We start from the raw sequence: 55249 nt of genomic DNA on the forward strand, positions 1-55249 counted from the left end.
CGTTATAGCGGACGCGCAACCGTCCTGGGAAGCCGCCGCCAAGGCCGGCCCTGCGCGCAGCAGCGTCTCGGCCAACATCAAGCCGAAGAAAAAAGTCGCTGCACTGTTCAAGACCAGCGACTGAGAGAGTGAGAGTTTTTCGATTTCACTCCCTCTCCCTCTGGGAGAGGGCGGGGGTGAGGGCCGGCGAGTGGCCACAACACTGGAGCACAGCCCCTCACCCCAACCCTCTCCCCAAAGGGGCGAGGGAGGAAATGCCGTCGCTTCGAAAAACTCTCAGCCTCTGATATCTTTCCCGTCCGGCCGGACCGTCGGCGCGCACCTACGGTCCTTCGCGGGGCCGTCTGGCTCCGTATCTGCCACGGTATTCATAAGCTGTCTGCATGACGGCTGAAACCGCCGACACCAAAACCGACACCCAGCCCGCTAACCGGCACCTTTCGGGCCTGCCTGCCCGTGGCCTTTCATGGGCCCGGCACAGGCTTCAGCATATCTACAGGCCGCTCCGGCGCGCTGTGGATCAATGGATTGAGGCCGATGGCCTGCGCATGAGTGCGGCCATGTCCTTCTACGGCATTCTCAGTCTGGCGCCCCTGCTGGTCTTGCTGGTGGCGGTGCTGGGCTGGTGGGTGGAGCAGAGCGTGATTGAAATCAGCCTGGTCGACCAGATTCGCAGTGTGGTGGGTGCCCAAGGCGCGCAGGTGGTCCAGCAGGCGCTTTCCAGCGCGCGGGAGCCCTCGCAGGGAATTGCCGCCTCGCTGTTTGCGTTTGGCCTGCTGCTTTCCGGCGCGACCGGCGTGTTTTCCGAGTTGCAGGACGCCTTCGAACGTTTGTGGCGGCAGGGCAGCGGCAAGCCGCCCCAGCAAAAGTGGTGGTACACCGCTTCCTTGCGCCTGCGCGGCGTGGCTTATATCCTGGCCATCGGCTTCCTGTTGCTGGTGTCGCTCGTGGTTTCCACTTTATTAAACCTTCTGTCGGGCTGGGCGGGCGGGTATTGGCCTGTCGAAAAATTCGCTTACGCCATCAACGAGGTGGCATCCTTCGGCTTTTCCGTGGCGCTGTTTGTGGCCCTGATGAGAATGAGCGCCGGGCCCAAGCCGGCCCTGCGCTACCTGGTGAGGGGGGCGGCGGTAGGTGCGCTGCTGTTTGCGGTCGGCAAGCACCTGATGGCTTTTTACCTGTCTACCGCAGCCGTGGTGTCTGCCTATGGTGCCGCAGGCTCCCTGGTGGTCATCCTGATGTGGATCTATTTCTCATCGGCGGTGCTTCTGCTGGCCGCCAGCATTGCGCGGGCCTGGGCTGACGAGGCTCGCGAGCGGGAGGGTGTTCAACCTAGAAACAGCAGTTGACCGCTCGCAAACTTCAGGAAAGCCGCATGCACATTGACGTTCCCCTCTTCGATTGGATTCACCTTCTGGGTAACAGCGCTATGCATCCGATTGCACCGTGCTCGACGCGCCATGCGGCGTTGCTCCGCCTTGTGGGCACAAGCCCACTGCGTTGTCACGCCTTGCCTGCCACGCCGATCACGACGCACTCGGACGCATCCAACTGCCGCTTCTAGGTTCAATCTGCGCAGGCCGCTGAGCCCCGCATGACGGCCTGAGTGCTGCGGTTTCAGCCCGGTTTTGCCTTGGGGTTTTGCGCCTGTGCGCAGGCCACCGAGATCAGTTCATACGCCGCTGGCGTTGCCCCAAGCCTGGCGGCGGTCAGGCTCCCGCCCCAGACACAGCCGGTGTCCAGCGGCAGCAGCAGGCTGCCCGATTTCTGGGCGTCTTGTGCCTTGAGCGCTGACCAGTGGCCAAACATGACCGGCGTGTCTGCGGTTTGGCGGCCCGGCACATCAAACCATGGCAGGTAGCCGTGTAGCGCCGCCTCTGCGCCTTCTTTGGTGGCAAACTCCATCACCCCTTGCGGCGTGCAAAAGCGCAGGCGCGTCAGCGCATTGACCACCACCCGAAGCCGGTCCGCGCCCTGCAGGCTGTCGTGCCACTCGCAAGGGGTGTTGCCATACATATCGCGTAAAAATCCCTTCAGATCGGGCCCGCGCAAGGCCTGTTCCACCTCGGCGGCCAGCGCCATGGTTTTGGCGGTGCTCCACTGGGGCAGCACACCGGCATGCACCATCAGCCAGCCATGCGCATGGATGGCCATGTTGCGATGACGCAGCCACTCCAGCAGGGCGCCGCGGTCGCTGGCCTGCAGGATGTCTTGTGCGGTATCGCTGCGGTGCAGCTTGCCCATGCCTTGCCATAAGGCCAGCAAATGCAAATCGTGGTTGCCCAGCAGGGACTGGGCGGCATCGCCCAAGTGGCTCAGGTGGCGCAGCACGGCCAGCGAGTGCGGGCCGCGGTTGACCAGGTCGCCCAGCAGGTACAGCGTGTCACGGCTTGGTGAGAAATCAATCTTCTCCAGCAGGCGCTGAAATGGCTCATTGCAACCCTGCAGGTCGCCGATACAGTAAAGTGACATGTGTTTATTCTCCCTCCGGATTCATGGATTTCCTGCTGATCGTTTTTTTAACCTTGCTCAACGGCGTGTTTGCCATGTCCGAGCTGGCCCTGGCATCCAGCCGCAAGGCCCGGCTGGTCGCCATGTCTGAATCAGGAGACAAGGGTGCGCACGCGGCGCTGGGCCTGCTGGACAATCCCACGCAATTCCTGTCGTCGGTCCAGGTGGGCATTACCTCCATCGGCATGCTCAACGGCATTATTGGCGAGGCGGCTTTCAGCGACGGCCTGTCGGTCTGGATACAGGGTTTCGGCGCCTCGCCGCGCGCCGCCGACATTACGGCCACGGCGCTGGTGGTGACCACCATCACCTTCATCACCATTGTGTTCGGCGAGCTGGTGCCCAAGCGTATCGGGCAGCTCTACCCCGAGACAGTGGCGCGCCTGGTGTCGCGGCCCATGATGTGGGTGGCGACAGGCGCCAAGCCTTTTGTCAGGCTGCTGTCCTTCAGCACGCACGCCGTGCTCAAGCTGCTGCGCGTTGACAACGCCGGCGAGCGCGGCGTGACCGAGGAAGAAATCGCCGCCAGCCTGGAAGAGGGCGTTGACGCCGGCCTGATCGAGGAACACGAGCACCAGATGGTGCAAAACGTGTTCTTGCTCGACGACCGCCTGCTTACATCGCTGATGCTGCCGCGATCCGACATCGAATGGCTGGATGCATCGGACACCGTGGCCCAGGCGATTGACAAAGCCGGGGCGACCGGCCATTCCTGGTACCCGGTATGCCGGGGCAGCCTCGACGACGTGGTGGGCGTGGTCAATGTGGCCAAACTGTTAAGCCTGCGGGGCCGGATTCTGTCTTCCCCCCCAGACCCTGGCGGGAACGGGGCACCTTCAGTGGCCGACCGCATTGCCGCCTATGCCGTACCGGCCGTGTTCGTTCCTGAAACCCTCACAGGCATGGAGCTGCTCGAGCAGTTTCGTGCCAAATCCACCCGCATGGTGTTTGTGGTCGACGAATACGGCGTGGTGCAGGGGCTGATGACGCCCATGGACATGCTGGAGGCCATCACCGGCGAACTGCAGCCTGGCGCCCAGGTCGATGCCTGGGCGACCCAGCGTGAAGATGGCAGTTGGCTGATTGATGGCGTCATGCCGGTCTCCGAACTCAAGGTCCGGCTTGACATCAGGGAACTGCCCGAAGAAGACAGGGGGCGCTACAACACCGCGGCAGGCCTGCTGCAAAGCGTTTCAGGCCGCCTGCTGAAGACGGGCGAGCAAGTCGATTGCGCTGGCTGGCGGTTTGAGGTTCTTGACCTGGACGGCAAGCGCATTGACAAGGTGCTGGCAAGCCGGACCAGCGAATCCGGCGGCGCTTAGGCCCAATTCCTCGTGATTGGTTGAGTTTGCGGGGATTCGCGCCGCACGGCGCAGGATTCCTCATATTTCAGACATTGCAGCAACAATTGGCTCCGTCACAGTTGTAACTTTCAGGGCGCTGTGTTTAAACTCTAAAAAAGATTAGGGCGCTCATGAATTCTCTTGGATTGGGACTGGCCGTGGCCGTGGCTGCGGTGTCGGGAATGGCTTTGGGCGCGCTGTGCCATCGCAGTTGGGCGGCAGGCGCCGCGAAGCGCAAGAAGCGCATTCCTGTACGCTGGCAGCTTCGGCCCCGGCCCCTTCTCACGGAGCAGGAGCAGGAGGTCTGGCACTGGCTGAAGCGCGCTTTTTTTGACCAGCATGTGCTGGTCAAGGTGGCCGCCATCCGGTTTACGTCGCCCCGCAATGTGGCCGAGGGCTTGCGGTCCCACGAATTGCTCAACGGTATCTATTGCACTTTCACCGTGTGCGCCTCCGACGGCACCGTCATCGGCTGCCTGGACGTGCCCGGCCCGCGCGGGCTCAAGGCGAGCAACCGGGATATGAAGCAAAAGCTGTTTGAGGAGTGCCGCATCGCCTATGCCGTCGTGCGGGCAGGCAAACTGCCCTCGCTGGAGGAGGTGCGCGCTGCTTTCCTGGGTGAAATCGACCCTTCGGATGAAGACCTCGCCCTGAACAGCCGGTCGCCGATCTCCCAGTCTTTTGCAGACATGGACTTCGACGAGGCCTTGCCCACGGTGCCCGACACCCTGCGCCCGGCCAGCGGCGCCGCACTGCAAGAAGCACCCCTGCAAATTGACATGGAGGCGGTGGCGGCAGCGCGCACCAGTCTGCGCGCCAAGCTGGAGCGTAACCGCAAGATTCGCTTCACCAACTTCGACCCTCTCAGCGCCAGTTCAGACCGCGTGGAGGAGGACGTGCAAGAGGACGCGGGTGACAATTTTGCGGTGCAGTGGGAAGACTCCTTCATCATGCCGCAAGACGGACAGCTGCCCGAAAGCAGGAAGCGGTAAGTTCCGGCTTGGCGTGTTGAGCGCGGCGGGGTTGCCGCGAGGATTCGTTGCCGGGGTAGACGTAAACGAGTCGACGCCCCCTGCCTGGCCATTCCCTCACGTTGGCCGGCAAGCCCATCTACCACACCAACGTGCTGATGTGCGTGGCCACCGAGTTCGCGATGGTGGGCTTCGACATGATTCCCGATGCCCGCCGGGCCGCCGAAGTCCGCGCCCGACTTCAGGAGTCGGGACGCGAGGTCATACCCTTAAGCGCCCGCCAGATCGCCGAATTCGCCGGCAACGCGATCGAGCTGTCAGGTCGCGATGGGCGCATCCTCGCGCTGTCGCAACGGGCCTAAGCCAGTTTGTCTGAGGAGCAGAAGGGCATCATCGAGCGGTCCGCCCGTCTGTTGCCGCTGGCGGTGCCCACGGTCGAAATGGCCGGCGGGTCCGTGCGCTGCATGATCGCCGGTATTCACTTGTCGCCCAGGCGCTGAGGGTGAGACAGGATGTTTGAACTGATGGGCAGCGGTTAACGCCCCTCCGCACGTGTTCGTCGAGTCGACGGGCTTGCCAGGCTGATGGCCAGCAAGCCCCTGAAGCCGTGGCGCTACCGCGATTTCGGCTCGCTCGTCTCGCTGGGCCGGCACAGTACCGTCGGCAACCTGATGGGCGGGCGCGTTGGCCGCTCCCTGTGGCTGGAGGGATACCTGGCCTGGCTGATGTACGTTTCGCTGTACCAGATGCACCAACGGGCCTTGCATGGTTGGCCGAAGGTCGCACTCGACATGCTTGCCCGGTTTCTCTCACGCGGAACGCGCCCGCGGGTCAAGATGCATTGACTTCATAACGATGGCGCAGAGGGAGTACCGAGGCTTGGTAATGCTCTACTGCGGGTCAGGGTCAATAATTTTCGGTGGCATGACCTCCGGCATACCTTCGCCACATGGCACCGCGAAGCTGGAGCGCCTATCTATTTATGAGGACACTCCCCTGAGATGTCTCATCTGATTAGAGGATCACCCAGAACGTTCGCGAAAAAATCTAACATAAATCGTTGCAGCTTGTTACGATGAATGGATTATTTCTACAAGGGGGATGGAAGATGGCTACGGACAAGGCAAACAGTTATCCAAAGATCGGAAGGAAAATCTGGTTCCTTTTGCGAGCACGTTTTGCAAAAACACTACCATCATCAGTCGGACCCGAGTACATCATTTCGACTTCGGATATGACCGAAGCCTCTGCGCGATCAAATGTTCTTAACCCGTTTCGCGACTTGAAACTTATTGACGAGAACGGGAAGCCAACTGAACTGGCTGAGCGCTGGAGGCATGATGATGAGTATGCCGATGTGTGCAAGGAAATTCGAGGCCTAATTTACCCGGCACCCCTGATTGAGGCCTATCCGGACGGAAGCACCGCACAAAAGGAAAGCATCAAGAAATGGTTCATGAAGAACAGCAAAGTAGGGGATGTGGCTGGCAAGATGTTTGCCGACACTTACATGCTGTTGAGCCAAGGTGATCTGAACGCCTCGGATAGCGATACCAAGGTTACTTCGTCGTCACGATCTGCAAGCACGTCTGCAACGGCAAAGAAAAGCGTAGTGAAAAAATCTGCGTCGGCTGCACAGCCGACCGACCGTGCACCTGCGCCCGCTGTCGATCCTCATGTGATCCGGAAGCTGCCAAGTGTTCACATCGATGTACAGGTGCACATCAGCCCGGATACAACACCGGAGCAAATTGATCGAATTTTTGAAAGTATGTCCAAGCATCTCGGCTCGTACATTGCTTGAGGCGTGGAAATGCACACAGCAGTAGAGACGCTTAGCTTAGCAAGTGAGCTCCAGCGGCTAATACACAAGGAAATTAAGCCGCCGTCCGCTACTGCGCCGTCCTACGATGAGCCTGTGGTTTACATGGCCTTGGTAAGAAATACCCGAGGCTACATCGAGCGAGTTTCACATCAAATTAACGGCAGTTATCAAAACGGCTGGTACGACGCAGCTTCGGTGATGATCCGCCGCCTTATCGAAACGCTGATCATCGAGTGTTATGAAGCTCACAAAATTGAAAGCAAAATCAAAGATAAGGACGGAAACTACTTTTTTCTAAGAGACCTAATAGACATGGCTCTTGCAGAGAAGTCCTGGACCATCGGTCGTAGCGTGAGGCAAGTATTACCAAAACTAAAAGACGTCGGTGACAAGGCTGCCCATAATCGACGCTATAACGCCCACCGAGAAGACATCGACAAAGTCATTCCTGCTCTTCGTGACACCATTCAGGAGCTGCTCTCATTGGCGCAACTCAAGTAAACCTTCAGGTCTGAACTATCTGTGACGAGAAAGGTGTAGGTGAACGCGGTGACTGATCCGTTCCCTGAGTATTTGGTTCTTGTACTTGGACTGTCAAAGCCGCCCCCTGTTATTCGGAGGTATTTACGCGAAAAATGTATGGATCAAATCAATGACGCTCTTACATGAACAACGGGTACGTCGAGTGGCAATCCTTTGCTGCACGTGCATGCGCAACATTGCGTTCTACCGGGCATGTTGGGACGGACATGACCTTCGCGTGAACAATGAGTTCTGGAAGACGGTGAGCGGCAATTTTCTCGACACTGCTGTGCATGAGTGGTTCAAGGCTTTTGCACATAAGCGAAGCAAACATCACTGGAGCAAAGTCATTCCCGAATCATCACACGCAGCGTTTGAACATGATCTGCTTGCACATCTTGACCTTGCGCCGATGCCTACATACAACGGAGACGAGCTGGAAGGGGCACACCCGTACGAGCAGTTCAATGATCTGTTGCGGAAGTACCGTGACAAGTTTCTTGCACATCTGGACGATGAACTGGTTGCCAACCTGCCCGTCACCGAACCGATGCGTAAGGGGGCTGAGTTCTTGTTCGACTATCTGACTACGACTCAACCAGATGCATTTAGTGGGTATTTGATGCAAACTTCCGCCGACTTCTTCGATGGGTTGAGCGAACTTGGACGTGCTGAAGTGAACAGACGGGAGGCGACTTAAATGGTGAAAGCCTGACTAGCAAAAGAAAAAGCCTCCACAAGGGAGGCTTTTTAATGCGGAAAATCGACTGTCACCAGAAATGACATCAGCAATCACGGGTAAGTGATCACTATCGCTATTTGCCGCCTGAATTGGTGCCGGAGAGATGAATCGAACACCCGACCTTCTCATTACGAATGACAGAATGCAACTATTTGTCATCGTTGATCTTCGTTGTAAAATCTATATAGATCAATAGCTTACAATGGGTTGCCTGGATATTTGAACAGGCCAAGCGTTGATGGAAATTGATCAATATTCGGAAAATTCGCTTACATCCACCGTTACATCGTGGCGATGTAATCGCAATGAGAAGGTTCGATATGGCAAGGATTGCATTCACCGCCGGCCGGGTGGCCGGGTTCAAGTGCCCGCCTGAAAAGTCCCAGGTTTTTTTGTGGGACGCAGCCACCCCGGGGCTCGGGCTCAGGACAACAGCAGCCGGAAAACCGTCCTATGTGTTCCAGGGGCGCTATCAGGAAAAGACCATTCGCGTGACCATCGGGAGCCCCGACGCATGGAGCATCCCCCAGGCTCAGGAAAAGGCCAGAGCGCTGCAGCGCCTCATTGACGAAGGGCGCGATCCGCGAGACCTGAAGCGTGATGCCGTGGCCGCTGGTGCCGAAAGGAAGGCCGCCGCCGCTGCCAAGGTGCAGGCCGACAAGGTGGCCTCGTTGACCGTGGGCGAAGTGTGGCAGACCTATCTGCAGGAAGGCAAGCCCAAGCGCCGGGATGCGTGGAAACCCGGCTATCGTGCCGACCTCGAACTGATGGCCACGCCCGGTGGCGTGAAGAAGAAGCGAGGGCAGGGCCTGACCCGCCAAGGCCCGATTTACCCGCTGCTGGCGCTGCAGATGACAGAGGTGAACGAGGACGCGCTGAAGGCCTGGTTCGACCGCGAGTCCCTGGCCGGCAAGCACCAAGCCGCCCGCGCCTTCATGATGTTCAAGGGCTTTTTGCGCTGGTGCTCTGCACGTCCGGCTTACCGTTCGCTGATTGACCGTGACGCTGGCAAGGCTGCCGCCATTGTGGAGAACCTGCCACAGGCCACACACCGCACCGACAAGCTGCTGAAAGGACAGGTGCAGGGCTGGTGGACTGGCGTGGAGCAACTTAGCAACCGCACCGCGTCGGTTTACCTGCGGGCTTTGTTGCTGACTGGTGCCCGCCGCGAGGAAGTGGCCGCGCTGAAGTGGGGTGATGTGGATTTTCAGTGGCGCAAGCTGACCCTAGCCGACAAGGTGGATGCCACGCGAACCATACCCCTGTCACCCTACATGGCGCACATGCTGGCCGGTTTGCCAAGAGTAGGGGCGTTCGTGTTCGCCAGTGCCAGCAAGAGCGGCCACATCGTTGATGCCCGCGACAGCATGCAAAAGGCCGTGACAGAGGCAGAGGTGGGGCACCTGACCTTCCACGGCTTGCGCCGCACATTTACACAGACGGGGCGAGGTGTTGTGCCCGCTGGCATCGTGGCCCAAATCCAAGGGCACAAGTCTAGTGCGACAGCCGAGGGCTACGACATTCGGACGCTTGACGAACTGAGCCCCTACCTTGAGCAAATCGAGCGGCACATTCTGAGCCTTGCCGGTGTGCAGTTTGATGCCGGGGCTGTGCCTGGTGCGCTTCGCGTGGTAAACGGTTGACCCTGCGTTATTCAACGCTGGCGCTCACCTTGGACGGCCCATGCAATGCGAGGTTATGGCCATCTTTCGGCGTTCGAAAGTGGTCTCGATGGCGCGGCGCAGCTCCCATGGATCAAGTGTGTTTTCGCCCAACAGCACCCACAGGTCGAAGTAGTCCTTCATGCGGGTGTTGGTCATGCCCAGCAGGCACACGGCGTGGAACTTTTTGGCCACCACCGTGTATTTCGGGTAAGCGCGCAGCTGTGGAGCGGGCAGGTCGTTCAGCAATACCCGGTAGCTGATCGCTTCCGGCGCCGGCGTTACGGCATCGCCAAATCCGATGTCCACCTGCAGCGCGATGCGCGCGCTGTCGAGCTTGGCCAAGAGGTCGATCCGCACCCCGCCGTAGCCAGCCTCCTTGCGGATTTCCGCTCCCTTGACCGGGTGGGATCGAACGCGATCCCGTCTTCCACCGGGATCCGGCAGATTTCGCGGAAGGTGGCCACGGCGGAGTCGATGTCATCGGGGCCAAAGCCCAGCAAGTCGGCATCGCGCGTCGGCCGGTGCGGTGGTCATACCAGATCGAAAACAGCAGGGAGCCCTTGAGCAGGAAGTTGTGCGCGTGGACGGAGAGATGAACAGGCGATACAGCAGCCGCTCCAGACAGTAGTGCGTGAGTGTCAGGTTGAAGTCCTGCTTGGCTTCGTCTGCGTGCTGTTTCAGGCGGGCGCGGATGGAGGCCGCCAGATTGCGGCTCATGCGGTCGCGCTTTCAAGGTAAGGGCGCATGACGTTCGCTACGCGATCAATGGTGGCGTAGTGCCACAGCGCATCCATCGTCAGTTTGCGTTGTGTCCACCCATCACGCAGTGCTTCCATTGCCACGTCCAGACCGATTTTGTTGCGGTACTTGAAGCAGTCGGCCACTGTCTTGGCGGCGTTGAAGACTGGCACCTCCACGCCATCGACATGGAGCCCCTTCGATGCCTTCGGTCAGGTTAGAGGCCTACACCGGGCGGATCCGGGAGGCGCGACCATCGTTGTGTCTTCGAACAGATATCAAAGGTAAACGGCATGCCCGGTAGGAGCATCACGAACCGCTTTGCACTGCACCGCTTCAAGGCCGACGAATCCTCACCAAAGCGCCGAGTCCCGCATATCCATCAATCGCCTGCGCTGCCGATTGCGCAACCATATTCCCACGACCCAAGTGAACACAATAACGCCGAGTCCTGCACCAACCACGACCCCTGTAAAAACCCAATTGCTAATCGCGCCGGACGCCCACAGTGCCACTGCCCCCAGCGCGGCAGCCAATACGATAATTCTGATGGTGAGTCTCATCCTTGAACGTGCTTTCTGCATTTCATTGATGAACATGATAATCGGACCTGCGCCTGTCCATCCATATCCAAATGGCGGTGGCTAAGAATGCCTAGCGGGCTGATGCAGCCCAAAGGCTGGGCGCAAAACTCTCGTCGAGCATAGAGGTCGGAACTGCAGTCAAAGCGGCAATTTGGCTATTCCAAGCGTTGAGGCTGTATTTTTAGTCCTGCGCGCCGGCAAGTTGGCCCGCGACTTGCTTGTTCGGAAACATTGCAAATCCGGACATTGTCATGGCCCGCTACAAACTGGTTGATCGCTCCCCAAAGTTCATCCCCGTAGTGCTGGACGCGCAAATCCAGCCTGGCAGTTTCGAGTACGCGCTGGACCATCTGGTTGACCATGAACTTGACCTCTCCTGTCTGCATGCCCGCTACCCATGTTCGCAAAATCAAGAAACCGTACCCGTCGAGTCAAGGCGTTCGTGCACTTGCGTGGTGGGAATCAGGTTTTTATACAGCCTCGTTAGCCAAGTTTCGCTGCCGGGTGGTGATGGGCGCCACCGAGGGGAACATGCCCCGCTTAAGGTGGATTTCTCCGGGAGGATTTGGCAATGTCGGCTTGCTTTGTTTTGAAAATCTCTTGCGGCCTTGAGAAATCCTGTGGTACATTTCACCCGCTGTCGTAGCAAAGTCCGTTCACACTTCGAGTTGAGCCTTGAGGTCTAGCACCTTGAAACTTGGAAGGCGCAAGCCTTTCGCAAAGAATTTGGCATCCGAATTCTTTGAATCAATCAGCCGTTTAACACTTTGCATAAGCCAAAGTGTTGCAGCACGCAGTATCCACGAGCCTTTCCGCCCGAATTAACATGTTTCTGGACGGGGAAGGCAGTGTGAAACAGCGAATTCGTCGAGCCTGCCGCAGCACCCAAAACGCCATCGCACAAGCCCTTGTAGGGGTCGGCGAGCGATCGTTGAAGGTGAACTGCGGCCCCCCGAGTGCCTAGAGCAGGCGGGGAGAAACGGTCGTCCCCCGGACAAGGGGACAACGACAGGTCAAACCACTGCCACCGATAGCTCCAAACAACCACAGAAGCCAGCACCAGTTTGCGGTACTGCTGAATCCACACCCTTTGCGCACCTACCACTCGTAGTAGCGCTGGGTGTCCCTGCACCATTGATGCGGGGATCGGGACTTGGTTGTGATGGGGACGCGTTCACCGGCGATACGGTGCCACGGCAATTGGGGTTGACTCAACCTGCTTGCCGGCCCTGCGAAGGGGGAGTGAGAGCTCCGGGACCAAGAATCCTCAAAGAAATGATTTCGTCCACGGCGTCAGGGCCGTTTCAGCCTGACAGGTATCGGGTTGGCACCCTCTATCTGAAGCTCTAGCCCGGGTCCCTCCCGCAAAAAGGGAAAAAAGCATGCGACAGCCGGACCCGGACGAACCGTGTATGGCAATGGAGTTTTGCTATGTCAAATCAAAAAACAAATCCGCATCCTGAGGCAACAGGCTTGCTACAGTTTCCGCCGCTTGAAGCGGTCACCCGCCCGGCGGTGGACACGGCCACCGCCGCCTACTACCTTAACCGAAAGCCGCAAACGCTCAGATGCTGGGCTACGTACCAGAACGGCCCAGTAAACCCAATCCGGATTTCTGGGCGACTGGCCTGGAAAACTGCCGACCTGCGTCGCGTGTTGGGGGTGGAGTGATGGTGCCTGAACCGCCGAATCAGCGAACGCGAACTCGACCGAATGACGGCTGACATGCCTCAAGGGCTGGAGGCTTTGCGCCAGGAAACAACTTGCGCTGAAACTTGTCGCACTCCATTGCGTTAAAAACTCCGGCAGGCTGGCCGGTCAAGCGATGGCGACCTCTTCGCCTTGGTGGATCAGCACCTCGGCGGGGATGTGCAGCCGGCGATGCAGGCGACGGATCATGTGCAGCGTTAGCGGGCGCGTGCGATTCAGCACCTCATAGACGCGGTGCGACGGCCCGATGATGGACTCCAAATCCTTGACCGTCAGACCCTCTTGATCCATGCGGAACTTGATCGCCTCGATAGGGTCGGGTGGGGCGATCGGGTAGTGCTTCGCTTCATAGGCCTGCACGAGCGTCGCTAGGATGTCGAGGCGGTCGCCCTCTGGCGTGGCGGGTTCCGGGTCCAGATCGATAAGGCCGGACACTTCCCGCAGCGTCGCCTTGTAGTCGGCGTCGGTGTGGATGGGCTTGATTTCCATGCTCAAACTCCTTTCAAAATTGCTCGACGGTTTCAGCGTCGATGGTGTCGTAGTGCTTGTGTGTGCCGACGAACTTGACGTAGACCCACTGCATTTTGTAGGCCACGCTAACGATCAACCGGTAGTCGTTGCCCTTGATGTTGAACACCACGCGGTTGTTCGCAATGATGCTCGCGTTGCCGTACTGGGCCTTGATATCCGCCGGCTGGGTCCATGTCGCCTTCGTCGCTTCGGCCAGCCACGCTTTTAGAGGTTGCTCCGAATCTTTGTAGGCGGTGTTCTCCCAAAAGTTGCGCAGGTTAGATACGGCGATTACGTTCATGCGCAATTATAGTCCCAAATTGGGACTATGCACGAATCGATGATGCGGGCGAAGAAAAGCCCGCACGTGACCGCGCAACCTGGCCGGCGGTCGACCTCATGATTCCTCTGTCCGATGTCAACAATTCCAGCGCATCCGCTACTACGGGCTGCTGGCCATCCGCTACCGCGAGGTCAAGCTGGATCATTGTCGCCAATTGCTGGGGACGCCCGCACCGGTGGTGGCGTTGTCCGATGCGCCGATGGACTACCGGGATCGCTATCAGCGCCTGACCGGCGTGCCGCACTGCGGACGAGGCCAGATGGTGCGCATCGAATCCTTCCTGGCGGGAACCTTGCCGCGCGGCCCACCGGCGGATACTTCATGAACACCAACCCCGCCGTCATTTCCAACGCTGCTCGACTCGCTTCTCGAAGTGAGGGAGGGCCTTTTGCTTGCCCACGCATATCGCTGGTGAGGATTTCTGGCCACGCCCACCTGGCATGGTCACTACATGCGCCGCAGCCCCCGGTTCCTCGGTGCAAGCTCAAGAAAGCACAGTTCTGGCTGCAGTTCGCTCCGGCTTCTCGTACCTGCGTCTCGCGTTCCGACAAGTCCGTGCTTATTCAATTCCCATAGCGCACCGCCGTTTCAGTGGCGGTTCAGTTCACCCGATCTTTAGTCTACCGGCCGCGGAAGAAGTCCTCCGGCGTTGATCAGCGCCAGCGCGCCGCGGCCGCCAGCTAAAGACTCTCTGTGTCAGTGCGACGCGCCAGCCCATCGCAAATCGCAAGCGTCTACGCGGCCTGCCGGCCTACACTGCACCAGAACTTCTCATAACTGAGATCTTTGCATAACGCTGCAGTCCCGCCGTTCGACACCCAATTTTCTCGCAAAACCCTTCAACATGGATAACGACATGTTGAAGGTGGTAAACAGAATCAAAACGAGACTGATCCGCGCCAAGTAGGCCTAATGCGTGGTAGAAAGCTGGTAGCCGCCCAGCGCAGCCTTCCAGTCGGACTTGCCGCTAAAACTCTGCCACGGCTCGATTTCGGCCTCTGCATTGCCACTGGAGTCAGGCCAGAAGCCGGTTTGCATGCAGGCCGTGTAAACAGACAGAACCTCCTGAAATTTCTTCGCACCGTTGCTCATGAATGATTGCCCCGCCGTGATCTGATGGATGGAGCTGGGCGCTTCGGTTTCTGCCGCGATGAAGACAAACTTTGCGGGAGTGGTCCTGCCTTCGTAAAGAGAGCGGGCGATGGTGTACATGAAAGCCTGGAAGTCATAGTGCAGGTCCACTGCGTCACGAATGAAGGCATTGATGGTGCCATGGCGGGTGGTCTTCAAGTCGAAGCTGTATTCGGGGTGGTAGAGGTCCAGGCGGGTACGCAGCATCAAGCCCGTAGTGGGCTCTTCCACATAAATGCTGGCTTCGGGGATGCCTTCGTTCACAAAGTCGCCAAAGGGGCGTCCAAACACGATGCGATGCAGAATTTTCTCAGCCAGCTTTCGGGCACGCGCAAAGGTGGGCTCGTCAACCACCAGACGGCTTGCATGTTTGGTGAGGAAGGACTTGTATTCGGCTGCGCGTCCGTCCGCTATGCCAGGGTAGATGGAGAACTCAGTGCCGATCAAGTGAGGCTCCAGTACCAGACCGTGCACCAGGCTGCCGAAATCCATGGCTTTGGTGGCCTTGTTGAGCGACAGCAGGTGGGCCTGGAAATGGGCAGGGGACTCCAGCAGCGGCTTGAGCATGCTGCAGCTCAACGCTTCCTTGTCACTGTGGTACTGGGCAGCGGGCAAATTTGCATACATGCGCGAGCCAGCAGCAAAGCCAGGGGTACTTTCAGATTCGTAGCCTTGGCCAGCGGCGAACATCAATGCAGAAGAATTTAAAACGGTTTCGGTATTCATATCAACCTCTCAGGTGCTTTTGTCTATGAAAACACGAAAACGCGCTACGTCAAGGGGTGGGACAAGAATTTGGCAAGGGACACAGATGAGGTCTTGACCAACACAAACGCCGTGTTAGCTTGAATGCAAGGAATGGAAAAAACCGTGCAACAAACTGAACCCACGATCGGACACATGGCAGTAGACGCTCCCGCTGATACCAGCGCCAAAGGCTGGATCGACCAGCTGTTGGATGAAGCGGTATCGAATACCGATGAACCGGCAATCTGGCGGCTGATGGATGAGCAATCTAGCAACGACTCTGCGCACGAGGCCTTGACCAGCCTGGTTTGCCGGCTGGCGTATGTGCACCACGAGCGGAATGTTTTCTGCGAACTCTTCATGCTGCCGGTCATCACCATGCAAGGTTGCAATGTGATCGACAATGCCCAGGTCTGGAAAGGGGTGCGCAATCAGGTCCGTGAGGCGCTGGGCAACTGGTTCAACGATGACGGCTGGACTACGCTTTTTGACGACATCGCGCCAATGGACTGGGTCACGACATGGCGTCCCGGTGTTTTGCGCGCCCACTTGGAAAGACTCATTCCAGGCGGCAGGGTTCGGGCTTCGTTCACCACGGAACAGGTTTCTCTGCCTGACGAGGCGCCGCGCCTTGGATTCGTGGTGATCGGACGCTCCACGCACAAGGGCTGGCGTGACCTGCCCAGTTCCAATGCCCTGATGGACAAGCGTCTGAAGGACGTTATCAAGTATTGTTTGCAAATCCAGGCATCCATTGCGTCCAGTCACATGGAATCAGCGCCGATTGTCCTGGCCCCCGAGCGTATCCAGTTTGCGATCACAGACGGCGTTTCCTTGTGGTTGAGCAAACTCAATGAGGCCGTTGGCATTGAGGGTTGGACTGTGATGCCTTCGCTAGCGGCCCGCGACGTGGTGAAGGTGACGTTGAAACTGCGGAACAAGCAGGTGGAGCTAACCCAGTTTACGTTGCGCCTTCACCAGATTGGCACACAAGGACTGAGCGACGTTTTGAGCATGCTCCAGCAGATCGCGCCGATGTTCGACGTCCCGGTGGACATGCAGGACTCGGAATACAAGAAACCGCCCACCTGACACTTGACAACTGATGTTTGTGTGTTGATATGGGTATGCAACGCGCTCTTGGCGCACTATCAATTCGGAGAGCTACCAAATGAACCTCCACACCATTCCCGTTCGCCCCTTTGCCGAAGGGATCATTCGCATTGCCACCACTTCCGAGCCCGGCGCAGAGAAGATTGTGTTTGACGGCAGCATGGAAATCCTCTCGCGTCATCACCAGGCACGTGAGGCAAATGCGATTGAAGTCCCCCGTCTGGCGAAGCACCCCATTCGGGATAAGTTGATGGAAGCAAAGCCCAACAAGGAAGCCCGGAAGCTGGTGGAAGTGCCAATCCGCATGTTCTTTGGCAAGACCAGCAATGCCCTGACAGTGGCCTACCAGGCGTATGACGCAGATGGCCGCCCTGTTTGCCGGGGCAACGGGGAAACCGCCAAACGCACCTCACTGTCCGATGAAAACGTGCGCGTGGTGATGGATGCGCCTTGCTCAGGGGCTGAAAGCTGCGAGTTTGTAGCCTCTGGCCAGGCACGGTGCCGGCGCCAGGTCTGCATGTCTGTGCAGATACCCGGCCAGGACAACCCGCTGAGCACTTTCGAGGTCCGTTCCTCGTCATACAACACCTACAAGACCCTCAAGGGCCAGCTGGAGCTGGTGGAACGACGTTTCGGTGGGCTGCGCCATGTTCCGCTCAAGCTCCAGATCTGGCAGACCTCCAATCAGGCCAGTGACTTCGAATCGTTCGATGTCTTCAAAATCGCCTTGGAAACGGCTACTGAATTGGAAGCCATGAAGGCCGTCAAGATCGCCCGGACAGAAGAGTCGGAAGCGGGTTTGGAGTCTGATGTGGATACGGCCTACACAGCCGCCACCGATGGTGTGGGCGAAGAAGATTTTGAAATTGTGACTGACTTTTACACCCAGCGGCCAGCTACTGCAGCTCGTCGAAGTGGCGGCGCCTCGCTTGTTGACCAGCTGACGGGTGCAACGGGACAGGTTGCGGGCACATCCCTTGCGGAAAATGTCATTGCCCATGCTATGGCGCGTGCGGGTGAGGACTCCGGGAAGAAAAAGGCCCACTGCTCCGGGTCAACAATCCAAGCCTGATTTCTGAATCCAGATGAGCAATCAAAACATCATACGACTGGTTATTGGAGATGTGACTTAACCCATTGAACTCACCGGCGTCTCCGATGCTATTGGCCGAGAGTAATTTTTCAGGTTGAGCCGCGCCATAAAGTACTCGAAAAAACTACTGCCGTGAGAGCTGCGATGGCCAAGAGTTATTGAATGAAATCATTCACTTATGGCAGTGCGATCAAAATTAACAAAAACCTTGGCCGCGAGTAGTCTGCAAAAGAGCGTTTTGGGGACCTCTATGGCTACGATGGGCTCACTCCACGCCCGGACTCAGTCGCGCTGATCGACCTGATAGCGCGTTTCGCCCTCGGCAATACCCTTACGGGTCCGTTCAAAAGCCCACCGCGAGGTGGAGGGCGCAGCGCTATTCAATTCGTTGCGCCGCTGAGCCAGTCGATCAAGCTGTTCACTTTTTTTGCCGTCATCGATCGGCTTACGCAGCTCCAACTCTCTGAACATTCGTGAGTCGTTGCGCAATGCAAGATATTGATTTCCCACATTCTTGTGCTGCAAGGCCTTGTCGTTGGGCTTCAGAAATGTCATCAAGGCAGTTAAAAGAGCTGCGGTCAGCGCTAAAAGCTGTGCAGCTAAAGGTGCTTCCTTGACGACGGCCGCGCTCGCGGCCGCAGCGGCTATCGTCGCGGGAATTCCGAGCCCGTAATGCAGCTTTGACCATAACTCGCAGGAGTTAAAGTGACGCTTTGCCGAGTGCTCGGTGTCCTCCTCAATTCGCGCCGCCTCGACTCTGAGGCCATCAAGTAAAGGAGAGGCAGAATTGTTCAAGTCTTGATTTCGCATGATAGTTAGGTAATTGAAACCGACTCAGAGCGTGCCCAGCGTTTGACTTTTTTGACGGGGTGCTCACCACCACCAGCCCACTCGCCAGTTTTGCACCAGAGCTCAAAGTAGTAGAGCCATTCTGCAGTCCACGGAATATAAGTTTCGGCAAGACTCATCTGTGGCACCCAGTCTCGGTCATTGGGCCACCAAAGACAAAGCCGAGTCCCTTTTCCACCGTACGTGTAGGTATGTGGGATCTTCTTTCCGCCGGCCAGCACCGTCAGATCTGGCTCAACCACGATCATGTCTGGCCGCTGTCCATCCGGCATCACTTTCAGTACGCATTGATACAGGCGCCCGAATGCGCCAGGAGCAAGACCGACATGAAAGCTCAGTTCCCTGCCGCGGTAGCTCGCGTGCGCGCCAGGCAGCCCGAGGGCCCGCAGCTCCAGTGCGCGCTGAGACACAGTAGGTAGAGGATCCGGGCGGAACTGCACTTCAGTCACCGAAGAAAGTGTGGCCGCGGGCGGGTAGCGCCATAGTCGTCGCGGCAACCGTTCCCACAGTGACGATGCGCCGATCTGGCTTGGCGATAGGACGTGGCTCTTCGAGTTCGCGCACCGCCTGCGCGGCGCGAGGTCCGAAGGCTTCCTCGATCACCTTCAGGAGGGTATCCAGCCCTTCACGCTGCTCGATGCACTCCAGCATTTGCTGCAGATGATTGGTCAGCAGGGAATGCCAGTTGGTAAAGGCCGCCTGCCGCTCAGAGGTGTTCATTCCGCTGGCAAGGTTGTCACCCGGCGCTGTGAGGTTTGGCAGATGCCAGAACTCCCCGCCGCTGGCCAACTGGTGCCGCTCGAAGCACAGCGGCATGGTCTCCACAATATCCAGAAGCAGATCCAGCGGGCTTTCATGCTCAATTGGTGCCCGCAACGCGTAGGCTGCGGCGGCCAGGGAAGTGAGGAATATTGACTTAGGCGCGAAATCCGACCCGTCCGTGGGGGCGCCGAACGCCACGTTGCGATGCAACTTGAGCAGCTGCACCAAACGGCTGAGGAGGCGATTGAGTACCTCGTCTGCATCTGGCAGCGGCAACATATCACCACGCACCACCGCTTCGGAAAAACTCGCCAGTTTGGTTGTAGTAAACAACGGGCTGATCCGTGCAGCGTCGTTGAAGGCATTGGCCAAGCCCATTGGATTACTTGGCTCGAACAAGTGAAGTTCGCGGTCCGGCACTTTGGCGTGGGTCTCGCCGTGGAGGATGCTAAACAGGGGGTCTTCAATGATCGGCGTGATGTCCGCGCGCATGCCATCTGCATATTCCAGCGTGATGCAACGCTCCCACCTGGTGATCCCCAGCCCATGAATCTCGGCGTAACGCTTCAGCACCGCATACAGATCGTTGATCAGCTTGGCGGGATTGTCCCCATACAGCAGGTTGGCCACATGCCGTAGCCGAATCACCACATCGATATCAAAGCCCTCTGGGCGCCATTTTGTCGGCCGGATAATGGTGCCGATGACTCGTGATCCCTGCGCGTGCACAGTCATAGTCAAATCGCGGAACTCTTCCGACTCCATGACGTAGCTTCCTGTCGCGCCATAGGAGCGTTCCATGGCATCCAGCTGTGTTTGCGTGGGCTCGTTGTATTTGGCGATGGCGTCCGCCAGATAGAAGAACTTCGGAGATGAAACGCGGGAGAGTTGCCGCTTCAACGGCAGAGGAAGAGTATCGCGGTGCATAGTGACTACCTTTCGCAATTCCGTTGACCGACGGCCTCAAGCCGAAGCTTCGGGCTTCTTATTGAAGAACTGGCCCAACTTGGTGTGTCCGGCCAGATTGCCCGGGCGGTATTCACGGCGCAGGCCGTAGTGAAGGACGCCGGGCAGCGCCAGACGTGTCATCACAGTCGGATGCAGTACCGCCTGGACATTGATTTCACGTGCTTCTTCATCAAGGAAGCGGCCAGCCCACGCGTGAGCCTCGTTCATGCTTATGACCTCGCAATGCTGCATGCCGCCGGCGTCCGGAAACATGTGCAGCTTGGCCTTGTCAATCTGCAGCGGGTGCGGCAGACCGGTTGCTTGTTCAGCCATCCATTGCAAGGTGATATCCGACAGACGCGATTCATCTTCTGCGTAGCTGCCGCCAATGTCCGAATGGTTACCTGCAAACCAGACTTGCTGTAGCCACTCCGGCTCGCCCGGCCGCGCAGGCCATTCCCCGAGCGTGGCCCACGGTACACGAGCGAAATCCTTGCGCGTCTCGTCAATAGCCAGCGCATGACGGGCATAGCGTACGCGTGTGTTGAGCGAGTTGTCATAGAAGCGGAACCGCCAAGCGGCTATGTGCCAGCTGAAGTTGCCCTTCTTGGGAAAGTCGCGAATGGTCTTGACGCTGGTGTTCACGTATCCAGCCAACAACGCGAGAGCGATGGCGGCGGTGAACGCCGAGAATGCAGGCCAGAAGCTAAACCAAGGCATGAGCGAGACAATTCCTGCGGCCGCTGCGGTCGTCAGACCGACAAACGCCACGAGACTCAAGCCCATCAGGAGGCGACGCGGTCCGGGAGCGCCCAGCGCCGCCACTGTGTCGAAGACACCGATAAAGTACGGCACCACGTTCGATTGGCCGGCATCATTCTGGCTGCCGTATTTCTCCCGAAAGCGTCGAGCCTTCTCCAGCCGCTCTTCCTTACGTTCAGGCTTATTGCTGCCCGAACCATGCTCGTACACCTGCGAGACGGCTTCATCGGCAATTCGGCGAAGGCCTTTACCAAAGCGCGGCAGAGGACTGCCGTCGGCGGCGTGGGTGGGCACTCCGCACAGCGACATGACGCCACCAACGCACCTGGCGGTATAGGCGCCACGGCTAAAACCGAAGAGAAAAACCCGGTCGCCCGGCTCGTAATGCTTGAGGATCGCCTCGTAGCAGTCAGCGATGTTGCGGCTGATACCCGTGCCTGTGGCGGCACTCCAGATTTTGCGAAACTTCTGCACCGGCCTGAAAGGAATCTTTCCTTCATCAGTCTCCGTACCCAGACCCGCGTCATAAAACGCGATTTGCTCAGCCGGATTGATTGGGCTTTCCGGCCCGGGACGGGCGGCGCGGAACAGTTTGTATATGTTGCTCAGATTCTGGTCTGGCTTCAATCCGCCAGCTTGGCCGGTGCCGTCCGAGAAGATGATGATGTTTTTAGGCATTTTCTTTTCCGCTTTTTGATCAAGTTACCGTGCGCAGACTTTTTTGACGTCGACTGTGAACTCGCAGCGGTCAACGCCTCCGCTGTTCCAGCGGTGTTGGTCCAGCTTTGCGGTGCAACCTGCGTCCTCCAGCAAGGCCTTACCGCCCCGTGCCTCACACACCAAGACAGCCGAGTCACGGCCATCGCGCAGCACGCGCACCGTCAGACCGTCGAAAGACTTCATCAGCGCTGGGTCATGGGCTGTTGAGAGTTGCAGCAACTCAGCCTCTGGCAATCCGTCGGCCGGACGGCGATGGCGGACGGTGGCGTCCACCGCAGCGGAGACCTTCGTCAGAGCAGATGCCAGGTAATTCATTTCCTGAGCACTCGGCCGCGTCGCGCAACCGGTAAACAGGCAGACGGCCAGCAGCGGGATGATCTTGTAGATGTTTTTCATGCCGGTTCCCTCCAAAAAACGAGCTTTCCTGTTTGCACACTGCGGCCGGTGTCGAGGTTCCAGTCCTCAAGCGTGTCCAAAGCATCCGATCGGCCCTCAATCAGCGCGTCGTCGAGGCCTTTCCAGACCGCAAGGACATTGCTCCTGGCGCGTCCATAGATTGCCTCGTAGTCCATGGGGCCTTCGGGTGTTCGCAGCTGCAGGGTGTAGCTCGTGTCGATTGAACTTTCCGTGGGATAGGCGATATTCAGATCTGCGCTGACATGGCGCGCAAAGGGAAATAAGTGATTAGCACCGGCCATTGCCGCCAAAATATCTCGAAAACCGCAGTGCCAAGCACCCGGCAATGGTGGCCCCCCTGTCAGATCTTCCGGATAAACGGCAGCCAGCATCGCCAGCCACACTTGGCCCACAGTGGGGTCAATCTCGTCTTCGTCATCTGCGGCGTGGCACGCGGCGATGCCTGTCGCCAGATGTTCAGACAAGCCGGTATCGCCAACATTCATCACCCGGGGGAAAATGAAAGCATCCTGGTGCATCTCGCAGCGCCGATGCTCACCCTCGTTCCCCTTGTAAGGGCCAACTCGGCGCTCGACGACGGGATGGATGGTCATATCAGTGACCATGTGTGCCGCAAAGCCCAGTAGCCAAGCTGTGGCTTTAGGCCGAAGATCTGGTGGTAGTTTCGCCACGGCTGCCACTCCGACCCGCAGCAGCGAAGCATTGCGGGTGTAGTGCATGGCGTCCGCCCACTTCTTCTGGCCTTGTTTGAGGGTGAGGTAGGGGTAGTCCGGGCTGACGGCACCTAACTCCGCATACTTCAGGTAAAGCCCAAGACTGACCAGCGTGTCTTCGCGCAACCCTGCCGAGTCGGCGCGCTTCTGGGCGTCATTGACAACCGCGATATGAGCATAGGCGCCGGGCATGGGAACTCCTTAAGTAGATCTGAGGTCGGACGGTGGGTCACCGCCGGTGACACCACACCGACCAGAAAATGACCGCTTTACACTTGGCAGACCATGCCCCACCCCTTGCAGAATCTGCGCTGGGATGGCATAGTTACTGCCTGAGTAAGCAACGACTTCGGAATTCGCCAGAAAGGCGAATTCATTGGTGAATTTGTAACTTGTTGCTTGCACAGGCAACAGTTTACGCCTTTTTTTGCGTGGAAGGAAGTATTTAATGGCGCAGTCCGGCCTAGGGTTGCTTTTGCGTAAATTGCGCGAAGCCCGAGACCTGTCTTCCCGCGAGTTGGGACAGCTTGCGGATATCGATCACACTTATATCTATCGCCTGGAAACGGGCGAAAAGCAGTCGCCCTCCGGCGATCTGCTGACGCGGCTGTTACGCGTTCTTAAAGCCGATCAACGAGAAATCGAGATGGCGCAATGGTTAACGGCCAACGAGGCCAATCCGGACTGGGTGGAGTACACATTGGGTACTGACATGACCGCGGAGATGTTCGAGATGGGTGCCAGCATGCGGCACCGGGGTGGAGCGCGCCCCGACCTGGAAACCATCGAAACCCGCGTACGCAAAGCGTTCGAAGACTGACGTGATCAACGAACTGGATATCCGAAACAAAGCGCGCCAATTTATGGCAGGTCTGGATTTATCCAGGATTGATACGGATCTGTCGGTCTACATCCAAAAGGTCAAGGCCAAGCTGAAAACCGAGGAAATGGACGAAGGTGAGTCCGGCTACACGTTAACCAAACGGGATGGGACGTCAACCATCATCGTGAATGAGTTGGAACGGCGTGAGCGCCAGAGATTCTCCGCTTGCCATGAGATCGGGCATATCGTGCTTGAACTGAGCTCCAATCACAAGGAGACTCCGGCTTGGTCTTACGCTAAACGTGAAGACAACGAAATTGCCTGCGACATGTTCGCGGCTGAGCTGCTAATGCCGTATGACCAATTCAAAGCCGATGTGGATAAGGCGGAGCCTTCTTTTGAGTTGGTTGAGCGCCTTCGTGCCAAGTATGTAACTTCGTTTTCCGCCACGGCCTCACGGGTCGCCGCCGTCACGGACTACCCCTGTGCTTTTGTCACGATGAACTCCAGTGTCATTCGCCACGCATCGCGCTCTGCAGCGCTGCGCACGCTGAATGCCTGGATAGCGCCGAAATCGCCCATCCCCGACGGCTCCGTGGCCCGTCAGCTGGTGAAGGATGGTCAGCGTTCAGGCGAATCTCCAGATGTTTCCCAAGACGTATGGTTCCAAGACTGGCCTCAAGGTTATGACCTTACCGAGCTGGCCAAGCACTATTCCCAATATGACGAAACCTTCGCACTGCTTTGGTTTGAGGGCGATAGTGGTCCAGAAGAGCCGGTCAATACGTTCTCGGGAAAGCCGCAAGAGGATGATGGTGGGCTCAAGGAACTGGATGGGGTCTTACAGTTCTCGAAGCGGACGAAGCGCAGGTAGCACCAAGGTAGGCTCGACACAGGCGCCGCGAGCTTGACCTGCAGCCGAACAATGCCAGGCACAGTCTGGATGGGGTGTCAATCGCTGTCCCTACAGTATTAGCGATTCATTGACTGATGCCTCTTGAAAAAATCAATTGCATTCGTTATTTCACGCCAAACGCCACTCAGCTTTTCCCATTGGGCTCTCTCTCGAAGATAGCTTATTGCCACAACGACATCGGTCAACACCAAGCAGCCAATCACATGATCGACAGCACCGAGGTGCATTGGCAACCTGTGTCAATTTTTAGAAACCGCCGAATGCAAACATTTCTCACGTAAGTGTTGTGGCCGGTGGCGCTGTTGCGAATGTAGCAATGCTCCTTAATTTCCTGGCCACAGGACATCGGGGTCTTGAAGAGGCAATGCGGCAAATGCCTGAAAGCGATCCGGGTGTTTGGCAACGCGTTCAACCAGGAAGTCGTTGGCATGCATGACAATTTTATTTGCTTTATGGGGATCTGGGATGGCTTGCACGGTTGAGCCATACCTAAGACGAGCAGAAGTGGCTCTCCATGGGGGTGTTGACAGTGGACAACACCGTGCTAATTTGATTGCAAATAGACACGGGATTCTCATATGGAAGCTAGATCACATTACCTGAATCGCCTTCTGCAAACAGTAGGATTTTGGCTGTTTGGCGTATTGCCAGCAGCCATTGCCGTCCTGTCCGCCATGATGCTGTTCGGTGTCTGGACGAGCAGCAAGGAAGCTCCGCTGAGCTTCCGAGTCCTCGGTAACTTCACCCCCGAAGCCGGTGTGTTGCTGTGCTTGATTGCCTACCAACTGCTGCTTCATGGGGCGCGCATCTGGATGTGCAAGCGCCTTGCAGATGCAAACGGCACGATTCCCTATGAGCCAGAATTGACCAGTGACAGCCTTCGTGCCTTTGTGCCCGCAGTCATGACGCCTTACATCGTGTTCTTCGCCTTGTGGGGTGCCTTTGGCACCAAGGTTGCAGCAACCAACTATGTGCTGGTGGCTGCATTTGGCGCCATGACGTTCCTGAGCTGGGTCATCATCAAAACGGGGTGGCTCTACGGTTTCATCATTGGCCAGCGCTCACGTGTGCATTACGGTGATTCCACCGAGCAAGTACAGCGCTCGAACGTGGCCCGCAAGGAAGTGGCCAAGATCACATTCAAGGACATTCACGGCAACACAGCGATCAAGCGTCGACTGTTGGAGGCTGGCCGCGCCATCGTGGATGCGCCTAAGGGTGGCCAGGGCAAGGCCCGAAACGGTATCTTGATGGACGGTGAACCCGGCAATGGCAAAACGGTCTTTGCCGAAGCGCTTGCCGGTGAGCTCAAGCTCCCATTGCTGACACTCACCCACTCGGATGTGGCCAGTCGCTGGGTAGGAGAACGCACCGAAAAAGTGAAGGCCGCTTTTGAGCAGGCGATTCGATCACAGCCCTGCGTCTTCTTCATTGACGAAATCGACAGCTTCTTGCCTGATCGGTCAACGGATAGCGCCCAGACCAAGGAAGACAGCGATATCACCAATTCCCTTCTGACGCTGCTGATCGAAATTCGCAAGCATCGTGTGGTGGTCGTGGCTGCAACGAACTACGTGGATCGCCTTGACGGTGCCGCCATTCGTGAAGGCCGGTTTGACTTCAAGGTCGAAATCACCCCGCCGGATGAAGCAGCGCGTATTGGCCTGCTGACCGCCGGTTTAAGCACCAACGCACCCACTTTGCGTGTGAGCCAGGCGACTATCAAAAGCGTCGCTCAACGTTGGAATGGCTTTTCCGTGAAGCGAATCCTTGCCGTGACTGAGGAAATGCCTTCCTACGTGGCAGAAGCACGTGAGCAAGGTACTTTCAAGGGTGAGCTGGAGTTTGACGACTTCATGGCCGCATTGCGCCGGCTGCAGGGCCGTAAGGGTGCCATGCCTGAGAACGTCAAGGCCATGGCTGACCTGGTGCTGCCGGAGGTGACGCGGGAAGCCCTCACGATGCTTGCAAGCCGCCTGAAAGACCCACAGCGCATTGAGCGCCTCGGTGGCACATTGCCCTCTGGCGTCCTGTTCTTCGGCCCACCTGGCACGGGTAAGACCGCCGCTTGCAAGGCTCTGGCGAAGGACGTCCAGTGGGCTTTCCTGATCAAGACCGGCCCCGACCTGGTGCGTGACCCCAAGGCCCTGGACAAGCTCTACGCGCAGGCCAAGGATTTGCGTCCGTGCATCATCTTTGTGGACGAGGCAGATGATTTGCTGCTTTCCCGTGAAGCACCACGAAATACGGAAGCCACCAATAAACTTTTGACCATCATGGATGGCGTGAATGACCGTGTGCGTGACGTGGTGTGGGTGGCTGCTACCAACAATCCAGAGCGGATTGATTCCGCTCTGCTGCGTGGTGGTCGGTTCACAGAGAAGGTTGAATTTGTTCGTCCAGACGAAGACCAGTTGACCACGCATATCGGACAGTGGTTCACAAACCGCAGGATTGGTTTGAAGTCTGGTTTGGATTCCTCGACTATTGCATCCATGTTGGGTGACGAAAGCATTGCCAACGCTGAGGCTGTGTTGCAGTACGCAGTCAACCGTGCAATCTCTCAGTCGAACGATGATTTCATTGAAGTTGGTGTTGCCGATGTGCAGAGAGGTGTGGCGATGGTTTTGGGGACTGCGTGCTGAAATTTGGTATCTCTAGGGTGCTCGCCAGTTCGGTGGTGGGCCTTGTTACCATTGTCGCCACACAGGCGACTTTCGCTCAGAATGCCTCTGGCGACGTGGCGGTAGCGCAAGTCCCGAAACAACCTGATGACTGCGTGACCCAGGCCGCTAGCTATCACTTGGTGAGTCCTTGGGTTCTTCGCGCCATTACTTGCCGAAAAGATAGTGAAAGCGCTCGTTGCTGAGCTTGAAATAGGCGCAGGTTTTGCTTAAAGTATAAGCAAGCAATCCACAGGGGTGGCAACGCCTTTATGGATCTGCACCATTAAGAAGCACAATGAATACAGGAACATCATGGAAACGATCACCATAATCCAAATCGCACTTGGCGCAGTGATCGTTGCGGGGATTTTTTTCAGTGTGTATGTTGCTCGCAAGAACAAGGTACTGCTAGCTGAGAATCAAGACTGGTTGAAAAACTCATCAGCGACCGCAAGGAAAATCATCTGAAAAAAGGGAGCTTACGCTCATTTTTTGATCACATTCGACCCATCGGGGCATTTATCCCCGTAGAGGTGGGTGCCTCCAAATCGGAGAAACACCATGCTCACCACTCTACGGTGGATTTCAGGATGCTCGATGTATCCACCATGCATCTTCCCCCCCGATCGCACGGCGGGGTTTGTCATGGGAAGCAGCCTGGTTGTTCCGCGAAGGACATTTGAAATGCGGCGGTCCACGACCTTGCACTGAAACTTCAGAAAGGGCTGTTAGCTTCGACACCCGTATAGTCCATCTTGAGTTCTGGTACAAAAATAATAGGTCGCCCACGGCCGGGGCGGAAACTCGATTAATCATCGTCCTGATCGACATGCTCTCAGTAGCACCACGATTTTTGTTGTGGCGCTCGCGTTCCATTTGTCAACCGTTTCACCATCAGCCTCGTTGCGTGAGGATCGTCGACACTCGTCATGAGTGCCGATCGTTCGTCGGCATGACCGCTTTTATTCGATTAGGGGCTTGTCGTTTTTTCTTTGTGCGAATTACCCGGTGTTTTGCGGGAGCCTTGTCGTCTCATTCCAGTTACATAGGGTCGCTGGGGGACGGCTTTTGTCAAAAAGGGAATTCAATGGGCAACCTGAACATTAGCGCACCCAAGGTTGGGGCGCGTATCGAGGAAAAACTTCGCGACTGGATCGAGAGTGCGGCGCCTGACGAGTTGTGGGCCTTGCTTGCGAATGGGACAACTGGCGTGCGGCTTGAACCGATTCCACGCAGCTCGGATGACGAGGAAGACGATGTCTACGTCGAGATATTTACAACAGCCGGTTGGGCGGATTGCCCAGACAACGTTGATCGCCAACGCGGTTTGACGGCATATCTTCCCGGTCCCTTCCTGATTCAAAATTGTGACATTACGGAAGACATGGATCGACTTCTCGCCAAATGGGGGCTTGTTTTGCCCGCAGTTGAAGAAGATGAGAATGAAATCGATCGTCTCCATAGTTTCCGTGATTGGTTCGTCGAGACGCCTAAGGCCCAAACGGAAGCGAGGAGATCGTTGCAAGTGTGCATCAAAGAGGTCACGTACGCCTTCGAACTGATCGGGGAAAGCTGGATTGAAGAACGTGAACGGGCGGCGACTGACGCCCCGAATAACGAATAAGGCCGCACGGCTTTTGAAATGCACGGGGAGTAGAGCTTTGACGCTGGATCTGATCCTCACCTGAAAGCTCTGCTTTCCGTCGTCAGCTGGACCGAAAGCGACGGCAATCCTTTCGCAATAGCCCAGACCTTACCGTCCGCACGTTCGGCCCTTCGCCTCGGTCTCGGTCTCATCGGCCCAGCCTACGACTACTGCGGCCTCTGCTGACTTCTCGCTCCAGGTCACTCTGTCGCCCGTGCTGGCATGAGGGAAATCGCCCCTGGTAAGGGTCACACTCCTTCTTTGCACAACCGCCAGAGAGTAAGAGCAGGCTACCAGCGATTCACCGCCCAGGGCGGCCAGCCCCAAAACAGAACTGCTTTAGGGCAGGCCAAACTGGACTGCGGCCATCATCTTGACAAGTTTGAAATTGACCTTCAGAACATCCATGGGGAGTTCGGGTTTTGCCAGGTCACGCAGTTTCAGCTCGTCCACCATACGGTTCAGGTGGCCATCGAACTTATTACCTTCACCCCAGAGGGACACATCAGCGCGATGGTCCAACTTGAGCAGCTTCAACTTGAGCAGATCGCGACCTGCAGGGCTATCAAGAAGCCAGTGGCGGTTCGGGACTTCAACTGCCACAGCTGGCTCAGGAACATAGTTCTGGCGGAAGTCTTCGGCGGTCAGTTCTTTATCAACACGAGTTGTCATATGTACCTCTCAATTTGAATTTGACACTTCCAGAATCTCACAAAAACTGCGCACGTCAACCCTCCAAAATGCAAAGGGCAAAAGAAAACCGCCTGGGGCTCATCACCCGAGGCGGCCATCAGTCAGTCCAGATTACTTGGCAGCTTTTGCAGCTTTGCGCTGCGCGGCCTTTGGATCCACCACAGCCTTGAACTTCGCGCCGGCCACAAATTTAGGCACCGTCGTCGCCGGGATCTTCACGGCTTCGCCCGTACGTGGATTCTTTCCGGTGCGCGCGGAGCGTTTCGTGGACTTGAACGTTCCAAATCCGACAAGCTGCACGGCATCCCCCTTCTTCACTGTCTTCTGGATAGTATCAATCAGCACATCCAGCACGCGACCTGTGGCTGCTTTGGAAAGGTCGGTTTCTGCGGCGATGGATTCGATTAGTTCGGCACGGTTCATAGTGGGAATTCTCGGTAATAAAAAAGGAGGCACGATTCTATAGCGCAGCAGGCATTCCGCATCCAGTGCGGTTGACACCTGGTCTGCGTAGGCCAGTCTCGGTCACGATTCACGTCTTTCGACACGCAAAAAAATGACCGGAATATCCGGCCACTTCTGCATTTGAACTCAGATTCACTCCTATTCAGAGTAGGCGATTGGCGCACCCGCAAAGTAGTCGGCGTCCAATCCAGTTATAGCTGCGAAGTCACCGCCAAACGGAATATCAGCAGGGGTACTCGTCCCTGAAACCGGTGCAGGTACGGGTGCCGCCGGCGCGGGAGCCTGATTCGATGGCGGTGCGCTCTCCGCTGAAGCATGGTCAACCATGGGCACCTTGCCGTTGAGCCTCATTTCCATTTGCAACCCAAGTCGCAGCAGGTAAACAATCTCGCGCGACCGACGCTTTGCACTAGCCAACCGCTTCAACAACTCCGGGGTGTCGCTATCGACAATAAAGCGAACGCGAACTTTATCGGGGCTTGCATCTGCCATGGCTCATGCGGTAGCAATAGTGCTGGCGTAACCCGCCAGCTTACGGCCCAGAGTCAGTTGGGTAGAAAAGTAGCCTACGTCCACGGCGCGAACGTCCACCACAGGGGTTTCAGGTTTCATAGAAGCTCTCCAGTTAAATGCGGCACAAGGTGTGTTGATAAAAATTCTAGGTGAGCAAGTTGCGTCGGTCGAATGATTTGGCCACACATGGGCTGTAAATGGCCATTTCTGACCAATGTGGTTTTGTCGTGCTTCGAATCACCTGCTTCAAGAACTCAAGTGGCCAGAAATGGGCTGTAGATGGACATTTCTGTCCACTGCATCACACCATGTTTGCACCACGCAAGTGAACTATTCATAGGCGCCACACGGGGCCAGAAACGGGTACTCGACGGGGTTCGGTATGGCGATTCTCATCCCCATAAGCCCCTGCCAAAGCCTTACACGTGGCGGAATATCCACATCGCATCTTGGAAACACATTCGAATAATTATTAAAGCCAGAGTGATGGGGAAAGCCGCGCCACCACTGTCGATTCTTTGAAACCCTACAACCCTGTAACCGTGACTGATAGAAGATTTGAATCTGTGGACAACTCCACCACCACCACGATTTATTCACAGGCCGCTTGCACCGCAAAAGGCATTCCAGTACACTCGCGCCTGTGTCGGCCTAGTGCCACTCGCAGTTCTTGTGGCTGCCTTAACAAGTCCAGATTCGCATACGTTGTCTGGCCCTTCAAAAGAAGGAACTCCAGGTACTTCAAGTACCACCGCCGTGTCGGCGCGCCGCAAGGCAAATACGCTCGCAAGAGCTGTCTTTTTTGAAATCTGGTTAGCGATTCGCTAGCCAGGTTGAAACTGAGACTTCAGCTTATGAGTCTTGAAACTCATTAGGCCACGAAACAAGTCACTGACTCTGTTGTCGCCGGAAGTGGTGCGCCTCATTTGAGGTGGGCCCGGTATCAAACTCTTTGTGCTGGCAACGCCAGCCTGCCTGTCTTGGCTCCTACTGGTGGGAGCGAAGCGGGAGCCGCGCAAGCGGTACGCGAATAAACACCTACGTTCCAGACGTCTGCTTTTCCACCGCTCGAAGGCACTGCCTTGTAAGAAGCCGCGAAAAGACAACCGATCCGCCTGTCCGTTTGAGGAGGGGAGCCCGCCGCAGGGCCTGCAAAGGGATTGGTCGTAAAACAGAAGTAGTGGGGTCTGCAAGTCAGAAGCGGACCAAGTAGGTGATAGACATCGGCGACGAGCCGTATGAAGCGTGGTCCTCTCAAAAGACTCTGGAGACATCCAGTAACCCCCTGCGCCCTCCCATCACGGGGCGCAGGTGACTCAGCAATGAGTTGCCCCCCTTCGCACGGACCGGGCAGGAGAGTTTGCTAACGTCCTGCGACCAAACCTGACATAGCCCGCCTGGGGCCGCAAAAAACAGGAAACCAATCACCAGCGTGATGGCACGAAAGACCGTGGGGGACAGGTGCGCCCTTGTGAGGCCAATGACGCCAGCACCGGAGAAACAGAGCAGCGAGATTGAAAAGCGCGATGCCTATGAGCACAGATGCACACCCTGCACCTGTACCCGGCTATGCGCCCTATGAATTGAAAACAGGAACGTGACATGCCTATGCCAGCGACCAAGACCGACGACACGACGCTATTCAAATACGTGGGCACAGGCATGTCACGGCCAGCACTGGACCAACAGACACCTACTTGATGGGCTCCGTGACTTCCATTTCAAACCAGTAAGTACATCCAAACCGAAAGCGTAGATATGACCAAACAAGACCAAACCGCTCTCCACGGCAGCAAAGAACTCAGCGCACGGGAAGTCAACCGCCTGATCTCGTCAGAACTCAGAAGCGCCAAGCGCATCGCCCAAGCCAAACGAGCAGGCTCCGGCACGGGCGTGAGTGTCCTGCAGCGCGTCCAGCAACGCTACAAAAGGAACCCCAAGGCGCAAATGGCCATGTTCTTCGGCGAATTCACCCTGCGCGCCGGAACCGGCAGAGCACGCCCCGTATCAGAACGCACCCGCACCGTCTACGCTGACGAGCTCATCCGCATGCTCGATGAACTCAGTGAACTTCGCGCAGGCGTGCAGGAAATAGGCGAAATCGGCAAAAGCCATGCCGTCAAACTCATCAAACACTGGGGCGCGCGCGGCCAGGCCGCCTCCACCATCCAGAACAAGATCAGCATCCTGCGCCGCTTCCTCACGTTCATCGGAAAAGACAGCGCCATCCCCAAGGGAGAGGACTTGAAGACCTGGCTCAACCGCCAGGGTGTCACCGCACCTATTACCCGCCAGAACATCCCCACCGAGAGCAAGGCATGGGATGAGAACCAGGTTGACCTGCACAAGGTGCTGGCCGAGCTGAGCAAGGAAAGCGCCATCACCGCCATCCAACTGGAGGTACAGGCGGCATTCGGCCTGCGCATGAAGGAATCCATCCAGCTCAATCCCCAGGCGGCAGACTGCGGCACCTTCCTGCGCGTCCTACACGGCACCAAAGGCGGCTTGCCACGCGACGTGGACTTTGACGAGGACCCTGCCATGCGCGAGTGGCAGAGAGATGTACTTGAACGGGCAAAACTCCACGCCCAGCAAAATCGCAAGGGAACCCTGTCCATCCAGGGCAAACGCCTGGATCAGAGCAAGGCCCACTTCTATTACCAGTGCCGCAAAATCGGCATCACCCGCGACCAGCTCGGCGTCACCGCCCATGGCCTGCGCCACCAGTACGCCGCCCGCCGCTATGCCCGACTGGCAGGCATGGCCGCGCCAGTGACCAGGAACGCCCCTCTGCACGTCACCGACGAGGTGCGCAGCGCCGATCTGGCCGCCCGGGAACAGGTCAGCCGTGAACTCGGCCACTTCCGCCCCGACATCACTCAGGCCTACACCGGCTCCCTGCCCATGATGGAAAAGGGCCGCAAACAGCGCATCCGTGACTGGGTCGAACGCACAGAGGAGAACCCTGAGTTCCAGGCTGTCATGAAAGACGCCGGCGTTGTCTCCGTCTGGATGGGGGGACGCTTTGCCATGGGTCTGCCAGTCGAAGCCAGCGAGAAATTCCGGCTCATCGTCCAGACAGCCAGCCGCCAGCCCCTGGATGGGGATGCCCGCTCCATGCTCAAACAGCGCCTCATGGGCATGTACGACCGTGCCATCGACCTCAGCGAGCACTTTGAAGCCGGCCAGCCCGATGACGCATTGGAACTCATGGTCCGCTGAGTCAGAACGGCACCACAGCCCCACACCCCGGATAACTCAGAGCCTCAGCCCACCCTCAGAAAGGAAAACACTATGTCAGCAAGCAGTACGCCCGACCTCCCTCAAGGCCAAAAGCCGCCACAACGACATGCGGGTTTTCGGCATCAGCCAGGCCGATGGGCAGGCCATGGCGGACGCTGGAAATCCGTTTCCCTATCCGTTGGGGCCAGAGTGCGCCAGGACATGCGACGCCCCCGCCGCAGTGGTACGGCCTACTACGCATTCATCATGGCTGGACGCCGCGAAGTCAACGGCCTGCCCTGGGTCGGCGAAGACCGCCTGATCCCGCTCAAGGCTATCGCGTGGCTGGAACTGACGGCGCGGAAAGAGCAGGGCGCCAAGGTGGACGCCAAGGACGTGCGCAAGCACCTCAACGATGTTCTGCGCCTTTCACAACTGCTGGCGCCCGCCACACGCATCCCGGTCGACAAAAAGATCGGTGCCGACATGACGCGGTTTCTTGTTGCAGTCGCTGCCGACACGTCCATCGACCCGAAAGCGCTGCAGCTTGGCAACGTCGCCGTCGTCGAGTTGGTGGCCCGCATCGCCCAGGCATATGAAATTGAACTGCCTGCAAGGCGGCGGGATGAGGGATGAGGAAGTCACCGGAGCGGGTCCATGGGCAGCCATGCCAATCCCTGACGGGAAGGCTCTCCTACTTGGGAGGCTTACGAAAACCTTCGCCTGGCAACGCAATCGGCGTATCAAACACCTGTATCGCGGCTAAGGAGATAGGACAAGGCAAGGCAATGAATTGCCAATGCATCACATAAGCGATACACTGCGGGCATGAAAACCGCAACTATCCCCCCAGTGCGAATTGATCCTTCGTTTCGTAAAGAAATTGAGCAATCCCTTGCAGGAGGCGAAAGCTTGGCATCATTGGTGGAAACTGCGGTTCGCAATGAGGTGACACGGCGTCGAGTTCATTCAGAATTCATGCGTCGTGGCATGGCTGCGATTCACAGCACCGTCTCCTCTGGTGATGGCGTGCCTGCAGAGGCCGTTATTGCCAAACTGGAGATGAAGTTGGCTGCAGCCAGGAAATCCAAGCGAGCATGACATATCAGGTTATCTTCAGCCGTGAGGCCGTTGAAGACCTGGAGAGATTGTTCGATCACGTATTAGCGCGTGAGTTGAACAGCCCAACTGGGGATCTGGATATTCCAGCTCGCGCAATAGAGACGATTCAGCAGGCATGCCTGCTATTGGCCCACAGTCCGTTCAGTTGCCGAAAGGTTGGGGAAAGCGTATTCGTGCGTGAACTCATAATTTCGTTCGGCGGCTCCGGCTATGTTGCCTTATTCGAAATCCTTGACTCTCAACGAGTCATCATCGGTGCTATCAGGCATCAACATGAAAGCGATTACCACTGAGCAAACTCAGCGCAGCAATCTTTATCAAACCTCAAGGCCTAGTTCATCTTTTGGATGGCGGGGCCTTTTTCGTTGGCGCTGAACATGGCATCCAAATTCGAAAAGTAGTGGCCGGGCGGGTTTTCCTTTGGTAGCCAACATCTCGTTCAAGCCTTTTCAGTCAAAGCGCTCAGCATAGACGAGCAAGCTGTTTGACCGCCAATGCGACAGAACCGTCTGCCCTGGCCAGTGATGCCAACCTGCATCACTCAAACAACCATTGGATGCAGCAATATATTTATTTTTTGCTCTTTTAAGTCATAATGAGACTATATTTTAGACAACTAAGGTGAATGCAATGCTGGTCGAGTTCCGCGTCAAGAACTTCCGCAGCCTGCGCGACGAGCAGGTGCTTAGTCTTGTTGCGTCCAAGGACAAGACCCTGCAGGACACCCACACCCAAGCGACCGGCATCAGTGCCGCACCCACCCTGGTGCGCAGTGCTGTGGTCTACGGTGCCAACGCGAGCGGCAAGTCCAATCTCATCAAAGCCCTGCAATACATGCGCGGCGTAGTGACCGAGTCCGCGACGGCGATCCAGCCCGGTCAGGCCTTTGCAGTTCAGCCCTTCCGACTCGATGTCGATTCCGCCAGTCAGCCCAGCGAGTTCGAGGTCACGTTCCTGCTCGATGGTGTGCGCTACCAATATGGATTTGCCATGACTGCGCAGCGCATCGTCAGCGAGCATTTGTTGGTTTACAAGGCGTTCAAGCCGCAGCGCTGGTTTACGCGCCATTTTGACACTGACACCGACAAGGATGTCTACGATTTCGGTCCCGGTCTGAAAGGCCCCAAGAACCTGTGGGAAGGCGCTACCCGACCGAACGCCCTCTTCTTGTCGATGGCCGTACAACTCAATAGCGAAGCCTTGCGCCCGGTGTTCGACTGGTTCGTGAATCGGCTGGTCATCTTCAACGAGCAAGCCCAACTCAGTCCGCAGGTGTCTATCCAGATGCTCAAGCAGGTTGACGGCCGCAAGGAGATCTGCAACTTCCTCTCTGCCGCCGACATAAGCATCGCCGACATTGATGTGGAAACACGCAAAGTCCCTGGGCAGGCCGTTCATTTTGACTTGGTGGCCGGTAAAACCGAAGTGCGGTCGGAAGAAATGGAAGAACACAAGCTGCGCTTCCACCACGTCACCGAACAAGGCAAAGCCGTCTTTGATCTGATGGACGAGTCCAACGGCACGCGGAATCTGCTGTTTCTTGCAGGGCCAGTGCTAGACATCCTCAGCAAAGGGCTGACGCTGGTCATCGACGAACTCGATACCAGTTTGCACACTTTGCTGGTGCGGGAACTGGTGCGACTGTTCCACCGCCCGGAGATCAACACCGGCGGTGCGCAACTGATATTCACGACTCACGACACGTCACTGCTGGACGCACCAGATCTGTTCCGACGCGATCAAGTGTGGTTCGTAGAAAAAGACCGTGATCAGACCTCGGCATTGGTCAGCTTATCCGAATTCAGCCCGCGAAAGAACGAGGCACTGGAACGCGGCTACCTGATGGGACGGTACGGCGGCGTGCCTTTCCTCAACCACACCCTGGGGCTGAAACACTGATGGCTCGCGACAGCTCCCCCAAAGAGCGCCAACAGAAGCAGCTTGAGCGTAAGCAGGGACGGCGCGCGAGTTACGACCGTATCCTGATCGTTTCTGAAGGCAGCAAGACCGAGCCAAACTACTTTCGTGAGATCCGTGCAGCCTATCGCTTGCACACTGCCAACGTGGAAGTCCGGTCCAGCGAATTGGGCACTGCGCCTATTCAGGTGGTGCAGTACGCCCAAGCGTTGTTTGAAGATGGCGACCGCCACAAGAACATTCAGCGTCGCACATTCGAAAAGGTCTATGCCGTTTTTGATCGTGATGACCATGACAGCTATCACGATGCTCTGGCGCTGGCTGCTTCGCTTGATGGCAAGCTCAGGAACGATGCCAAGCAGCCGGTTGCTTTTCAGGCAATTGCTTCCGTGCCTAGTTTTGAGCTCTGGCTGTTGCTGCATTTTGAGGGCATTCATGCTCCTCTGCATCGTGATGAAGTGATGCGCCGCCTCAAGCTGCACATTCCGGGCTATGACAAAGGTGCGGGCAACACATTCGAGATCACCGGTGAGCATTTGTCCGTCGCCACCCAGCGTGCAGAAAGGTTGGCGGTGCGCTTCACAGCGCACACCGATCCCGAACCATTCACCGCCATTGTCGAATTGGTGAAGTTGCTGACAACACTTCGTGGCTGACATCGCAGCCGTGAGCGCCGCCGTTGCAGCGCGCATTGCTACGCGGTCTGTTGCATCTGCTGTGGTCGGAAGCGAACCTCACGCGCTGGCACCCGAACTGGGAAGGTAATCCACCCGTTTTCCACTGAGCTCAGAAGTAGAGGGTTTATGCAGCCATGTCCAGATGCTCCTTTGGGGTGAAACCGCCCAGGGCCATGTCCGGGCGGTCGTGATTGTAGGACCACATCCATTGCGTGGCGTGCTCCTGAACCTCTTCAATGCTGGCCCAGTAATACTGGGATACCGGACATGACTGGGGACGCGCGCGCTACGAACTTATCCAGGCCGCCAGTCGGCTACCGGAACGAATTCCGTCAGACCCTTCCATTGACAAACCCGCAATCCGTGTGAAGCTGGTTTCAACCCATTACCCATTTCATCGATTCCGGCAAGAACCCCATATGACCCGACCGCCTCCCTCTTCAAAGCAGCCATGGTGTCCGCGGTGATGCTGGCCTGCAGCCACAGCTTTGCGTTTGTCTTCACCTCATGGTGATGAAGACCGCCGGGCACGCCATCTACAGCGAAGGCGAGAAATTCAGTGAAAAACTTTCCAGCAAGCCATCCACGGTTGCAGCCGCTAGCAGCATCGAAGTGGCGTTTTCCCCCAATGAAGGCTCCGAAGCCCTGGTGGTGAAAGTCATCAACAGCGCACAGCGCGAGATTCGCGTTCTGAGCTACAGCTTCAGCCCCACGGCCAAAGTGAAGGGCCGCATCCAGTACGACGCTGATCTGGACATGCACCCTGGCGCCGGTATTTCCGGTCAAATCATCGGCCCCGAGACCAACCTGTAATCCCAGGGACTGCATGCAAAAAAACGAAGAGCAGTTCTGGGCAAACTTGCTGGTGGGCAGCAATCCGGGATGGTCGGTGAGGATGCCCGAAAGTTGGGGTGAGGGCGGTGCAGCCCTTGCACATCTATCGGCCAAAATCTACGCCTTCGACATCAGCACCGGCTGGAGTGGAACCTGTGCGCTCACCCCTGACGACTTGATTCGGGCGGCGGACATTCTGGAAGGGTCCCATATCAGGCGGAATGCGGCTGTCAGCTACGCTCATCGCGAACTGCTGCGTGCAGCTGATGGTAAGGCCACCGCCAGCGCGGATGCAACTCGTCGCGCCATGGTGCTGAACATGTATTACATTGCCCAGTCCCAAACACTGAAGGTGGTTCGTACGCGTTATGGCTCCGTGCGCGGGCACTGGCTGTGCTTGCTCTACCGCTTCAAGCAGGGACAGAGCATTATTCGACCTGCCTTTCGACGCAATGTTATCGGCCGCGAGTCCATGTCACGGGAAATGCTTGCCCGGTGGGCCAGCGAAGTGATGCACGAAGACCAGAACGCCCAGGACTCTGGGCTGCTGCGCCAGCTGCGCGCAGGCAATCCACTGCTGCTTAGAAATCACTCTTTGGTAGCCTTGCCAGAAAACTGGCGTTCGAAGTGAGTGCTTGGCCAATCAAGCACCGACCGACCAGCGGCGGCTCATCTTTGGACCCTGTGCCGCTTTGACCTATGGCACCGGTTTCGTGCGCATCTACTTCGGCCTGTACCGGCTGGTCACACTGTTATCCAGCGGCTCATCGCCCTTGAACGCCTGATTCACCGCATCGGCGATAGCCTCCCAGATGCCAGGTTGCGTCAGCACCGGCATTTCCTTGGCCAGCGCGTTGCTCAACCGGCCCTCGTTCTGCTCCATGGAACGCAGGAGCCGGTCAGCCTGGTGATCTGGCATCTCGACGACCTCCTTGATCGCTTCCCGCGCACGATGGTGGCCACTCAGGTATTTAGATTCCTCACGCATCTGCTCAGAGATGGTGCGCGCGATCACCCTGGACATATAGACGATGTGCGGGCTCATATCGGGATAGCGCCAGATCGGCCGAGCCATATCCGGGGCATTGAAAACGAAATTCGAGACAACTCCATCGGGGTATGGTGTGTGGACCTTGGCAAATTCCACTTGGTCACGGATGGACTGCATCAAGGGCTGGGACACCTGGTCGAGTACCTGGTCATAGGAGCGTCGTTCGCCGGCGTCGGCGGTGATGACGGCTGACACAGGCAAGATCACAGGCTCCGGAATGACGCCATCCCGGCGCAGGATGTCATTGATCAGAAATCGATGCACACGCCCATTGCCATCGGCCATCGGGTGGATGTAGACGAAGGCAAAGGCCGCCACAGCGCTGCGCAGGACAGAGGACTGCCCTTGGGTGCGGTCTAGGAAGACGCGCAGGCCTTCCAGCATGTCTCGCAGGTCTGAATCCGGCGGAGCGACATAGTGCACCACTTCTTGGTACCGGACTGTCTCTCCGACGAAGACAGGTGATTGCCGAATGCCGAGGCGAGTAAGTGTGGTCACCGGTCCAAGGATTTCACGCTGCAGCTCAGCCAGGGCGCCATCTGTCAGGGGCAATTCCCCCTGGCCAGTGCGGCGGGCCATGACATCCGCGAAGCGCTGGATCCTGGTTCCGCGGTCAGCCTCACCCTCGATGGTGAAGCTGGCCCTGCTCTCGCGCAGGGTCATCCATGCGGCCGCACGCAGCAGCAGTTCCTCGCCAAACTCATTCGTGAGCTCCTTGAACAGCGCCCGGACATCGAGCGCCGCGGCCGCGTTCAATGCATCCGTTTTCGCGACAGTTGGGCAAAAAAACCTAGAGCCCGGCAGGTTGTCGTTGATCCGCCACCGACTAACCTTGACGATCTTCTCTGGGGAGGCGGCCAACATCACGTCGCCGTCGATCGCGTCAACGTAGTTGCCTCCCAGTCGCTCGGGGACCTGCAGTTGCTCCCCTGTGAGCCACTCATAGAGAAAAGCGGCGCGTCGAGCGTACTGCCCGGTAGGCTCTGCGATGATCCAACCCTGTACTGGCGCCGGCCCAGTCTTCGGGAAAACGCGGGCGAGGAACTCCAGGTGCATCACCTCATGACGCAGGTGAAACTGCAGGTGCGACGCAGGGTCCGCCCCGGGACGCATAACCTCCGGATATGTTTCAACTCGGAATCCATCTGCGACCTGGCTCGCACGTCGGCTGCCAACCTGACTCAGGACAGGGAATCGGCCCATGGGCAGGGTATCGAACTCCCTGGCCAGCCAAGCGGCCCCTATCGGATCGGAGGGGAGTGTGTTGTCGAAGGATGTCATTGAGGTACCGACTCCGGTTTGCTCAAAAATGATTACCGGTGACGTTTGGTGAGGTGTAGTGAATTGCGGCTGTAAAAAAATGATTATTTATTGCCATTTTTGCTCAAAATCAATTTATTGTCCACTGGATGCGTATGACAATAAGCAGGGGGTGGTGGGATTCATTGAAAAAAGTCGCGGAGTTTGGACGGGAAACGCCCAGGACTCTGGGCTGCTGCGCCAGCTGCGCGCAGGCAAATCAGACCGTACAGGGGGTAGCGTGAAATATGCGGGCGGCGCTGAAAACCAAGCTACCGCGTTCACGCTTGGAGGAGGGCGGCTGACGGGGTCTTAGCCATCGGGGTCTGGTTGTCCAATCTTTTGATCGAACTTCGCATAAGAGCAGTGGACATTACGGACACTGGTTAGCCCGTCTTTGTTGAGAGTCAATGTGATGATCTTCGATTGGATAATGTCTTGAAAGTAGTACAAGACATTAAAAAATATGATTAATTCAATCACGTTTCTTGGGATTGATTAGAAATCGTGCTATTTTTAGCATATGGATAGAACACGACGACACTCTCTAATCAAGAAGCTCCAGACCAGTCTGCCGCGCGGGATGCCGTTCGATCTGGCCACTCTGGAGCGTATCGGTGTGTCTGCCCAACTCGCGGCCCACTACGCTGAAAGCGGCTGGCTGGACCGGTTGGGCCAGGGCGTTTATGCGTTTGCCGGTGACACCCTGAGCGCGCATGGCGCGATCAAGCTCCTGCAAACCCGTGTCGTTGGCCTGCATGTGGCAGGCAGGAGCGCACTGACGCTTCAGGGCGTGCGCCACAACCTCGCGACGCGCGAGGCTTTGGTGCTGTGGGGTGACGTGCGCTTCGCGCTACCGGCGTGGTTCACCTCCCGATTTCCATTGCGTTACGTGTCGGCCAGGCTGTTCAACTGGCCGGACAGCACACTTGCCGACAACAGTCTGACCACGCCGCCCGGTGTAACGGATGGCTTGCGCGTATCGGTCCCGGAGCGCGCCGTCCTCGAACTGCTTTACGAGGTAGGCACGCATCAGGGATTGGAGGAGGCGCGTAACCTGTTCGATGGTCTACGCAACCTGCGCAAAGATGTTCTGGGCGAGCTGTTGCAGTCCTGTACCAGCGTCAAAACCGTCCGCCTGTTCCAGACCTGGGCACGCGAAACTAGCGTTGTCGATGTGCAAGCCCTGCAACAGCAGTACACGCTGCCCGTCGGCAGCGACAAACGATGGATCACCCGCATGAAAGACGGCAACCTGTTGAGTCTCAAACCTCATGGATAAAGCCTACGCCGATACGGTCCGCCTGCTGCTGACAGCAGCACCCGATGTGTTCGCTAACGACATCTTCGCCATGAAGGGCGGTACCGCCATCAACCTGTTCGTGCAGGACATGCCTCGGCTTTCGGTCGATATCGATGTGGTCTACACGCCTTGGCAAACTCCGCGCGAGCAGGCCTTGAAAGCCATCAGCGACGAACTCGACGCCATTGCCGACCGGCTGGGCCGATTGGGTCTCGCCACACGCAAGGTCAACTCCAGGGATCTCGGCGACACCAAGCTGCTGATCGAGAGCGCCGAATCCCAGGTAAAAGTCGAAATCAACGTGGTTTTTCGTGGCACGGTGCTTCCGGTCGAGCGCCATCCTTTGAGCCGAAGACAGCCGGCCTATTCAGCGTGGCGCTGGAACTGCCAGTCCTGGCACCTGCGGAGCTGTATGGGAGCAAACTGGTCGCGGCCATGGACCGCCAGCATCCGCGCGACTTTTTCGGCGTGTTGAAGATGTTCGAGTCTGGCGGCTTGTCGGACGCGGCTGTGGAATGCTTTGTGACCTACTTGGCTGGGCATAACCGGCCCACCCACGAAGTGCTGTTCGGCAATGAAAAAGACATCGCCCATGAATACCACCAGAATTTCGTCGGCATGACCGCCGAGCCCGTCAGTCTTGACGTCCTGCTGGAAACCCGTACCAGGCTGCGCGAGGAACTTCCGCGACGGCTGACGGGACAGCACAAGCAGTTCCTGATTGGTCTGGCCCGTGCACAGCCTGACTGCACTTTGCTCCAATGTCCGCATGTCTCCGAGTTACCGGCATTGCGCTGGAAAGTGGGCAACTTGCAGACCTTCAGCCAGCGTCGGCCAGCGGACTTTGAAAAGCAGTCAGCTGCTCTGGAGGCCCTGTTGGCGTGACGCCGTGTGTAGTCGAAGCGAAGACCATGGCAGGCTGATCGAGGTTCCCCTTTGACGGCCGCATTTCCCCGGTGCACCGCATCCAGTACCGGTTGATTCGAACCGGCCGGAAGCGCTGGTGTTCATCGGTTCTTAGGTCTTTGAGTTTGCACTCACCCAACCCGCTGGTTGCGCATAACCCCGCTCGAGGTCACTTCTGATTTACAAGGTTTAGGGAGTGTCTATAATCACAATAACTTGCGATTTATCTTGGTTAAGTCACAGCATATGAGAGTTTCTTCTTCCACCAGTCGACTTCCGTTTGAAGCGGAGGATGTGTTGCGCGCGCTCGCCGGCCGCGTTCGTGTAGCCCGGAAAGCGCGCGGCCTGACTCAGCCTGATTTGGCGGCAAAGGCCGGAATCAGCACCAACACCCTGTTGGCTATGGAGAAAGGCACTTCCAGTGTCCAGCTCGGGTACTGGCTCCAAGTTTTGTGGGCCCTTGACCTCTTGAGCGGCTTTGCGGAACAGGTTGGCCTCCTCGGACGAGAAGCCGGGGACGTCGCACTGCTGGAGGCCCAACTTCCCCACCGCGTCCGCGGCGCAGGCACGCGATGAGCGCCACAGAAAAGCCGGTTTGGGTGTGGCTACCCGGCCAGGCGCAACCAGTGCATTGCGGCACATTCTCCCTGCAGGGAGGCGTGGGGACTTTTCACTACGACGCATCCTACCGGGCACGTGAAGACGCGCTGTCACTTGACCCATTCAGCTTGCCGTTCACCCGGCGCGTTCGCGGCGCCAAGGAGACCCGTCAAGGGGGTCTATTTGGCGTTATCCGCGACGCGAGCCCTGAGGGCTTCGGCCTGGCGCTGCTTGAGCAGTTGCGTGGCACCACCTTGGCCGACCCCATGCTCCGCCTGGAGCTTTCGGAAGGCGACTCCGTGGGGGCTATTGAGGTGTGCGATGACATTGAGTCCAAGCTGGCGTTTAGCGCGCCTACTTCAGAGCAGTTGCTGGCCGCCATCGCGAAACTGCCGCCCGAGCGCGCCAGCAGCCAGGCTGCGCGGGAGGTGAAGGGGATGCACGGCACCAGCCTGGGCGGGGAGCGCCCCAAACTAACGGTGTTGCACAAAGGGCAACTGTGGATTGCCAAGCTCCAGGACCGCGGCGACCCGCCCCATGCCCCGCTGCGAGAATTCGTTGCAATGCGTCTGGCCGCCCAATGCGGCATCACGGCCGCCGAGGTGGAGTTTGTGCAGCAAGGTGAGCGCGAAATTCTGCTCGTCAGGCGCTTTGACCGGCACAGGGACGCGATGGGCAACGTGTTCCGCAGTCTCTACGCTAGCGCGCATACCGTCCTGCGCCTGGACACTCAGACACGCGGCGAGCGGCAGCGCTCCTACGTGGGTTTTTCGCACGAAATCCAGCGCTGGTGCGGCCTGGGGGACGTGGATACCCGAGAAATGCAACGCGAGCTGTGGCGGCGCATGGCCTTCAATGCTCTCTGCGGAAACGGTGACGACCACCCCCGCAACCACGGCCTGGTTTACCGGGACGGGCGCTGGGGCCTGGCTGACGCCTTTGACATCGCCCCCTACATCACGTTTTCAGGAACACTTGCGATGGCCATTACCCGCGAGGGGGACTCCGCCGCGACCACCGTGAACCTGCTGAAGAACTGCGACAACTTCGGCTACGAGAAAGCCGAGGCCCTTCATTACCTCGAGCAGACCATGCAAAAAATTTCCACCGGGTGGGGCAATGAGCTGGCCGGGTGCGGACACGCACGCGACCTCCTGCCGACTCCATCCTTCGTATGGCTCGAGGACTAGGAGGCTAGTCCTCGATCTATACGAAGCGAAGGATATCTGACTGGCCGTTATGGCGCGGTGCCGTTCTTCAAGAAATTCCCAAACTTCCTGCAGCGCATGCCGGCCAAGGCGTCCCGCCCCAGCCCTAAGTCTGGCCCTTCGACTGCGGCCTGAGCCCGTACGGAACGCGGGCTCGGCATGGGTAAGGACAACCAACCGAAGCATCGGCAAGCGGCTCGCAACCTTAGACGTCGCGCCGCAGTCCGCCAGCCGTACGAGCGGATCCTTATCGTCTGTGAAGGGGAGAAGACAGAGCCGCAATACCTGAACGATATTCGGGACGAGCTACGTCTCTCGACAGCCAACGTACAGGTGTGCCAGGGCGCGAGCGGCACCGAGCCCTCTCAGATTGTTGAATACGCTGAGGACCTCTTCCTAAATGGCGATCTTGCCCGCGGCATCGAGGCGTGCGCCTTCGATCGCGTAGTGGATGTGCTTCGGTATGGTCACGCTGGGCGTTGCGATGAGCGTCTGTGTGGGGCCCCACTTACGTCGTTGGTGACGTATCGATGGTGTAAAAATTCATATAACTTGTTGATTTTATTGAATTGGCCGTACAAAATACAAAAATAATATTTATACGGCCAATGGACTATCTACCGCTTTCAGACAACGCAGCCCGACAAGTCATCGACGCCTCCACCATCTTCGAGGAGTGGCGCCGCGTTGAGAGGGCGGCGCGGGCCTACGTCGGCGGCATGTACTGGAAGCGGCAGGGGGAATATGAGTACCTCGTCAAAACCCTGCCCGACAACCGTCAAAAGCGCATCGACCCACGCTCCGCCAAGACGGAGGCGATTTTCAAGGATTTCACCGAGCGCAAGACCGAGATAGAGGCGCGACTGAAGTCACTGCAAGGCGCCCTGAAGGAGGCCGAGCGATTGAACAAGGCGCTGAAGGCGGGTCGTGTGCCGTCCAAAGTCGTTGCCGTATTGCAGGCTCTTGAGGGTGCGGGTCTGGGTGAACATCTCAGGGTGGTTGGTACCCACGCTCTGTACGCCTATGAGACGGCTGCTGGCGTTCGCATCGTGCAGGGAGCGCTGGCAACGCAGGATGTCGACCTGCTTTGGGATGCCGGGCGGCGCGTGAGCTTTGTCACCACCATGGACAAGCTCGACAAGTCGATGCTCGAGGTGCTGCAAAAGGCCGAACCGAGCTTTCGGCGCAAAGAGGGGCAGACCGAAACAGCGATTGATGATAAGGGGTTCGAGGTGGACTTCCTGCGCCGCCAGGTCGCAGAGGGTGACCCCCACCCGTTTCGTTTCACGGACGACGAGGAGGACTTGTGGCCCGTGCAAGCCGAGCGCGCTGCGGTGCTGACAAGTACGCCCCTGTTTGAGCATCTGGTCATCTCCGCGACGGGGCGCATGGCGCTTATGCGAACCATTGACCCCGCTGTGTTCGTGAGCTTCAAACGCTGGATGGCTGACAACGCGCAGAAAAGGCCAGAGCTAAAGCGGCGACGCGATGTGCGCCAGGCCGATATCGTGGAAGCGCTCTTGAAGGAGGGTCTGCTGCAGACGCAAGTCCCGACCACTGCCCCGGCGCCAGAGCCGGAGCAGGTGCCCAACGAGTCGGGTACAAGTCCAGCGCCATGAGGCTTAGTGGCGTGCTGGTGTGCACCGCAGGTGGACACCCTTCAAGGCAAAGGCGATGGAGAGGTCAGGCGGGCGGCCGCTGGTTGTCATTGTCTGGCTGTCGCTGGATTTGGGCCGCCACATTCCATGGCAACAATTGAGCCACCCGGTTGACCGGATGCTCACCGATGCGCTGCAACACATGGCGCAAGTACGCCTCGGGGTCGAGTCCATGCCGACGTGCCCTCGAATGAAAAGTGTTGAGGTTTTAATTTATCGTTTCAATAATCGTTTCCAATTACAATGACTATTGGCGAAATTATCATTCACAAAAATTTTCGTTTAATCTACTTGTAAATCGTTTCATGACGACTTCCGAGGACCTGCTCCGAACACTACGAACTTGGCACAAGCTGCCCGCCAAGCAACTGCTTGAGCGGCTTGGCATCAGTCGCGCGACGCTCATGCGCGCAGTTCGTGAGCTTGGCTCGCAGGTAGTTGCTCGCGGGCGGGCGCGCAGGACAGCATACGCTGCCCGCCGTGCGCTGCGCGGCAGTTTGCAGGCGCTGCCGCTCTACCGCATTGACCAGGATGGCCAGGCCCACGAAGTTGCGATGCTGTATCCGGTCTATCCGGCAGGGTGTGCGCTTGACTTTCTTGAGTCGCTTGACTGGCCGTTGGATGAAGACATGCGGGACGGCTGGTTTGAAGGCCTGCCTTACTTTCTGGACGATATGCGCCCACAAGGATTCTTGGGGCGGCACTTTGCTCGACGTCACGCCGACTTGCTCCAAGTCAGCGCGGACCCCAAGGTTTGGTCGGAGGACGACACGCTGCATGCGCTGACGTTGTTAGGCAGTGACACGCCAGGCAACTACGTCCTGGGAGAGCCGGCATTGCGCCAGTGGCTGGCCCATTCTCAACAGAACGCACTTCCCCTGGAATCGAGCCAAGTTGTGCCTGCCTACCTGCTCAAGGCCGAAGAGGCTATGACTCACGGGACTGCGGGCTCCTCGGCAGGAGGAGAGTTCCCGAAGTTCACCGCGTTTCGCGAGGTGGCGGGCAAGCCGATCCACGTCATCGTCAAGTTTTCGGGCTCCGATGAGGCGCCCGGAACTGTGCGCTGGTCTGACCTGCTGGTCTGCGAACACTTGGCCCTGTGCGCCGTCGCCGAGCACCTGGGTCTTGAGGCCGCGGTCAGCCGCATCCATCAGGCGGGCGGGCGAACTTTCCTGGAGGTGGAGCGGTTTGACCGCCATGGCAGGCTCGGGCGCTCGCCCGTCTGCTCTTGGTCAGCCTTGAACGCAGCTCTGTTTGGGTTTGCCGGCAAGCCTTGGCCGGAGGGCGGCGCCGCCCTGCTCAGGCAAGGGCTCATCGACACCGAATGCCTGGTCGCCCTGCAACGACTTTGGTTGTTCGGGCAGCTCATTGCCAACACAGACATGCACGACGGCAACCTGTCGTTCAGGCCCGGGCTTCAACCGGCCCCGGTATATGACATGCTGCCCATGGGGTACGCCCCGGTGCGCGGCGTGGAGCTGCCGGTAAAGGAGTTTGTGCCCCCTCTGCCCCTGCCCGCCGAGAAAGACGCCTGGCTGACGGCTGCCCATGCGGCGGAGCACTTCTGGACAGCAGCAAGCGGCGACGCGCGAATCAGCAAGAACTTCAGAGCAATTTGTAGCCAAAACGCGAGCAAGGTTCGCAAGGCCTTGTACGGCTGAGTCCAGGTCGCAAGAATTACGCACGACCGATGGTGGCCGTGCGCGAATCCCCACCAATGATGGGAGAGGACCGCATGGAGAGCGTTGCCGGCGAGATGCTGTCCGGGGTTGGTGAGATGTAAAAACGCTTTCGCTGGTATCAGGACTGTTCCAAGGCCTGGGCAATGCACACTTCGCGGCCGCCGTCTTAGCGGCTAAGAGGTTCCGCGCCACTCGCCCTGTCACAGGCTATTGAGGATCGGTGAAGCCCGATGTGGACGGATGCCCAGATGCGTCCAGTTGGTTGAGCATGCGTGAAGTATTAGTCTGCCATCTCGCACATCGACTCGCTAGCATCACCGATGAGGCCGAACTCGCAACACCCTGCCAAGCAGCCATAAGGTGCTGCGCTCCTTCCTGGGAACTCAGGAGTTCCCCTTTGCCAGCCCTAGCGGCGAGACGATGATTGCAAGCATCAGCCATATCGAGGCTGCGGGCCTGTTGATTCTCACTGGTGATTGCATAGGTTTCTTTCCACAGCACTACGCGCAGCAGTGGATTGATACCGGGGCTTGCGCCAGCCGTGACGCGCCAGCATGCGCTACACACTGGACAGCGCCAGCGTCTTGCCAAGTTTGGCCTCAATGGCCGGTTTGATCTGGGGAATGACGACCACGCCGCCACTGGCGGCATCGGGCAATACTTCATCAAGAATTTGCCGCTCTCGTTCCAGCTTTGCATTGATCGTTTTCGAATAGCGCTGCGTATGCATTCATCACAGGCTTGGAGGACCAGATGTGTCACGGCGAATGAGTTGCACCGGCAGGATGTCATGGGTCGGAGGTGTCATGGCGCCGGTTCGGATACGGTCAACCATTCGCCGACAAGTGACGCGCGACATTTCCTTTGCTGATGCGTCGATTGTCGACAGGCTGATGAGCCTGGAACCCGACAGCGGGATATTGTCGAAGCCAACGATAGAAAGTTGAGAGGGAACCTGGATGTTCTTGGCGCGAGCAGCTTCCAGCACACCCAGGGCGATCCCGTCGCCTCCGGCCATGATGGCGGTGACTTGAGGTTGATTTGAGAGCATCTGGGTCGCGCACGAATAGCCAGCCTCGTAAGAAAAAGCGTTCCACATCACGGGTGAATCCTCTGGCGGGATGCCCTGTTCCCGTAGGTACGTGAGCGCCCCACGAGCGCGATCTCTGCTTGTTGAGGAAGCCTCCGGGCCCATTACCAAGCCAATGCGGCGATGGCCTAGTTCATAGAGGTGGCGCATGATTTCGGCTCCACCGTAGGCGTTGTCGGACTCGATCACGTCGATTGCCGCGTTGTCCACCGATCTGACTGTGAGTACAACCGGCACGCCCAGACGCTGCAACTCTTGGACCATGAACGAGGTCGGCGTCACCGACAGCAGGATCATCCCGTCGAGGTAGCCGTCAATGATAGGTCTGAACGTCGACAGGTGTGCCATGTCTTTCGTCGAGTTCATTGGATCCATGATCACCATGACGTGGTAGCCAAGATCCATCAGGTCATGATGGATGTTCTCGAGCAGCATGGTCAGGAATCGGTTATGCAACTCAGTCACGCTCAGCAGGACGCCGATGGTTCGCGTTTCCGAGTTGCGCTTTTTGTTGCCAGGGCGTTTGGCTTCATACCCCATCAACACTGCGGCACTTTGTACCTTTTCGCGGGTGGACTCGCTGATAGCGGGATGGCCAACCAGCGCTCGTGACACGCTCGCAACCGATAGACCAAGGACGCTTGCGATGTCCTGAAGGCGAACATTATCTGGGCCGGGGGAAAGGCCCCCGGATAGGAAGCCGATGCGCGGGCGGCGAAAGCAAGCGACGGCAAACTTTCGAGGTCAAAGTCGCTTTGAAGATGGCCGGTTTTGTCATGGTCGAGGCGGAAACGGAGAATGCGACGATGCTCGCGTTCCTTGACCACGGGCGGATCGTGAATGAAAATCGACCGATCCAGGCCGCGAAAATCGGTGGTTCTGTCGCGATAAGGGTATCCGACAATCCGGGCCATGCTTGATTTCCGCAAAAGTTCAATCAACAGCGCCCTGCGCAAGGTCCTCAAACGGTTTCACTATCCCCTGGAAGTGATGCTGACGTGCGTGCGCTGGTATGTGGCCTATCCGTTGAGCCTGCGCCACATAGAGGAGATGATGCAAGAGCGCGGTGTTTTCGTTGACCACGCCACGGTACATCGCTGGACGATCAAGATGTTGCCGGTACTGGCCGCTGTTTTCCGCCGACGCAAGAAGCCTGTGGGAACAAGCTGGCGAATGGATGAGACCTACATCAAGGTGTCCGGCCAGTGGAAATACCTTTACCGCGCTGTTGATCGCGCGGGTGACACAGTCGATTTTTTGCTCACCGCCAAGCGCGACTTGTCAGCCGCCCGTCGCGCTCTGGAGCGCGCCATCAATCTGCACGACTTGCCAGAGAAGATCACCATCGACAAAAGCGGCGCCAACACGGCAGCCATTGAAAGCGTCAAAGCTGACGCCTGCGTCAATATCCAACTACGCCAATGCAAATACTTGAACAACATCGTTGAGCAGGACCACCGGGCCATCAAACGCATTACGCGCCCGATGCTGGGCTTCAAGTCATTCTGGAGTGCTCGAATCATCATCGCTGGCATTGAGACGATGCACATGATCCGCAAAGGGCAGCTTGACTGCCCAGTTGGCCAAGCCATGTCTCCAGCCGATCAGTTTTACACCCTGGCGATCTGATCGCCACCCATCAGTTCACCTTTTCTCGGCCATTCATACTTATCGCGACAGAACCGATGAGCGCGCCACGCGGTGGCAAAATGCTGGCTGCCTTCGCTGCCGCGTTACATGCCGCCTTGCTCAGCGGTGCGATGAACCGCGTGTTCGACATGACGCTGCAGTATTGCAACGACCGCGTCCAGTTTGGAAAATCACTCGGTAAATTTCAGGCCGTGCAACACCAGTTGAGCGTGATGGCCGAACACACGGTTGCCGCATCGATCGCGGCCGAAGCCGCCTTTCTGGGCACCGACAAAACGCCTGCCCTGCTGGCCAGCGCCATGGCCAAGTCACGCACCAGCGAAGCGGCCGTGCTGGTCGCAGCGACCGCCCACGCTTTACATGGTGCCATCGGGGTGACGGAAGAATACGATCTCCAACTGCTGACCCGTCGCCTGCACGAGTGGCGCATGGCGCACGGATCCGAGGCTTACTGGAACACGCTGGTCGGCCACCATGTGCTCGCCAGCGAGCTGTCGCTGTCGGATTTCGTCCGTACGATTTAAGCTTTATCCCCAGGAGACAAAATGAACTTCCAAAAAATCAAATCCCGGATGGCGCTGGTGCTGGCACTGGTCTCTTTGTGCAGCGCTGCCTTCCTGCTGCCCGCTGGTCAGGTCTGGGCGCAGGAGTTTCCATCCAAGCCCATCAAGTTCATCAAGTTCATCGTGCCCTTCCCACCCGGTAGCGGCACCGACACCTCGGCACGCTACTTCGGCAAAAAACTCGGCGAACTGACCGGTCAGCCCGTGGTGGTCGAAAACCGCCCGGGTGCCAACGGCTTTATCGCGGCAAAGGCCTTGCTCAGCGCGCCCGCCGACGGTTACATCGTCTTTGTCGGTAGCAATTCGTCGCTGGCCGTCAACGTGGCCTTGTTCAAGAAGCTGCCCTACGACCCGCAGACCGACATGGCGCCATTGACCATGATGATGCGCGCACCCACCGTGCTCGTGGTGCCGCCCAACTCCCCGTACAAAACCCTGGCTGATCTGATCGGCGCGGCCAAGGCCCAGCCCGGCAAGTTCAACTACGCGGCGGGCTCCGCAGGCTATCAGCTGATGTTGGAGGCATTGAACGATAGCGCGCACCTGGACATCCGCAACGTCCCCTTCAAGGGCGCCTCCGAAGCCTTGATCGCCATCGCCTCGGGAAGCGTGGACATGGCCGCTGCATCGCCGCGCGCCACCCCAAGTGGGACGAACGCCCGCTGCTGATCGTGGTCAAGAAGCCCGGCGCGGAGTTGACCCGCGACGAGCTGCTGGCCTTCTACGACGGCAAGATCGCCAAGTGGTGGACGCCCGATGATGTGGTCTTCGTCGACAGCATCCCGCTGGGCGCCACGGGCAAGATGCTCAAGCACCAGTTGCGCGACCGTTTCCAGGACCACCTGGTCAACAAGGGCAACAAGGATTAATGCCATGAACGCATGGAAGGCCCGAACGGCCGAACTCTCGCCCGGCATGCTGGTGCTGGAGACGCTGTTCCTGGCAATACTGTTCTATGGCCTGATGCAACTGGCCGGGATGCACGCCCATGGCTGAGTGGGTCACGGCCACGTCGTTGCATACTTGCACCCCCACGGCGCGGAGTTGGCGCTGTTCCTGATCGATGGTGAGGTGCGCGCCAATCTTCCAGCTGTCCACTCACTGAAGAACGCGTGGAAGTCCTCAATCCGGCGGCTAACACGATCACCACATGCCGGTTAAATGATTTATTATTAATTTATAATTATATGTTCAAAATCTGTCGAAATTGAGCCCAACCAATCCGTGCCGGGATTCAAAGCCTTCCGCGCTGTCCAGCCAGCATGGAGCAGCATTGAGCTGATGCCCATGAGCCGCAAAATTCGATAGAACCAATTCTTTCATCTAACCGGAGAAACGAGCCATGTCACGTGAAGTTGTTGTAGTCAGCGGTGTACGCACCGCCATTGGTACCTATGGCGGCAGCCTGAAGGATATTTCCCCCACCGAACTGGCCGCGCAGGTTGTGCGCGAATCACTGGCGCGCGCCGGCGTCGAGGGGAGCGACGTGGGCCATGTGGTGTTTGGCCATGTGGTCAATACCGAGCCCAAAGACATGTACCTGTCGCGCGTCGCCGCCATCAACGGCGGCTGCGCCGAGGGTACGCCGGCGTTCAATGTCAACCGCCTGTGCGGCTCCGGCCTGCAGGCCATCATTTCGGCCAGCCAGTCCATTTTGCTGGGCGATACCGACGTGGCCATCGGCGGCGGCGCCGAGAACATGAGCCGCGGCCCCTATGCCAGCCTGTCGGCGCGCTGGGGCGCCCGCATGGGTGACAGCACGATGGTCGACATGGTGGTGGGCGCGCTGCACGACCCCTTCCAGAAAATTCACATGGGCGTGACCGCCGAGAACATCGCCGCCAAGTGGGGCATCAGCCGTGAAGAGCAGGACGCGATTGCCGTCGAAAGCCACAACCGCGCCCAGCGCGCCACCGAGGCCGGTTACTTCAAGGACCAGATCGTCCCCGTCATGCTGAAAAGCAAAAAGGGCGAGGTGGCCTACGTCACCGACGAGCATTTCCGTGCCGGCTGCACGCTGGCCGACATGGCCAAGCTCAAACCGGTGTTCATCAAGGAAAACGGCACCGTCACCGCCGGCAACGCCTCCGGCATCAACGACGCGGCCGCCGCCGTGGTGCTGATGGAAGCCGGCACCGCCAAGGCCCGCGGCGCCAAGCCGCTGGCCCGCCTGGTGGCCTACGCCCACGCCGGCGTGGACCCCCAGTACATGGGCATTGGCCCGGTGCCCGCCACGCGACTGGCGCTGAAAAAGGCCGGCCTCACGGTGAACGACCTGGACGTGATCGAGGCCAACGAAGCCTTTGCCGCCCAGGCCTGCGCCGTCACGCGCGAGCTGGGGCTGGACCCGGCCAAGGTCAACCCCAACGGCTCGGGCATCTCGCTGGGCCACCCGATTGGCGCCACCGGCGCGCTGATCACGGTGAAAGCCCTGTACGAGCTGCAGCGCATCGGGGGCCGCTACGCGCTGGTAACGATGTGCATAGGCGGCGGTCAGGGCATTGCGGCGATTTTTGAGCGGATGTAAGGGCGGTGGGCGCGTCCGTGCCAGCTGAGAAATCGAACCCATGAGGCAACAACCCGATCCATGGGGCGAACTTTTTCTGACAAACCGACTTGATTTCAGCCCGCGCAGGCCGTTTCGAGCCAGGTCGTCTACAAGGCCTGATGCCCCATGACGTGACTGAAATTCCCCCATTGATTACAGAGACCCATCATGTTCCGAACCCTGCTCAAATCCAAGATCCACCGCGTCGCGGTAACCCACTGCGAGTTGCATTACGAAGGCTCCTGCGCCATCGATGAAGACCTGCTCGACGCGGCCAACATCGCCGAGAACGAGCAAATCCATATCTGGAACATCAACAACGGCGAGCGCTTTGTCACCTATGCGATCAAGGGGGAGCGCGGCTCCGGCATGATTTCGGTCAACGGCTCGGCCGCACGCCGCGCCGCTGCCGGTGATCTGATCATCATCGCGGCCTTTGCCCAGGTGCACAACGACCAGGTGAGCGCACATGAACCCCAACTGGTGTTTGTGGACGACAAGAACCGCCAGACCGAGTTGCGCCACAAGGTGCCAACCCAACGCATGTGATGCCGCACCCCGGCGGCCTACCCGCCACCACCCTGGCCCAGCGCGTGCCGGCAACGCTGGACGATGTGCTGACCCAAACCGCAGGCTTCTCCGATGCTGATCGACCACTTGAACCGTCAACAGCTTGAGCGCGAGGCCCAAGGGCTACAGCGCCAGCGCCGGATCGCCGAGTCCCCGTGCGCGCCGCGCCAGTGGGTCAGCCAGGACGGCCAGCCGGCGCGCGAAATGCTGGCGTTTTGCAGCAACGACTACCTGGGCCTGGCCAATCACCCGGCCCTGGTCGAGGCGCTGGCGGAAGGTGCGCGGCAATTTGGCGCGGGCAGCGGCGCCTCGCACCTGATCAGCGGTCACTCACGCGCCCATGCCGCGCTGGAGGGCGACTTGGCCGCCTGGCTGGCACCCAGCATTCCCAATGCCGCGGCGCTGTACTTCTGCACCGGCTACCTGGCCAACCTGGCCTTGCTCACCGCGCTGGGCGACGCCAGCGCCACGATCTTCGCCGACAAGCTCAACCATGCGTCGCTGATTGACGGTGCGCTGCTGGCCAAGGCGACTATGCAGCGCTATGCGCACCGCAATCTGACGGTGCTGGCCAGCCAGCTCGAAAGTTGCACGACGCCCATCAAGCTGATCGTGACCGATGCGGTCTTCAGCATGGACGGCGATCTGGCCGACCTGCCGGCGCTGCTGGCGCTGGCGGAGCGTTTTGACGCCTGGCTGATCGTGGATGACGCCCATGGCTTTGGCGTGCTCGGTGATCAGGGGCGGGGCAGCCTGTCGCATTTTGGCCTGCGCAGCGAACGGCTGATCTACATGGGCACCCTGGGCAAAGCGGCGGGCCTGGGCGGCGCTTTTGTCGCGGCCCACCCGAGCATCATCGACTGGCTGGTGCAGGCCGCCCGCCCCTACATCTACACCACCGCCGCCCCAC

General features: G+C 58.2%; 56 protein-coding genes and 8 pseudogenes (2 of these 64 running past the window's edge). 43 read left to right on the forward strand and 21 right to left on the reverse strand.

Annotated elements, in window-relative coordinates; all coding sequences use genetic code 11:
* Both BPRO_RS07555 and BPRO_RS07560 read left to right on the forward strand, forming a co-directional pair.
* Positions 1-124, forward strand: the 3' portion of a protein-coding gene (locus tag BPRO_RS07555; RefSeq protein ID WP_011482463.1) for a DEAD/DEAH box helicase. Its footprint begins 1355 nt before the window's first position; only the last 124 of its 1479 coding nucleotides appear in the window; the start codon falls outside the window, past its left edge; its stop codon occupies positions 122-124.
* 259 nt (positions 125-383) lie between these two features.
* Complete coding sequence (locus BPRO_RS07560; protein ID WP_011482464.1) at positions 384-1349, forward strand: YihY/virulence factor BrkB family protein; 966 nt, start codon at positions 384-386, stop codon at positions 1347-1349.
* A 268-nt stretch (positions 1350-1617) separates the two neighbouring features.
* On the opposite strand, the gene BPRO_RS07565 is transcribed toward BPRO_RS07560, so the two are convergent.
* Complete coding sequence (locus BPRO_RS07565) at positions 1618-2472, reverse strand: symmetrical bis(5'-nucleosyl)-tetraphosphatase (RefSeq protein WP_011482465.1); 855 nt, start codon at positions 2470-2472, stop codon at positions 1618-1620.
* Between the two features lie 23 nt (positions 2473-2495).
* On the opposite strand from BPRO_RS07565, the gene BPRO_RS07570 reads away from it, so the two are divergent.
* From BPRO_RS07570 to BPRO_RS07605, 8 genes and pseudogenes are all read left to right on the forward strand, one after another.
* On the forward strand, positions 2496-3833 hold the full coding sequence (locus tag BPRO_RS07570) for a hemolysin family protein (protein WP_041388522.1): 1338 nt from the start codon (positions 2496-2498) through the stop codon (positions 3831-3833).
* A gap of 152 nt (positions 3834-3985) precedes the next feature.
* Positions 3986-4846, forward strand: coding sequence for a DUF2726 domain-containing protein (locus tag BPRO_RS07575; protein WP_011482467.1), 861 nt, complete (start codon positions 3986-3988; stop codon positions 4844-4846).
* A 107-nt stretch (positions 4847-4953) separates the two neighbouring features.
* Positions 4954-5325 (forward strand): annotated as a pseudogene (locus BPRO_RS07580) (arginine deiminase-related protein); the annotation flags it as partial.
* A gap of 84 nt (positions 5326-5409) precedes the next feature.
* The gene (locus BPRO_RS07585) at positions 5410-5670 is read left to right on the forward strand and encodes a hypothetical protein (RefSeq protein WP_041388524.1); all 261 of its coding nucleotides are present in this window, start codon (positions 5410-5412) and stop codon (positions 5668-5670) included.
* A gap of 263 nt (positions 5671-5933) precedes the next feature.
* Positions 5934-6629, forward strand: coding sequence for a hypothetical protein (locus tag BPRO_RS07590; RefSeq protein ID WP_011482468.1), 696 nt, complete (start codon positions 5934-5936; stop codon positions 6627-6629).
* Positions 6630-6638: 9 nt separating this feature from the next.
* Positions 6639-7151: a DUF4145 domain-containing protein gene (locus BPRO_RS07595; protein ID WP_086003089.1), complete on the forward strand. Its 513-nt coding sequence runs from the start codon at positions 6639-6641 to the stop codon at positions 7149-7151.
* 259 nt (positions 7152-7410) lie between these two features.
* Entirely contained in the window at positions 7411-7872 is a 462-nt protein-coding gene (locus BPRO_RS07600) for a hypothetical protein (RefSeq protein WP_157045749.1), read from the forward strand.
* A gap of 362 nt (positions 7873-8234) precedes the next feature.
* Positions 8235-9557 (forward strand): integrase family protein, encoded by a 1323-nt coding sequence (locus BPRO_RS07605; RefSeq protein WP_011482471.1) that lies wholly within the window; start codon positions 8235-8237, stop codon positions 9555-9557.
* Positions 9558-9611: 54 nt separating this feature from the next.
* Here the strand turns inward: BPRO_RS07605 and BPRO_RS30875 are convergent.
* The 3 genes and pseudogenes from BPRO_RS30875 to BPRO_RS07620 form a co-directional block, all read right to left on the reverse strand.
* Positions 9612-10295: pseudogene (locus tag BPRO_RS30875) on the reverse strand (nucleotidyl transferase AbiEii/AbiGii toxin family protein); the annotation flags it as partial.
* A pseudogene (locus BPRO_RS07615) lies at positions 10292-10510 on the reverse strand (transcriptional regulator); the annotation flags it as partial. The pseudogenes BPRO_RS30875 and BPRO_RS07615, both read right to left, overlap by 4 nt.
* A gap of 159 nt (positions 10511-10669) precedes the next feature.
* Complete coding sequence (locus BPRO_RS07620; protein WP_011482472.1) at positions 10670-10915, reverse strand: hypothetical protein; 246 nt, start codon at positions 10913-10915, stop codon at positions 10670-10672.
* 236 nt (positions 10916-11151) lie between these two features.
* On the opposite strand from BPRO_RS07620, the gene BPRO_RS30410 reads away from it, so the two are divergent.
* Positions 11152-11493, forward strand: coding sequence for a hypothetical protein (locus BPRO_RS30410; protein WP_157045750.1), 342 nt, complete (start codon positions 11152-11154; stop codon positions 11491-11493).
* Between the two features lie 1225 nt (positions 11494-12718).
* Here BPRO_RS30410 and BPRO_RS07630 read toward each other — a convergent pair.
* The 3 genes from BPRO_RS07630 to BPRO_RS07640 form a co-directional block, all read right to left on the reverse strand.
* On the reverse strand, positions 12719-13099 hold the full coding sequence (locus BPRO_RS07630) for a helix-turn-helix domain-containing protein (RefSeq protein ID WP_011482476.1): 381 nt from the start codon (positions 13097-13099) through the stop codon (positions 12719-12721).
* 13 nt (positions 13100-13112) lie between these two features.
* Complete coding sequence (locus BPRO_RS07635) at positions 13113-13421, reverse strand: type II toxin-antitoxin system HigB family toxin (RefSeq protein WP_011482477.1); 309 nt, start codon at positions 13419-13421, stop codon at positions 13113-13115.
* Between the two features lie 951 nt (positions 13422-14372).
* Entirely contained in the window at positions 14373-15320 is a 948-nt protein-coding gene (locus BPRO_RS07640) for a PD-(D/E)XK nuclease-like domain-containing protein (protein ID WP_011482479.1), read from the reverse strand.
* 132 nt (positions 15321-15452) lie between these two features.
* Here BPRO_RS07640 and BPRO_RS07645 point away from each other — a divergent pair, with 132 nt between their 5' ends.
* Both BPRO_RS07645 and BPRO_RS07650 read left to right on the forward strand, forming a co-directional pair.
* Positions 15453-16433 (forward strand): hypothetical protein, encoded by a 981-nt coding sequence (locus BPRO_RS07645; RefSeq protein WP_041388534.1) that lies wholly within the window; start codon positions 15453-15455, stop codon positions 16431-16433.
* A gap of 181 nt (positions 16434-16614) precedes the next feature.
* On the forward strand, positions 16615-17526 hold the full coding sequence (locus BPRO_RS07650; protein ID WP_232291510.1) for a hypothetical protein: 912 nt from the start codon (positions 16615-16617) through the stop codon (positions 17524-17526).
* Positions 17527-17829: 303 nt separating this feature from the next.
* Here the strand turns inward: BPRO_RS07650 and BPRO_RS07655 are convergent, their stop codons facing one another.
* The 6 genes from BPRO_RS07655 to BPRO_RS07680 all read right to left on the reverse strand — a co-directional run bounded on the left by BPRO_RS07655 (position 17830) and on the right by BPRO_RS07680 (position 22910).
* Positions 17830-18342, reverse strand: coding sequence for an SLATT domain-containing protein (locus BPRO_RS07655; protein ID WP_198140994.1), 513 nt, complete (start codon positions 18340-18342; stop codon positions 17830-17832).
* Between the two features lie 20 nt (positions 18343-18362).
* Positions 18363-18644, reverse strand: a complete 282-nt coding sequence (locus BPRO_RS30425) for a hypothetical protein (protein WP_232291511.1) — start codon at positions 18642-18644, stop codon at positions 18363-18365.
* A gap of 193 nt (positions 18645-18837) precedes the next feature.
* Positions 18838-20085, reverse strand: a complete 1248-nt coding sequence (locus BPRO_RS07665) for a nucleotidyltransferase domain-containing protein (RefSeq protein ID WP_011482484.1) — start codon at positions 20083-20085, stop codon at positions 18838-18840.
* A gap of 36 nt (positions 20086-20121) precedes the next feature.
* A complete protein-coding gene (locus BPRO_RS07670) occupies positions 20122-21546 on the reverse strand; it encodes a DUF2235 domain-containing protein (protein WP_011482485.1) in 1425 nt (474 codons plus the stop codon).
* 24 nt (positions 21547-21570) lie between these two features.
* The gene (locus BPRO_RS07675) at positions 21571-21984 is read right to left on the reverse strand and encodes a hypothetical protein (RefSeq protein WP_011482486.1); all 414 of its coding nucleotides are present in this window, start codon (positions 21982-21984) and stop codon (positions 21571-21573) included.
* Positions 21981-22910 carry a zinc dependent phospholipase C family protein gene (locus BPRO_RS07680; protein WP_011482487.1) on the reverse strand — a complete coding sequence of 310 codons (930 nt, stop codon included), beginning with the start codon at positions 22908-22910 and terminating at the stop codon, positions 21981-21983. The genes BPRO_RS07675 and BPRO_RS07680 overlap by 4 nt, the downstream gene beginning before the upstream one ends.
* Before the next feature lie 256 nt (positions 22911-23166).
* Here BPRO_RS07680 and BPRO_RS07685 point away from each other — a divergent pair, with 256 nt between their 5' ends.
* From BPRO_RS07685 to BPRO_RS07705, 5 genes are all read left to right on the forward strand, one after another.
* Entirely contained in the window at positions 23167-23538 is a 372-nt protein-coding gene (locus tag BPRO_RS07685) for a helix-turn-helix domain-containing protein (protein WP_011482488.1), read from the forward strand.
* Between the two features lies 1 nt (position 23539).
* Positions 23540-24415, forward strand: a complete 876-nt coding sequence (locus BPRO_RS07690; RefSeq protein WP_232291512.1) for an ImmA/IrrE family metallo-endopeptidase — start codon at positions 23540-23542, stop codon at positions 24413-24415.
* Between the two features lie 620 nt (positions 24416-25035).
* On the forward strand, positions 25036-27102 hold the full coding sequence (locus BPRO_RS07695) for an AAA family ATPase (protein WP_011482491.1): 2067 nt from the start codon (positions 25036-25038) through the stop codon (positions 27100-27102).
* 333 nt (positions 27103-27435) lie between these two features.
* The gene (locus tag BPRO_RS07700) at positions 27436-27591 is read left to right on the forward strand and encodes a hypothetical protein (protein WP_157045752.1); all 156 of its coding nucleotides are present in this window, start codon (positions 27436-27438) and stop codon (positions 27589-27591) included.
* Between the two features lie 619 nt (positions 27592-28210).
* The gene (locus tag BPRO_RS07705) at positions 28211-28747 is read left to right on the forward strand and encodes a hypothetical protein (RefSeq protein WP_041388540.1); all 537 of its coding nucleotides are present in this window, start codon (positions 28211-28213) and stop codon (positions 28745-28747) included.
* A 360-nt stretch (positions 28748-29107) separates the two neighbouring features.
* Here the strand turns inward: BPRO_RS07705 and BPRO_RS28470 are convergent, their stop codons facing one another.
* From BPRO_RS28470 to BPRO_RS07720, 3 genes are all read right to left on the reverse strand, one after another.
* Positions 29108-29440, reverse strand: coding sequence for a hypothetical protein (locus BPRO_RS28470; protein WP_011482493.1), 333 nt, complete (start codon positions 29438-29440; stop codon positions 29108-29110).
* 132 nt (positions 29441-29572) lie between these two features.
* On the reverse strand, positions 29573-29884 hold the full coding sequence (locus BPRO_RS07715; RefSeq protein ID WP_011482494.1) for an HU family DNA-binding protein: 312 nt from the start codon (positions 29882-29884) through the stop codon (positions 29573-29575).
* A gap of 180 nt (positions 29885-30064) precedes the next feature.
* Positions 30065-30418 carry a hypothetical protein gene (locus BPRO_RS07720; RefSeq protein WP_011482495.1) on the reverse strand — a complete coding sequence of 118 codons (354 nt, stop codon included), beginning with the start codon at positions 30416-30418 and terminating at the stop codon, positions 30065-30067.
* Positions 30419-32197: 1779 nt separating this feature from the next.
* Here BPRO_RS07720 and BPRO_RS07725 point away from each other — a divergent pair.
* The 7 genes from BPRO_RS07725 to BPRO_RS29495 all read left to right on the forward strand — a co-directional run bounded on the left by BPRO_RS07725 (position 32198) and on the right by BPRO_RS29495 (position 37484).
* Positions 32198-33661 (forward strand): integrase domain-containing protein, encoded by a 1464-nt coding sequence (locus BPRO_RS07725; protein WP_011482496.1) that lies wholly within the window; start codon positions 32198-32200, stop codon positions 33659-33661.
* Positions 33662-33883: 222 nt separating this feature from the next.
* Complete coding sequence (locus tag BPRO_RS07730; RefSeq protein ID WP_041389398.1) at positions 33884-34297, forward strand: hypothetical protein; 414 nt, start codon at positions 33884-33886, stop codon at positions 34295-34297.
* Between the two features lie 192 nt (positions 34298-34489).
* Positions 34490-34762: a YlcI/YnfO family protein gene (locus BPRO_RS28475; RefSeq protein ID WP_011482498.1), complete on the forward strand. Its 273-nt coding sequence runs from the start codon at positions 34490-34492 to the stop codon at positions 34760-34762.
* Positions 34759-35076, forward strand: a complete 318-nt coding sequence (locus BPRO_RS07735) for a type II toxin-antitoxin system RelE/ParE family toxin (RefSeq protein WP_041388545.1) — start codon at positions 34759-34761, stop codon at positions 35074-35076. Before BPRO_RS28475 ends, BPRO_RS07735 begins: the two co-directional genes overlap by 4 nt.
* A 337-nt stretch (positions 35077-35413) precedes the next feature.
* Positions 35414-36682 (forward strand): AAA family ATPase, encoded by a 1269-nt coding sequence (locus BPRO_RS07740; protein ID WP_011482500.1) that lies wholly within the window; start codon positions 35414-35416, stop codon positions 36680-36682.
* Positions 36682-37356: an RloB family protein gene (locus tag BPRO_RS07745; RefSeq protein ID WP_011482501.1), complete on the forward strand. Its 675-nt coding sequence runs from the start codon at positions 36682-36684 to the stop codon at positions 37354-37356. The genes BPRO_RS07740 and BPRO_RS07745 overlap by 1 nt, the downstream gene beginning before the upstream one ends.
* 50 nt (positions 37357-37406) lie before the next feature.
* A complete protein-coding gene (locus tag BPRO_RS29495; RefSeq protein WP_232291545.1) occupies positions 37407-37484 on the forward strand; it encodes a DUF1173 family protein in 78 nt (25 codons plus the stop codon).
* Between the two features lie 17 nt (positions 37485-37501).
* Here BPRO_RS29495 and BPRO_RS28480 read toward each other — a convergent pair.
* Positions 37502-37618, reverse strand: a pseudogene (locus tag BPRO_RS28480) (integrase core domain-containing protein); the annotation flags it as partial.
* 266 nt (positions 37619-37884) lie between these two features.
* On the opposite strand from BPRO_RS28480, the gene BPRO_RS30085 reads away from it, so the two are divergent.
* Both BPRO_RS30085 and BPRO_RS07755 read left to right on the forward strand, forming a co-directional pair.
* On the forward strand, positions 37885-38190 hold the full coding sequence (locus tag BPRO_RS30085; RefSeq protein ID WP_011482502.1) for a hypothetical protein: 306 nt from the start codon (positions 37885-37887) through the stop codon (positions 38188-38190).
* A gap of 13 nt (positions 38191-38203) precedes the next feature.
* Positions 38204-38842, forward strand: coding sequence for a hypothetical protein (locus tag BPRO_RS07755; RefSeq protein ID WP_011482503.1), 639 nt, complete (start codon positions 38204-38206; stop codon positions 38840-38842).
* A gap of 90 nt (positions 38843-38932) precedes the next feature.
* On the opposite strand, the gene BPRO_RS07760 is transcribed toward BPRO_RS07755, so the two are convergent.
* Positions 38933-40543 (reverse strand): Fic family protein, encoded by a 1611-nt coding sequence (locus tag BPRO_RS07760; RefSeq protein WP_011482504.1) that lies wholly within the window; start codon positions 40541-40543, stop codon positions 38933-38935.
* 541 nt (positions 40544-41084) lie between these two features.
* On the opposite strand from BPRO_RS07760, the gene BPRO_RS07765 reads away from it, so the two are divergent.
* The 6 genes and pseudogenes from BPRO_RS07765 to BPRO_RS07790 all read left to right on the forward strand — a co-directional run bounded on the left by BPRO_RS07765 (position 41085) and on the right by BPRO_RS07790 (position 46197).
* Positions 41085-41843 (forward strand): type IV toxin-antitoxin system AbiEi family antitoxin, encoded by a 759-nt coding sequence (locus BPRO_RS07765; protein ID WP_011482506.1) that lies wholly within the window; start codon positions 41085-41087, stop codon positions 41841-41843.
* Positions 41836-42749 (forward strand): annotated as a pseudogene (locus BPRO_RS07770) (nucleotidyl transferase AbiEii/AbiGii toxin family protein). Before BPRO_RS07765 ends, BPRO_RS07770 begins: the two are co-directional and overlap by 8 nt.
* A 267-nt stretch (positions 42750-43016) precedes the next feature.
* Positions 43017-43346 (forward strand): helix-turn-helix domain-containing protein, encoded by a 330-nt coding sequence (locus BPRO_RS30880; protein ID WP_081430496.1) that lies wholly within the window; start codon positions 43017-43019, stop codon positions 43344-43346.
* Entirely contained in the window at positions 43343-44560 is a 1218-nt protein-coding gene (locus BPRO_RS07780; RefSeq protein WP_011482508.1) for a type II toxin-antitoxin system HipA family toxin, read from the forward strand. The genes BPRO_RS30880 and BPRO_RS07780 overlap by 4 nt, the downstream gene beginning before the upstream one ends.
* 177 nt (positions 44561-44737) lie before the next feature.
* Positions 44738-45172 carry an RloB family protein gene (locus tag BPRO_RS30885; RefSeq protein WP_011482509.1) on the forward strand — a complete coding sequence of 145 codons (435 nt, stop codon included), beginning with the start codon at positions 44738-44740 and terminating at the stop codon, positions 45170-45172.
* Between the two features lie 14 nt (positions 45173-45186).
* Positions 45187-46197 carry a GSU2403 family nucleotidyltransferase fold protein gene (locus tag BPRO_RS07790; RefSeq protein ID WP_011482510.1) on the forward strand — a complete coding sequence of 337 codons (1011 nt, stop codon included), beginning with the start codon at positions 45187-45189 and terminating at the stop codon, positions 46195-46197.
* 64 nt (positions 46198-46261) lie between these two features.
* Here BPRO_RS07790 and BPRO_RS28485 read toward each other — a convergent pair.
* Positions 46262-46417 (reverse strand): annotated as a pseudogene (locus BPRO_RS28485) (transposase domain-containing protein); the annotation flags it as partial.
* A gap of 124 nt (positions 46418-46541) precedes the next feature.
* Here BPRO_RS28485 and yjjJ point away from each other — a divergent pair.
* The gene (gene yjjJ / locus BPRO_RS07800) at positions 46542-47897 is read left to right on the forward strand and encodes a type II toxin-antitoxin system HipA family toxin YjjJ (RefSeq protein ID WP_011482512.1); all 1356 of its coding nucleotides are present in this window, start codon (positions 46542-46544) and stop codon (positions 47895-47897) included.
* 580 nt (positions 47898-48477) lie between these two features.
* Here yjjJ and BPRO_RS29505 read toward each other — a convergent pair.
* Positions 48478-48648, reverse strand: a complete 171-nt coding sequence (locus BPRO_RS29505) for a hypothetical protein (protein ID WP_157045753.1) — start codon at positions 48646-48648, stop codon at positions 48478-48480.
* Between the two features lie 3 nt (positions 48649-48651).
* On the reverse strand, positions 48652-49623 hold the full coding sequence (locus BPRO_RS07805) for a LacI family DNA-binding transcriptional regulator (protein ID WP_232291513.1): 972 nt from the start codon (positions 49621-49623) through the stop codon (positions 48652-48654).
* Here BPRO_RS07805 and BPRO_RS29510 point away from each other — a divergent pair.
* From BPRO_RS29510 to bioF, 9 genes and pseudogenes are all read left to right on the forward strand, one after another.
* Positions 49617-49928, forward strand: coding sequence for a hypothetical protein (locus BPRO_RS29510; RefSeq protein WP_157045754.1), 312 nt, complete (start codon positions 49617-49619; stop codon positions 49926-49928). The two genes, BPRO_RS07805 and BPRO_RS29510, sit on opposite strands and share 7 nt — an antisense overlap.
* Positions 49921-50637, forward strand: coding sequence for an IS6 family transposase (locus BPRO_RS07810; RefSeq protein ID WP_011482513.1), 717 nt, complete (start codon positions 49921-49923; stop codon positions 50635-50637). Before BPRO_RS29510 ends, BPRO_RS07810 begins: the two co-directional genes overlap by 8 nt.
* An 83-nt stretch (positions 50638-50720) precedes the next feature.
* A pseudogene (locus BPRO_RS07815) lies at positions 50721-51182 on the forward strand (acyl-CoA dehydrogenase family protein); the annotation flags it as partial.
* 48 nt (positions 51183-51230) lie between these two features.
* Positions 51231-51890 carry a Bug family tripartite tricarboxylate transporter substrate binding protein gene (locus BPRO_RS07820; RefSeq protein WP_369794705.1) on the forward strand — a complete coding sequence of 220 codons (660 nt, stop codon included), beginning with the start codon at positions 51231-51233 and terminating at the stop codon, positions 51888-51890.
* Positions 51845-52090: pseudogene (locus tag BPRO_RS07825) on the forward strand (long-chain fatty acid--CoA ligase); the annotation flags it as partial. The gene BPRO_RS07820 and the pseudogene BPRO_RS07825, both read left to right, overlap by 46 nt.
* A gap of 4 nt (positions 52091-52094) precedes the next feature.
* Positions 52095-52217 (forward strand): hypothetical protein, encoded by a 123-nt coding sequence (locus tag BPRO_RS30710; protein WP_255349055.1) that lies wholly within the window; start codon positions 52095-52097, stop codon positions 52215-52217.
* Between the two features lie 346 nt (positions 52218-52563).
* The gene (bktB, locus tag BPRO_RS07830; protein WP_011482515.1) at positions 52564-53748 is read left to right on the forward strand and encodes a beta-ketothiolase BktB; all 1185 of its coding nucleotides are present in this window, start codon (positions 52564-52566) and stop codon (positions 53746-53748) included.
* Positions 53749-53937: 189 nt separating this feature from the next.
* Positions 53938-54318 carry an aspartate 1-decarboxylase gene (gene panD, locus BPRO_RS07835; protein WP_011482516.1) on the forward strand — a complete coding sequence of 127 codons (381 nt, stop codon included), beginning with the start codon at positions 53938-53940 and terminating at the stop codon, positions 54316-54318.
* 93 nt (positions 54319-54411) lie between these two features.
* Positions 54412-55249, forward strand: the 5' portion of a protein-coding gene (gene bioF / locus BPRO_RS07840) for an 8-amino-7-oxononanoate synthase (protein WP_011482517.1). It continues 380 nt past the right edge of the window; the window shows 838 of its 1218 coding nt (coding positions 1-838); it begins with the start codon at positions 54412-54414; the stop codon falls past the right edge of the window.

Source organism: Polaromonas sp. JS666 (assembly GCF_000013865.1).
In the GTDB taxonomy this organism is placed as follows: Bacteria; Pseudomonadota; Gammaproteobacteria; order Burkholderiales; family Burkholderiaceae_C; genus Polaromonas.

What these genes read in the sequence shown, in the direction of transcription:
- BPRO_RS07560 (WP_011482464.1), top strand. Translation starts at nt 384, where the DNA reads ATGACGGCTGAAACCGCCGACACCAAAACCGACACCCAGCCCGCTAAC.
- BPRO_RS07565 (WP_011482465.1), bottom strand. Translation starts at nt 2,472, where the DNA reads ATGTCACTTTACTGTATCGGCGACCTGCAGGGTTGCAATGAGCCATTT.
- BPRO_RS07570 (WP_041388522.1), top strand. Translation starts at nt 2,496, where the DNA reads ATGGATTTCCTGCTGATCGTTTTTTTAACCTTGCTCAACGGCGTGTTT.
- BPRO_RS07575 (WP_011482467.1), top strand. Translation starts at nt 3,986, where the DNA reads ATGAATTCTCTTGGATTGGGACTGGCCGTGGCCGTGGCTGCGGTGTCG.
- BPRO_RS07585 (WP_041388524.1), top strand. Translation starts at nt 5,410, where the DNA reads ATGGCCAGCAAGCCCCTGAAGCCGTGGCGCTACCGCGATTTCGGCTCG.
- BPRO_RS07590 (WP_011482468.1), top strand. Translation starts at nt 5,934, where the DNA reads ATGGCTACGGACAAGGCAAACAGTTATCCAAAGATCGGAAGGAAAATC.
- BPRO_RS07595 (WP_086003089.1), top strand. Translation starts at nt 6,639, where the DNA reads ATGCACACAGCAGTAGAGACGCTTAGCTTAGCAAGTGAGCTCCAGCGG.
- BPRO_RS07605 (WP_011482471.1), top strand. Translation starts at nt 8,235, where the DNA reads ATGGCAAGGATTGCATTCACCGCCGGCCGGGTGGCCGGGTTCAAGTGC.
- BPRO_RS07620 (WP_011482472.1), bottom strand. Translation starts at nt 10,915, where the DNA reads ATGTTCATCAATGAAATGCAGAAAGCACGTTCAAGGATGAGACTCACC.
- BPRO_RS30410 (WP_157045750.1), top strand. Translation starts at nt 11,152, where the DNA reads ATGGCCCGCTACAAACTGGTTGATCGCTCCCCAAAGTTCATCCCCGTA.
- BPRO_RS07630 (WP_011482476.1), bottom strand. Translation starts at nt 13,099, where the DNA reads ATGGAAATCAAGCCCATCCACACCGACGCCGACTACAAGGCGACGCTG.
- BPRO_RS07635 (WP_011482477.1), bottom strand. Translation starts at nt 13,421, where the DNA reads ATGAACGTAATCGCCGTATCTAACCTGCGCAACTTTTGGGAGAACACC.
- BPRO_RS07640 (WP_011482479.1), bottom strand. Translation starts at nt 15,320, where the DNA reads ATGAATACCGAAACCGTTTTAAATTCTTCTGCATTGATGTTCGCCGCT.
- BPRO_RS07645 (WP_041388534.1), top strand. Translation starts at nt 15,453, where the DNA reads ATGGAAAAAACCGTGCAACAAACTGAACCCACGATCGGACACATGGCA.
- BPRO_RS07650 (WP_232291510.1), top strand. Translation starts at nt 16,615, where the DNA reads ATGGAAATCCTCTCGCGTCATCACCAGGCACGTGAGGCAAATGCGATT.
- BPRO_RS30425 (WP_232291511.1), bottom strand. Translation starts at nt 18,644, where the DNA reads ATGATCGTGGTTGAGCCAGATCTGACGGTGCTGGCCGGCGGAAAGAAG.
- BPRO_RS07665 (WP_011482484.1), bottom strand. Translation starts at nt 20,085, where the DNA reads ATGCACCGCGATACTCTTCCTCTGCCGTTGAAGCGGCAACTCTCCCGC.
- BPRO_RS07670 (WP_011482485.1), bottom strand. Translation starts at nt 21,546, where the DNA reads ATGCCTAAAAACATCATCATCTTCTCGGACGGCACCGGCCAAGCTGGC.
- BPRO_RS07675 (WP_011482486.1), bottom strand. Translation starts at nt 21,984, where the DNA reads ATGAAAAACATCTACAAGATCATCCCGCTGCTGGCCGTCTGCCTGTTT.
- BPRO_RS07680 (WP_011482487.1), bottom strand. Translation starts at nt 22,910, where the DNA reads ATGCCCGGCGCCTATGCTCATATCGCGGTTGTCAATGACGCCCAGAAG.
- BPRO_RS07685 (WP_011482488.1), top strand. Translation starts at nt 23,167, where the DNA reads ATGGCGCAGTCCGGCCTAGGGTTGCTTTTGCGTAAATTGCGCGAAGCC.
- BPRO_RS07695 (WP_011482491.1), top strand. Translation starts at nt 25,036, where the DNA reads ATGGAAGCTAGATCACATTACCTGAATCGCCTTCTGCAAACAGTAGGA.
- BPRO_RS07700 (WP_157045752.1), top strand. Translation starts at nt 27,436, where the DNA reads ATGGAAACGATCACCATAATCCAAATCGCACTTGGCGCAGTGATCGTT.
- BPRO_RS07705 (WP_041388540.1), top strand. Translation starts at nt 28,211, where the DNA reads ATGGGCAACCTGAACATTAGCGCACCCAAGGTTGGGGCGCGTATCGAG.
- BPRO_RS28470 (WP_011482493.1), bottom strand. Translation starts at nt 29,440, where the DNA reads ATGACAACTCGTGTTGATAAAGAACTGACCGCCGAAGACTTCCGCCAG.
- BPRO_RS07715 (WP_011482494.1), bottom strand. Translation starts at nt 29,884, where the DNA reads ATGAACCGTGCCGAACTAATCGAATCCATCGCCGCAGAAACCGACCTT.
- BPRO_RS07720 (WP_011482495.1), bottom strand. Translation starts at nt 30,418, where the DNA reads ATGGCAGATGCAAGCCCCGATAAAGTTCGCGTTCGCTTTATTGTCGAT.
- BPRO_RS07725 (WP_011482496.1), top strand. Translation starts at nt 32,198, where the DNA reads ATGACCAAACAAGACCAAACCGCTCTCCACGGCAGCAAAGAACTCAGC.
- BPRO_RS07730 (WP_041389398.1), top strand. Translation starts at nt 33,884, where the DNA reads ATGCGACGCCCCCGCCGCAGTGGTACGGCCTACTACGCATTCATCATG.
- BPRO_RS28475 (WP_011482498.1), top strand. Translation starts at nt 34,490, where the DNA reads ATGAAAACCGCAACTATCCCCCCAGTGCGAATTGATCCTTCGTTTCGT.
- BPRO_RS07735 (WP_041388545.1), top strand. Translation starts at nt 34,759, where the DNA reads ATGACATATCAGGTTATCTTCAGCCGTGAGGCCGTTGAAGACCTGGAG.
- BPRO_RS07740 (WP_011482500.1), top strand. Translation starts at nt 35,414, where the DNA reads ATGCTGGTCGAGTTCCGCGTCAAGAACTTCCGCAGCCTGCGCGACGAG.
- BPRO_RS07745 (WP_011482501.1), top strand. Translation starts at nt 36,682, where the DNA reads ATGGCTCGCGACAGCTCCCCCAAAGAGCGCCAACAGAAGCAGCTTGAG.
- BPRO_RS30085 (WP_011482502.1), top strand. Translation starts at nt 37,885, where the DNA reads ATGGTGATGAAGACCGCCGGGCACGCCATCTACAGCGAAGGCGAGAAA.
- BPRO_RS07755 (WP_011482503.1), top strand. Translation starts at nt 38,204, where the DNA reads ATGCAAAAAAACGAAGAGCAGTTCTGGGCAAACTTGCTGGTGGGCAGC.
- BPRO_RS07760 (WP_011482504.1), bottom strand. Translation starts at nt 40,543, where the DNA reads ATGACATCCTTCGACAACACACTCCCCTCCGATCCGATAGGGGCCGCT.
- BPRO_RS07765 (WP_011482506.1), top strand. Translation starts at nt 41,085, where the DNA reads ATGGATAGAACACGACGACACTCTCTAATCAAGAAGCTCCAGACCAGT.
- BPRO_RS30880 (WP_081430496.1), top strand. Translation starts at nt 43,017, where the DNA reads ATGAGAGTTTCTTCTTCCACCAGTCGACTTCCGTTTGAAGCGGAGGAT.
- BPRO_RS07780 (WP_011482508.1), top strand. Translation starts at nt 43,343, where the DNA reads ATGAGCGCCACAGAAAAGCCGGTTTGGGTGTGGCTACCCGGCCAGGCG.
- BPRO_RS30885 (WP_011482509.1), top strand. Translation starts at nt 44,738, where the DNA reads ATGGGTAAGGACAACCAACCGAAGCATCGGCAAGCGGCTCGCAACCTT.
- BPRO_RS07790 (WP_011482510.1), top strand. Translation starts at nt 45,187, where the DNA reads ATGGACTATCTACCGCTTTCAGACAACGCAGCCCGACAAGTCATCGAC.
- yjjJ (WP_011482512.1), top strand. Translation starts at nt 46,542, where the DNA reads ATGACGACTTCCGAGGACCTGCTCCGAACACTACGAACTTGGCACAAG.
- BPRO_RS29505 (WP_157045753.1), bottom strand. Translation starts at nt 48,648, where the DNA reads ATGCATACGCAGCGCTATTCGAAAACGATCAATGCAAAGCTGGAACGA.
- BPRO_RS07810 (WP_011482513.1), top strand. Translation starts at nt 49,921, where the DNA reads ATGCTTGATTTCCGCAAAAGTTCAATCAACAGCGCCCTGCGCAAGGTC.
- BPRO_RS07820 (WP_369794705.1), top strand. Translation starts at nt 51,231, where the DNA reads ATGGCGCTGGTGCTGGCACTGGTCTCTTTGTGCAGCGCTGCCTTCCTG.
- BPRO_RS30710 (WP_255349055.1), top strand. Translation starts at nt 52,095, where the DNA reads ATGAACGCATGGAAGGCCCGAACGGCCGAACTCTCGCCCGGCATGCTG.
- bktB (WP_011482515.1), top strand. Translation starts at nt 52,564, where the DNA reads ATGTCACGTGAAGTTGTTGTAGTCAGCGGTGTACGCACCGCCATTGGT.
- panD (WP_011482516.1), top strand. Translation starts at nt 53,938, where the DNA reads ATGTTCCGAACCCTGCTCAAATCCAAGATCCACCGCGTCGCGGTAACC.